Below are 42,905 nucleotides of genomic sequence, written 5' to 3' on the forward strand. Positions count from 1 at the left end.
TGTTTTCTCTTTAGACCTTTTTACTAAAATACAGCCATTAAAAGTCTGCATTTAAGTAATAATGGTAATTACTTAAATGCAACAAGGTCCTAGCTCTATGCCACTTGAAATAACGAATTACTTGTTAATTGACATAGACAACGAATTTAGCCGAGCATTTGCCGAATACTATGTAAATAATAATGGTAAAACAAAAGCGAGTACGCTTATTGCCGCAGGCAGTAATACCCGCCAGTTAGTAAAAATGATGTTTGACGAACTTATTAAAGACTATAGTTATTGCGACCTTGAAAACGAAATAAGCGTTTCTGAATTAATTAACTATCTAAAAGAGCATCACGATTTACACGGAGTCCTTTTTAATAGTACCGATTACTTACTAGCAAGCGATAAACAACGCTTTATTTATAACTCGTTACATGAAAAGCGCTTTTTAATAAGCTTTGATGATACAGGCTATACACTAAGCCTAGTTACTGACGAGACGTTAACAGAACCTTCGCAAAATCACCACGATATAGCACACACACCACAAGATTTAATAGACCTTGCAGAGCAACTTAATAAAAATAAATAATTGCGCACAGCTCCCAGCTTACTTACCATAGCAGTATATATTTTTACGCTAAGTAATAAGTGACGCCCTATGCGAGTTCCTCATATTTATCAAACATCGAGTATTGCCCTAAACACCCCTGTAACTTTAGATGACGATGCTGCAGGGCATATTGGCAGAGTGCTGCGCATGAAAGTAGGCGAGCATGTATCTATTTTTAATGGCGAAGGCGGCGAATACCTTAGTGAAATAATTGAGGTAACAAAAAAAACAGTCGTCGTAATGCCATTAGAGCTTAATCCTCATGATGTAGAATCCCCGCTTAAAATTCATTTAGGCCAGTGTGTATCCCGTGGTGATAAAATGGATTTTACAATTCAAAAGTCAGTTGAACTGGGCATTACCGAAATCACCCCTATTTTTAGTCAGCGCTGTGGCGTGAAACTAATGGGCGATCGTCTTGAGAAAAAACACCAACAATGGCAAAAAATTGCAATAGCAGCGGCAGAGCAATCTGGGCGTAATTTTGTGCCAATTATTCATCCTCCTGTAGATTTAAAACAATGGCTTGCACAACAAACCAATGCAATTAAGCTCACTCTTCATCCTCGTGCTGAGCACAGCATTAAAACCATTACGGTACCTAAAGATGGCGTACGCTTTTTAGTCGGCCCAGAAGGTGGCTTTACCGACGATGAAATGGCACTAACTAAACAACTAGAATTTGTGGATATTCGCTTAGGCCCGCGCGTTTTACGAACGGAAACAGCCGCTTTAACGGTCTTAAGTGCATTACAACTTCAATTTGGCGATTTAGCTAATTGAAATAACTAAAAGCACCCTCATATAAACAGTAACATTTATAGTAAGGCACAGCGCATGGCAATTAAGTTAGGTATTATTTCAGATCCTATTAGTGGATTTAACATCAAAAAAGACACCGGTTTTGCAATGATGATGCAAGCGCAAGAACGCGGCTACGAAATTTATTATATGGAGATGGATGATTTATCTCTTCGTAAAGGTAAGTCGTACGCTACAGCGTCTAAAGCGCAAGTGTTTAATAATGCAGAAAAATGGTACGAGCTTGAAGAAAAAGCCACTATAGCCCTTGCCGACCTTGATGTTATTTTAATGCGAAAAGATCCTCCTTTTGATACCGAATACATTTACGCGACGTATATTTTAGAGCGTGCAGAACAAGAAGGTACGTTAATAATTAACAAGCCACAAAGCCTTCGCGATGCTAACGAAAAGCTATTTACAGCATGGTTTAGCGAACATACGCCAGACACACTTGTTACACGTAGCCAAAAACAAATTCGTGAGTTTTTAGCGCAGCATAAAGACATTATTTTAAAACCCCTTGATGGCATGGGTGGCGCATCTATTTTCCGCCTTAGAGAAGACGATGCCAACATTGGTGTAATTTGTGAAACGCTAACAGAGCACGGCAGCCGCTTTGCTATGGTGCAAAATTACATCCCAGAGATCAAACAAGGCGACAAGCGCGTATTGGTTATTGATGGTGAGGTTATTCCGTATTGTTTAGCGCGAATTCCACAAAATGGTGAAACACGCGGTAATTTAGCTGTTGGCGGTCGAGGCGAAGCGCGTCCACTTAGCGAGTCAGATTTAAAAATAGCGCAAGCGGTTGCACCAACGCTTAAAGAAAAAGGCTTAATATTTGTAGGTTTAGATATTATTGGCGATAAATTAACTGAAATTAACGTAACTGCACCAACGTGCGTACGCGAAATTGAAGCTGCTTATGATATTTCTATTACAGGTATTTTGTTTGATGCCATTGAAAGAAAGCTAGATAAATAAGTATCTACCTATCGTTATTAAAAGCACTTTCGTGTCATAAATTTTAATATAGTTGTTAACTATTAATTTTTAAACTGTATGAAAGTGCTTTTTTAGTTTTAAAAACAAAGGTATGTGCCATACTCAAAGTTCATTAACTAAAAAGGGTGAAATCTATGCAGTCATTAGAAAATCATTTTTTAATCGCGATGCCGTCGATGCAAGACCCTTTTTTTAAACGTGCTGTTACCTATATTTGTGAGCACAATGAAGATGGGGCTATGGGCTTGGTAATAAACCAACCTATTGATGTTACTGTTGGCGAACTTTTAGATAAAATAGAAATTGATAACGACAAAACTCAAAACGCAGCAAAAGTAAGTGTGTTTGCAGGCGGACCCGTTAAAACTGACCGTGGTTTTGTTTTGCACTCTCCCCAATCAGGTTATTCAGCAAGCCAAAAACTCAGTAGCGATATTATGATCACTACCTCAAAAGACGTTTTAGCAAGCTTAACTACCGCACAAGCACCTGAACAATTTATTATTACATTGGGTTATTCAGGATGGGAGCAAGGACAACTCGAACAAGAGTTACTTGATAACAGTTGGTTGATCATAGAAGCCGATCCGAAGATCATTTTTGACACCCCCGTTGAAAAACGATGGGAAAAAGCAGTTTCAATGTTGGGCTTTGATATTAGCCAACTCAGCCCTGAAGCTGGTCACGCATAATAGTAATTTAACCCTTAGCAAACTTAAACAAGATACACATGACAAAAAAATCGCTTAAGCCGCAAGGCGAACGCACTGTAATGGGCTTTGACTTTGGCACCAAAAGTATTGGTATTGCTATTGGGCAAGAGCTAACAGGCAGCGCGTCTAGCCTTAAAGCTGTAAAAGCACAAGATGGCATTCCTAACTGGGACCATATTGCTGTACAAGTAACCGAATGGCAGCCTGACTTAATGGTTGTTGGCTTACCACTAAATATGGATGGAACGTCACAAGAGGTTACCTTTAAAGCAAAAAAGTTTGCCAACAGATTACATAATCATTATGGCATTCCAGTGCAAACACAAGACGAGCGTTTAACGACTGCGGATGCTAAAGCGCGACTTTTTGAAAGTGGTGGCTATAAAAACTTAGGCAAAGGTAACGTAGATAATATGTCTGCGGTTATTATTTTAGAAAGTTTTTTTGAGTCTAGTTACGGTGAATAAACAGATTATATAAATAACCTGTTATATAAATAAAAAGCGCCAATTGGCGCTTTTTTTATATTAAGTATTTATATTTATTACTTTTTAAATTATTGATCGCTATTTTTATCGTCAAGGCCATCAATAGTAACGCCTTGTAAAAAGCCCGCACCTTGCTGCTCGTTATTGCGCAGTTTAATCATTAAACGTAAATCATTTGGCGAATCAGCATGATGCAGTGCATCAGCGTAATTAATTCGCTGCTGTCTATACAGCTCAAATAATGCTTGGTCAAAGGTTTGCATGCCCATTTCTTTCGATTTAGCCATTGCCTCTTTAATACCACCAATATCACCGTTTTTAATCAGTTCAGCAACCATTGGTGAGTTAAGCAATATTTCAATAGCTGCAACACGGCTTTCACCATCAGCAGTCGGTACTAATTGCTGGGCCACAATTGCACGTAAGTTAAGTGCTAAATCGTACTTAAGCTTATCGTGTTTTTCTTTTGGAACTAAATGCATAATACGGTCAATCGCTTGGTTAGCATTATTAGCATGCAGTGTTGCAACACACAGGTGCCCAGTTTCGGCAAAGCTTAGTGCGTATTCCATAGTTTCTTGAGAGCGAATTTCACCAATCAAAATTACATCGGGAGCTTGGCGTAATGAGCTTTTAAGTGCTGACTCAAAGCTTTCGGTATCAAGCCCTACTTCGCGTTGAGTAATAATACTTTTGCGATGCTCATGAACAAATTCAATCGGATCTTCAATAGTCAGTATATGACCACGTTGATGTCGGTTACGGTAACCAATAAGTGCGGCTAGCGAGGTTGATTTACCCGTGCCAGTACCACCGACGAACAAAACAAGGCCACGCTTAGACATAATTACATCGGTAAGAATAGAAGGAAGACCTAGCTCACTCACATCAGGTATTTGCGTAACAATGCGGCGAATAACCATACCTGCTTTATCGCGTTGCCAAAAAGCAGAAATACGAAAACGCCCTTCGTCGGTGGCAATCGCAAAGTTACATTCTTTCGTTGTATGAAACTCTGCTTTTTGCTTTTCGCTCATTGCAGATTCTACTAACTCAAGCGATTGCTCATCAGTAAGCCTATCGTCACTTAGGGCTGTTAGCTCACCGTTTATTTTTGCGCTTACAGGTAGCTGACTCGATACAAATAAGTCAGAACCTTTTTTCTCAATCATGATGAGTAAAAAGTCGTTTAAAGATAAAGTCATAATAGTTTCTTACCCGCCAAATTGTGTTTTGTCTTGTGCTTTTTCTTTCGCTGCCGCATTTGTAACAATGCCGTGATTAACTAAATTAGTTAAACATTGATCCATTGTTTGCATGCCCACAGACGCACCGGTTTGAATAGACGAGTACATTTGTGCAATTTTGTCTTCACGAATTAAGTTACGAATAGCAGGTACTGCAATCATAATTTCGTGTGCTGCAACTCGCCCGCCACCAATCTTTTTAAGCAGTGTTTGCGAAATAACAGCACGCAAAGATTCAGATAACATTGAACGTACCATTGATTTTTCTTCACCTGGGAATACATCGATAATACGGTCAATGGTTTTTGGTGCAGATGTTGTATGCAACGTGCCAAACACTAAGTGACCCGTTTCAGCAGCGGTCATTGCAAGACGAATTGTTTCTAAATCACGTAACTCACCGACCAATATTACATCTGGATCTTCACGCAATGCACTACGTAGCGCGTTTGAAAAGCTATGAGTATCGCGATGTACCTCACGTTGATTAATAAGGCTTAATTTATTATCGTGAACAAACTCGATTGGATCTTCTATTGTTAGAATATGGTGATGTTTATTTTGATTTATATAATCGACCATAGCGGCAAGTGTTGTCGATTTACCAGAGCCCGTTGGGCCCGTCACTAACACGAGTCCACGTGGGGTATCGGAGATTGTTTTAAAAATATCTGGCGCACCTAAATCATCAAGCGTTAACACTTCACTTGGTATGGTACGAAATACCGCAGCAGGCCCGCGATTAGAGTTAAACGCATTCACACGAAAACGTGCTAAATTAGGCACTTCAAACGAAAAATCCACTTCGAGATTTTGTTCATAGTCCTTGCGTTGATTATCGTTCATAATATCGTAAACCAGACTGTTTACGTCTTTGTCTGCAAGGGCTGGTATATTAATGCGGCGAACATCACCGTCTACGCGTATCATAGGTGAAACACCCGACGATAAATGTAAATCGGATGCTTTGTGTTGCACACTAAACGCTAATAATTCGGTAATATCCATTTATGACTCCACAACTAACTGATAAATATATGGTTACAATAGCAGAACGACTCACATCCGCCTACGCTAGAATTGCAGACGCGGCAAAAATTGCACAACGAAACACTAACGAAGTCACTCTACTGGCAGTGTCTAAAACTAAACCAAGCGAAGATGTTATTGCAGCTTATGAGCATGGTCAGCGCGAATTTGGTGAATCTTATGTTCAAGAGGCTATAGATAAAATAGCTCAACTACAGTCATATAGCGACATCATTTGGCATTTCATTGGCCCTATTCAATCTAATAAAAGTGCTTTAGTGGCTGCCAACTTTGATTGGGTGCAAAGTGTTGATCGCATAAAAATAGCGAAACGATTAGATTCCCAGCGCCCAGACGATAAACAGCCTCTTAATATACTTATTCAAGTAAATATAAGTAATGAAGAAGCGAAGTCGGGTTGCCACCGCGATGAAATAGATGAACTTGCCGATTTTATTAACCAATGTGAGCACTTAACACTTCGAGGTTTAATGGCGATTCCCGCTAAAAGCGACAAACTGGATACGCAAATTCAATCTTTTGAGCAATTACAAACTTGCTTTGATAAACTAAAGACCCAATATCCTCAAGTAGATACTTTGTCGATGGGTATGAGTAACGATGTTGAAGCTGCCATTAGTGCAGGCTCAACCATGGTAAGGATCGGCACAGACATTTTTGGAACACGAACTTAAAAGGTGATAACAGATTTATGTCAGATAAAAAAATCGCATTTATAGGCACAGGTAATATGAGCTACGCCATTATTGGTGGCATGGTAAAAAACGGTTTTAACGCAAGTAACATTATTGCGACTAACCGCAACCAAGAAAAGCTTGAAAAGGTAGCCTTTGATTTCAAGGTGCAAACCACCAGTGACAATAACGAAGCCCTGCGCGATGCTGATGTAATTGTTTTGTCTGTTAAACCACAAATGATGGGCGATTTATGTAAATCGTTTCAAGAGTCGGGCGTAGATTTTAGCGATAAACTGTTTATTTCTGTTGCTGCTGGCTTAACTGTAAAACGTTTACGTGAAATGCTAGGTCAAGACGTTAAAATGGTACGTTGTATGCCAAATACACCGTCTTTATTAGGCCGTGGTGTATCAGGTTTATATGGCGCGGGCGAAACACAAAGCGAACACGAGTTTGTACAACAAGTTTTTGAATGCACGGGCATTGTTGTATGGGTCGAAAAAGAATCACAAATTAACGATATTATTGCTGTGACTGGCTCATCGCCGGCTTACTTTTTCTTATTTATGGAAGCCATAGAAGAAAAAGCTAAAGCGCTGGGCTTTAATGATGAAGACGCTCGTCGTTTAGTACAGCAAACAGCCCTTGGCGCCGCCGAAATGGCACTTAGCCAGCCTGATATTACTATTTCGCAACTACGTTCAAACGTAACATCTAAAGGCGGTACTACTCACGCAGCTGTTGAGCACTTAAAAGATGAAGGCTTAACTAAAACCGTTGGCGATGCAATGGATGCGTGTATTGCGCGTGCAGAGCAAATGGAAAAAGAACTTTAAAACCACTTTTTTATTGAAGGTTACACTATGAATGCCATGCAATTTTTAATCAGTACCCTGTTTGATTTGTTTTTAATGGTGGTATTACTGCGCTTTTGGCTGCAGTGGGCAAAAGCCGACTTTTATAATCCAATGAGCCAGTTTGTGGTTAAAGCCACTTCGTTTGCGGTAAAACCACTGCGTAAAATCATTCCGGGATTTGGCGGACTTGATTTAGCATCTCTGTTGCTGGCATTTATAGTGGCTGTAGCCAAAATTAGTACTTTAATGCTTGTTATATATAATGCGTGGGCAATACAGCCTGTAATTATACAAGCACTTATAACGGTACTAAAAGAAGGCCTTAACTTAGTTTTTTGGGTACTTATTATTCGCGCTATTTTAAGCTGGGTTAGCCAAGGTTATAACCCTATAGAAGCGGTTTTCCATCAGCTTACTGAACCAATGCTAAAACCAATTCGTAAAATATTGCCATCAATGGGTGGCTTAGATTTATCAGTTTTAGTACTTATTATTGGTATTCAGTTTTTGCAAATGCTGCTTATGGATTTTTTAGTCTAATATGGATTTTTTAATTAGAGGCCCAAAGGCCTCTTTTTTATATGTTTTGAGGAATACATAATGAACCGTTTAATTAAGTTTTGTTTTATTGCTTGTTTAGCATTTGTATTTAACGCGCAAAGCGAAGAAATGCAAGGCGCACAATATAAAGAGCTTGGCCCTTGGCAAGTGCATTACATCGCCTTTCCTTCTACTTTTATTCAGCCAAAAATAGCAAAAGCGTATGGCCTTGAGCGAAGCGGATACAAAGGCATTGTGAATATTTCTATTTTAAAAAATGATGCCGAAAACACAGCCCAAACAGCAAAGCTGACTGGCACAGCTAAAAACCTACTTGGCAACAAACAAACGCTTACTTTTAAAGAAGTAAAAGAAGGTGATTCAATTTATTACCTTGCCCAAGTTGATTATACCAACGAAGAGATTTTACGCTTTGAGATTGAAATACAACAAAGTAATCAATTTCAAAAATTACAGTTTCAGCAAAAATTTTACGTAGATTAATAACATGACCAAAACTTTAGTACTTGCTACAGGTAACCCTGGCAAAGTAAATGAGCTAGCTAACATGCTAAGCCCTCTGAATATTAATGTAGTTCCACAGAGCGATTTTAACGTAGGTGAAGTTGCCGAAACCGGCACTACCTTTGTTGAAAATGCCATTATTAAAGCGCGTCATGCCGCTAAAATTACTGGCATGCCTGCTATTGCCGATGACTCAGGTTTAGAAGTTGATGGCCTAAATGGCGCACCCGGTGTTTACTCTGCCCGTTTTGCAGGCCCAGGTGCCAGCGATCAAGATAACATTGATAAGTTACTCGTAGACTTGGGTAATAACCCTATCCGTAGTGCTCGTTTTTGGTGTGTACTGGTATTAATGCGCCACGCAGATGACCCTACCCCCCTTATTTGCAGTGCAAGCTGGGAAGGCGAAATTACGCTCACTCAAAATGGCAACGGTGGCTTTGGTTACGACCCTGTATTTTTTGTACCAGAGAAAAATTGTACCAGTGCTGAGCTTACAAAAGAGCAAAAAAATGCAGTGAGTCATCGCGGCCAAGCACTACAAAAACTATTGCTAGAGCTACAGCAAAAAGGCGGCCTGTGAACCTTCCACCACTGAGCTTATATGTGCACGTACCTTGGTGCGTGCAAAAATGCCCGTACTGCGATTTTAATAGCCACGGGCAAAAAGGTGAAATACCTGAAGCTGAATATGTTCAGCATTTAATTGATGATTTAAAAGCAGATTTGCACTTAGTGCAAGGACGTAGAATTCACAGTATCTTTATTGGTGGCGGTACTCCGAGCTTATTAACTGGTGCGGCTTATACTCGTTTATTAAATGAAGTCGACAACCTAATTGGTCTTGAAGAACACTGCGAAATTACCCTTGAAGCCAACCCAGGCACAGTAGAAACAGGTCGCTTTAAAGATTACGTAAAAGCAGGCATTAACCGTATTTCTATCGGTGTGCAAAGCATGCAAAACGACAAGCTAAAAGCACTGGGGCGGATTCATGGCAGTGACGAGGCTAATTATGCTGCGCAGCAAGCTAAAGAAGCCGGTTTAAATAGCTTTAACCTTGATTTAATGCACGGCTTACCAGGGCAAACACTTGACGATGCACTGAGCGATTTAAAGCAAATAATAGCGCTCGATCCTCCTCATATATCGTGGTATCAACTAACTATTGAACCCAATACTCAATTTGCTTCAAAACCACCTACCTTGCCACAAGATGAAACACTGTGGGACATACAAGAACAAGGGGTCGAGTTACTCGCGCAAGCAGGTTACATACAATACGAAATATCAGGCTATGCAAAACCGGGCTATCAGTGCCAACATAACTTGAATTATTGGCGTTTTGGCGATTATCTCGGTATTGGCTGCGGCGCGCATGGTAAGGTTACTGATGCAAATACAGGGCTTATTACGCGTACTGAAAAGGTTAAACACCCACGCGGCTATATGGATTTAATCAAACCGTATATGTACAAAAGCTGGCATGTAGAGCAAGACGATTTAGCGTTTGAATTTTTTATGAATCGCTTTCGCCTTGTTGAGCCTTGCCCAATTAATGATTTTAATAAACTAACAACACTGCCACTGCAAAGTCAGCAAAGCGCATTAAACCAAGCAATTAATAAAGGTTTATTGACTCAAACAGACAGCCATTGGCAGGTAAGCTTAAAAGGTCATCGCTTTTTAAATGACCTGCTAGAATTATTTGTGTAGCGCCCAGCGCTACACAAAAAATAAATATAAAACACCCTAATGGGTTTCTAACAACAAAAGGGAAAACAATGCGTAAACTTACTTTTATTGCGGCCGCAGTAAGCGTTGCACTACTTGCTGGTTGCCAGCAAACAACACAACAAGCGACTTCAGCTCCTATTGCACAAGCAGTTCAATCACAACAAAGTGAAATAGACAAAGCCAATGCATTTTTTGAAGATACATTTAACCGCGACGTAATGAGCAGTCCTGTATATCAAACATACATGGGTATTAAGCAAGATTACGATAAGTGGGATGATGGCAGCGAAGAAAGACAGCTTAAAGATTTAGCGCAAACAAAAGCTGACCTAGTTGCACTAAAAGCAATCAGCCGTGATTTATTAGATGATGCAACAAAAGTTAGCTACGACTTAAAAAAACAAGATCTTGAAAGCTCAATTGCTGACTTTAAATGGCGTTACCATAACTACCCTGTGAACCAAATGTTTGGTACGCATTCTATGATCCCTGCGTTTTTAATTAATCAGCACTCAATTAGCAATGTAAAAGAAGCTAAAGACTACATTTCACGTTTAAATGGTGTAACTGGTGTTATTGATCAGCTTATCGTTGATTTAACTGTACGTGCAGAAAAAGGCATCATAGCCCCTAAATTTGTATTCCCGCATGTTATTGATTCAAGCAAAAACATTATTCACGGTGCACCGTTTGAAAAAGGCGATGATTCTACATTGCTTGCTGACTTTAAACGTAAAGTAACAGCGCTTGAAATTAGCCAAGACGAAAAAGACTCGTTAATCAGCGATGCATCAGATGCATTAAAATCAGCTGTTAAACCATCTTACTCTAAGTTAATTAATTACCTTGCACAGCTTGAAAAACGCGCAGATGATCGCGATGGCGCATGGAAATTACCTGATGGCGAAGCGTTTTATAACAACGCACTTAAGCGCACAACTACAACAGATTTAACTGCTAAAGAAATCCATGCAATTGGCCTATCTGAAGTGGCACGTATTCATGATGAAATGCGTGAAATTAAAGACAAAGTTGGCTTTAAAGGCGACTTAAAAGCGTTTATGCAGTTTATGAAAACTGACAAGCAATTTTACTACCCTAATGATGCACAAGGTAAACAACGCTACCTTGATGAAGCCACTGGGCTTATTGATACAATGAAAACGCGTTTAGATGAGTTATTCATTGTTAAACCAAAAGCAGGTTTAAAAGTAAAAGCGGTTGAAGCATTCCGTGAAAAAGCAGCAGGTAAAGCATTTTACCAACAGCCAGCTCCAGATGGGTCACGCCCAGGTGTTTACTACGCTAACCTTTACGATATGGAAGCAATGCCAACGTATCAAATGGAAGCGCTGGCATACCACGAAGGTATTCCGGGACACCACATGCAAATAGCTATTTCGCAAGAACTAGAAGGTATTCCTAAGTTCCGTAAGTTTGGTGGCTACACAGCGTATATTGAAGGCTGGGGTTTATACTCAGAGTTCATTCCTAAAGAAATGGGCATGTACTCAGACCCTTACTCAGATTTTGGTCGTCTTTCAATGGAATTATGGCGCGCATGTCGCTTAGTTGTTGATACGGGGATTCACGCAATGAAGTGGACTCGCCAAGAAGGTATTGATTACTACGTAAATAACACGCCTAATGCAACATCTGACGGTGTTAAAATGGTTGAGCGTCACATTGTAATGCCTTCACAAGCAACAGCTTATAAAGTGGGTATGCTTAAGATTTTAGAGCTTCGTGAAGAAGCTAAAAAGCAACTTGGTGATAAATTTGATATTCGCCAGTTCCACGACGTAGTGCTTAAAAATGGTCCTGTACCACTTAATGTACTAGAAAACTTTGTTAATGAATGGGTAGCAAGCAAAAAGGCTTAAAACCAATTTAAACAATTGCTTTAAATATGAAAAGGTCGCATTTGCGACCTTTTTTGTTTTATAGTAGTAAAAAAGATTTTGGAAATAATAATGGATTTAAGCATACAACTACTTAATGCGCGTATTTCAAAGCAGCAGTTAAATGAGCTCGATAACGACTTTAGGCAGTTAAGCCCTGCCCAGCAAACTTTGCAGCTTAACCATTTATATGACAGCGCCCAACGGTTGAGTGTTAAGTATGACTTTATGCAAAACATAGCAATCCGTATATTAAGTACTAATACAGCACCTTCTCTATTTATTAACCAACTCACTAATATTGACGCATTGAGCTTTTTCACCCCAGCGCTGAGAGTAAATAAAGGCTTTTTAGTACAAGATACTCAAGGAAATAATGTACTGCACAATGTGTTTAAGCATGCCGATGCTACAAAGCTGCCATTTAACTATGTACGCTCTTTAATGTTGTTTGAATCAAATGATGACTTAGTTAAAGCGTTGGCGCAGCCCAACTCTCACGGATTAACACCAGTTGCCTGCTACATTGCCTATGCAAATAAATCGAGCACACCGGTAAAGCATGAATTCTCAGCTTTGTTAGCATTAATGGAAATAGAGCAAAAACAAAATCCTAACGCAAAACAGCAGCTTGCCAACGTACTAAAAGGGCAAAAAGTTAACGAGACCACAATTTTACTGAGCGCCGCTTACTTGCAACGCTCAACGGCGCAAGTTGCTCACTTAATCAAGGCGCTTTAATTCACTCACAACTTCTGTACGCACAATGTCTATGGCATGTGTAATAGATTGCGCAGCACTTTCGTGATCAACCATATTTGGCCAATTTGTTTGCCAGACCTTTTGTAAGTCTTTTGTTTTTAAATGTACTTTATCAACGGCTAAGTAGCTTAAGTCATGAATTAAGTTAACTTTAACCCAGCCTTTTCTAGGGCTGCCATCTATTTTGTTATTATCGTAATGTGCGGCAAATACAATAAGCTCAAGCTCGGCTAGTTCTTGTAATATTTGAAAGCTAGCAATGCGTGTATTGTTGTTCTCTTCACTTGCCTCCATTCGCCATGCATTATAACTAAAGCCAATAAACGCAAACACCACGCTCGCTATAGCAGTAAAAAAATACGAACGGGGCGCCAGTACAAACTGACCATATTTAGACTCTGACATATTATTTCCTAGGGCCTGTTTATCTTTCGAGGTTAAATTTACAGCAGTATGTTTGGTATTTAGTCAAGGCAGAGCCTATGCAGTGTGGTTATTCCCCATTAATAGGCGATAACGTGGAATAAATGCCAAACATGCGCTGCCCGAAGGGTTCTGCCTAGGGGCAATTTACTCTTTGTTGCCTACATGGATGTAGGTAAGGGGCGTGAGCAGGACGCGGAAGCTTTGCTCGGTTTTTACTTAGCCCGCTAGGTTACAAACCTCACGCCGCGATTAAATCGGCCCCTAGATTGAACAAATTTTAATCCTGAAAGGTCAACAGGCCCTAGTCATTTAAATAATATTCAACACTGGTTACCACTCTTATATTTTTTATTTGCGGTGTGTTTGAATCTCGATTACTGATACTAAATTGCCCTTGGCGAGCTGTTTTTATTTTGCCTAATTTTGAATTAGAGTCTTTAGCAAATTTATTAGCGACTTCACGCGCTTTTTCAGTTGCTTCTTGCACCATCGCAGGTTTTACATCATTGAGGCCAGTAAAAATATATTCAACTTTTGTTTCGTAGCTGTCCTGCACTATTGCGATATCTTGTTTAGCAAGTTGGCTCACTTTGCTCAGCGCGTTTTGCACTTTATCTGGCGCATCAGAATAAACAATAATATTTGAGCGCACTATGTACCTAAATTGCTGATTTTCATTACTGTATTCACGTGCTTGCTTATCAATAACTGACTGGCTGCCTATTGTTATTTCATCGTCGTCAAAACCATGCAGTTTTAAAAAAGCAGTTACAGCATCATTTTTTTTCTCAACTCGGCTGACTAATTTTTCAAGATTATTGTCGGCATCACTAAATTGCAGAGGCCAAATTACCGTATCGGCTATAACTTCTCGCTCGGCCAATCCCTTAACCTGCACAGTACGTTCCATCTCTTTTACACTGAGAGCTGTGCTCTTTAAAATAAACCCTAAGCTAATTAAGCCTATACTTAAACAAATAGCCGCTATAACAATGTAAAAACCGGGGGTTTTATTCACAATAATCTCCTTGATTGATATCAATAATAAGCATCTAGACGCTCGAAATAACACAGTAAACAGGGTACATTGAGACTATAAATAACGCAAAATTTAATCAGCCTAGGAAAAACCATGAGCCTTAAGCGCATTACCCAGTTTTTTAACCCAAGCTCAGTGGCCGTTATTGGTGCCTCTAATATATCAACTCGTGCTGGTTTTGTGGTTATGCGCAACTTACTTCAAGGCGGTTTTAAAGGGCCGATAATGCCCGTTACTCCAAGCCATAGCGCAGTACATGGCGTACTTGCTTACCCCTCTATTGCTGACTTACCAAAAGTACCCGACCTTGCTGTTATTTGTACTAACAAAAATACCTTAATTGATATTATTGAGCAGCTTGGAGAGCTTGGCTGTAAAACCGCTATTGTTATTGCCGATGGGCTGTCTGGAGAGCAAAAAAGCGCACTTAAAGCATGCGCTCAAGCCAAACAGGTTACTTTGCTTGGACCCAATTGTTTGGGCTTGCTGATCCCTCATATTGGTTTAAATGCGAGCTTTTCACATACAGTAGCAAGCCCAGGTAAAATTGCATTTGTATCGCAATCAGCAGCAGTATGCTCAACCATTTTAGATTGGGCTAAAAACAAAGAAATTGGCTTTTCATATTTTGTATCGGTAGGTGATTGCCTTGATATAAACTTTAATGAACTACTCGACTTTTTAGGTCGTGATGCTAAAACCAAAGCTATTTTACTCTACATTGATAACATTGAAGATATTCGTGGCTTTATATCAGCAGCAAGAGCTGCGGCCTTTAGTAAACCTGTAATTGCAATTAAAACAGGTAAAACAAGTGCAGGCGCACTTGCAGCCGAAATTCACACCGGCGGAAAGCAAAGCTCTGATGCTGTTTACGATGCGTTATTTCAACGAGCGGGTATGCTGCGCGTAAATGATTTACGAGAGCTATTTGCAGCAACACAAACACTCGCCATGCATCCAAAATTATTAAAAGTAGAGCAACTGACAATTTTAACTAATGGTGGCGGCCCCGGTGTTATGGCCGTTGATGAGCTAATTCAAAGCTCCGGTAAATTAGCCGAGTTGAGCGCTGAAACCCGAAATGCGCTAAATAAAGTAATTCCGCAATCAGAAACCACCTCAAACCCTGTGGATATTTTTGGCGACTCAGCACCTGCGCGTTATAAGCAAGCATTAGAAATTTTACTGCACGCAAAAGAAGTTAAAAACTTACTGATTATCCATACTCCCTCAGCGCTTGCGCCCAGCGAAGACTACGCCAACATTATTGTAGAAACCTTACAAACATTACCCAAAATGGCACGCCCTTACGTTATAACTAATTTTATGGGTGAAGACGCATCTTACGCCGCCAGAAAAGTGTGCTCAAACAACGCAATACCAACTTATAGAACACCAGAGGGTGCTGTTGGCGCGTTTATGCACTTGGTAACGTATCGCCGTAACCAAAAGCATTTAACGCAAACACCTGAGTCGAATACAGATGACGCAAAAATAAATAAAGTAGCAGCTAAAGCGCTTATTAATGAGTTTTTAGATGACGGACAAAGCTACTTACCTACCCATCAGGCAAGCCAAGTATTAAATCACTATGGTATTACATGCATTCAAACTGAGGTGGCTTACACCCCAACAGAAGCCAGAGAGCAAGCCATAGAACTTGGTTTTCCGGTCGCGTTAAAACTTATTAGCCCAAGTATTGCTTCAAAGTCTGAAGTAGGTGGTGTGGTGCTTAACTTAAACGATGCCAACGAGGTTGAACAAACCGCTTTTGCAATGCTTATCCGTATTAAAAACACTTATCCAGATGCTATTATTGAAGGGTTTTCATTACAAAAAATGGCGCCGCGAGCAGGCGCAAATGAGCTGCGAATTGCGATTAAAACCGAGCCTAATTTTGGTCCTGTTATATTATTAGGTGAAGCAGGAACCGGCCTTGAATATGCGCAAGCCGCTGTTGCTCTGCCTCCACTAAATATGAACTTAGCAAAGTATTTAATTGCCGCAGCGCACGATAAAGGCGTACTAAAGGAGCGCATATTACCCGAAAAAGTTGATAAGTATCGTTTATGTGCACTGCTAACGCGTATTTCTCAGTTAGTTATTGATCAACCTGACATAAGCTCAATGGAACTTAATCCTATACTTGCCAGTAATGGACAGTTTTTAGTGCTCGATGCCACCATGACACTTAGCCGTTATCAAACTCAGAGCAATCGTAAGCGCTTATCTATTCGTCCCTACCCTATTGAACTTGTTGAAGTGGTAACACTTAAAAACAACACCCAAGCTACGCTCAGACCAATAAAGCCAGAAGATGAACAAGCTCATAAAGCATTTGACGAGTCACTTAATAAAGAAGACAGATATAAACGCTTTTTTGGCGAACTACCACAATTTAACCACGATCAACTCGCGAAAATGACGCAAATTGATTACGACCGTGAAATGGCGTTTATTGTTTGCCAACGCTTTGAAGGTACAACTCGCACATTAGGTGTGTCTCGCGTCATTATGGACCCCGATAACCTGCATGCTGAGTTTGCCATTGTAGTACGCTCAGATTGCCAAGGTTTAGGGCTTGGTCGCATACTAATGAGTGCAGCAATTAACCACTGTAAACGTCAAGGTGTGGAATCGATTGAAGGCATAACCTTACCAGAGAATACAGGGATGATTGAGCTTGCCCGTAAGTTAGGTTTTAAAATTAGTCGCGACTTTGAAGAAGGCAGTATTAACATGGTACTTAAACTTAAATAATGAATGAACCACACACTTTAAGACAAAAAATGGCTTGCCTGTTTGAAGGCACAGGCCAGTACCATCGAGCGGGACATATTCTTGATATTGCACTCATTAGCTTAATAATGATCAACGTTGTAGCCATTGTTATTGAATCAATCCCAAGTGTGGCAGAGCAGTATTACAACGAATTCTTAGTTTTAGAAATTGTCTCGGTCGCTATTTTTGCTATTGAGTACTTAGCCAGGCTTTGGGCTTGCGTAGATAAAACACAATATGCAGCAATGGAAGGGTCTCATACCAAACGTCGGCTTAGCTATTTTCTCTCTCCTTTGGCAATTGTTGATTTAATTGCGATTTTACCAAGCTTAATGATGTTTTTATTTCCTCTCGATTTACGTTTTTTACGCGTGCTCCGACTATTAAGGGTATTTAAACTCACTCGCTACTCACGCGCCATGCAGCTACTTTTAAAAGCCTTTAACGATGAAGGTAGTTCATTAATGGCTGCTTTTTTTATTATGGCCGTCGTGCTTATTTTAGCTTCATGCGGAATTTACTTAATTGAGCACGACATACAACCCGATAAATTTGGCTCTATTCCTGCGGCTATGTGGTGGGCAATGGCAACACTAACAACCGTTGGTTATGGCGATGTAGTACCTATAACGCCATTGGGTAAGTTTTTCGGCGGGGTTATTACACTACTGAGCATGGGAATGGTTGCAATACCTACCGGTTTACTGGCGTCTAGTTTTTCAGAACAAATACGTAAACGCCGCCAATTTTTTGAAGATGCCGTACATGAACAAATTCAAGATGGCACCCTTAATAATACTCAACAAGAACACCTAGAAGAACTACGCTATAAATTAGGCTTGAGTAAACTAGAAGCTAATAAGGCCATTAAAACGCAGTTGAATGAGCATAATAGCCATTTGTTTTGCAGGCACTGCGGTAAAAGGCCTTAAATAAGTACTGCTATTATTAATTAAATATATCACTCCAATTGCGATTAATAAGCGGTAGTACTTCGGTATTAGGTACCGGTTTACTAAATAAGTACCCTTGAAAATGCATGCATCCTCGCGCCTTTAAAAAGGCGAGTTGGTGCGAGCTTTCTACGCCTTCAGCTACACATTCTTTACCTAAACTATCTGCAAGCGCGAGTATTGATTGAATAATAGCTTCATCGTCAGAATCTATGCCTATGTCTTGTACAAAGCTTCTATCTATTTTTAATACATCAATAGGAAAACGCTTTAAATAAGTAAGCGATGCGTAACCCGTACCAAAATCATCCATGTACAATCTACAGCCCAACTTTTTAAGTTGTTCCATGCTGTGTAGCGCTTCTTTTGAATCACGCATTAATATTGATTCGGTTATTTCAAAAACAATTGCCTCAGACGACACTCCTGAATTACTTAACGCTTTTTTAATTTCAGGAACAAGATCTTTAAACTCAAAATCAAGAGCCGATAAATTAATAGATAAATACAGGCTAGGTGAGGCTTTTCGCCACTCTTTTAGCTCTAATAAAGCGCGCGCAAAAGTCTGCAGCATAATTTTTGTAATTAGGCCTATACCTTCTGCTGCCACCGAAAACTCTTGAGTTTGCACAAGCTTATTTTCAGGCCAACGCAGCAGTACTTCAAAGCCTTCTGTTTTTTGACTTTCAGCGTTAATGATAGGCTGGTAGTAATTACAAAATTCTTCTTCTTGATACGCTTTAGTTAGCTGAGACTCAAGATGCAACGCTCTTTGAACATGCTGATTCATCTCTTGCTTATAAAACTGATAACGGCCCTCTAAAGAGTCTTTTGCATGATATAACGCTATGCTCGCAGCTTTTAAAAGCGCAGAGCCTTGCTGTGCATCATCTGGTGATATAGACACACCAATACTTAAATTAACGTTTACAACTTGGCCATTAATCGTAATATTTTGATTCACACAATCCATCAACTTAGTGCATATAATGAGTACTTGTTCGATTTGCTGAATATCTTCCACCAGTACTACAAATTCATCGCCACCAAATCGAGCAACACTATCAGATGGACGCAAGGAGCATTTTAAACGCTCAGCGACTTCTTTAATTAGCTCATCAGCAACTGCATGCCCCAAAGAGTCATTAAAGTATTTAAAACGCTTAATATTTATATGTAATAAAGCAACTTTACATTCGTGAAATTTTGCTTGCTCAAGGGCGTGTTCAACGCGGTCATTAAATAATGTACGATTTGGCAACCCTGTTAAGGCATCGTAGTTGGCCAATAAGTGCAGCTCGTTTTCGGCTGATTTTTGTGCGTTTATATCGGTTAAAATAATGACATAGCTATTAAGGCGCTGTTCGTTATCGGCCACTGCACTTATTTTCACAAGTACATGACGCGACTCACCACTTGCTAAAACTACACTGTCTTCACACGAAAAGTGTTCTCCAATAGATAGCTTTTGCATTATGCGTAAATAATCAAAACGATTGCTGCGCGATATACCTAAATTTAATGCTCGACTAGATAACGACTCAGCAGAGAAGTTAAAGGCGGTTTGCAGTGATTTATTAGAAGCCCGAATATTTAAATTTTTATCGAGGATAAACACCCAATCACGTGTTTGCTCAAATGCTGCCGTAAATAATAAAGCGTGTTCTTCAAACACCATCTCACGGGTCATATTTGTGTAGGTACCCGCTACTTTTTGTGGCGTTTTATCATCCCATTCAACGACTTTTCCAAAATCCTTATACCAGCGCCAATAGCCTTTTGCATGGCGCAGGCGGTAGGTACAATTAAAGTAACCTTTATCGGTAGATAAAAACTCAAGCCACTCTAAGCGAAATAGCTGTTTGTCTTGCGGATGAATTTTAGATAAATATTCATCTAGGCTCACGGTTTCATTTTCGTAGCCTAACTCACTCGCTAAGCGAGGTTGGTAAATACTTGGATTGCTTGATTCCCAATCCCAAACACCCGATTCGCTACCTTCAAGCGCTAGCTTTAGACGGGCTTCGCTTTCTTTACTTTCTTTATTTGCTGCCAATAAAATACGCTGAATTTTATTACGGCGCATAACCCACATGGCAACAAAGCCAATAAACAGCATGCCGTAAAGCACCATAAAATAAGGTGCACGCCAAAGCGGATACTTTACTTTTATTTTTAAAATAGCAGGCGAGGTATATTCGCCAGTCAGGGGGTCTTTAGCCCAAACTTTTAATTGATAATTACCTGGATTCAATTTTGGAAACAATACACGGTTGTTATTTCGGGTATAACTTTTTTGTCCGTTATCGAGTTGATACTCATAAATGATGCGTTCTTGATTACTAAATGCCATGGCCGAAAATGCAACTTCAAGCCCTATATCATCATGGTTTAACACAACCTCGTTGAGCGGTTGTTTTAAATCAAGCGATAAATCTCGTGACATTAAATCTACTCGCGTAATATTTACGTGATCAATAAGCGATTGATAATTTTGGTTCTCCATTGGATGAAAGTAGGTAAAACCTTTTAAGCTACCATACGCAATATGGCCATCTTTAAGCTGTGCCATGGCGTTGCTATTAAACTCAGCAGAGAGTAGCCCTTCTGATGTAGAAAATTGCTGAAAATGAAGTGTTTCTGGGTTTAATCGCCAAATGCCTTTATGGCTACTCATCCAGATCATGCCATCATCATCTAGCACCATATCGTATAGCAGAGTGCCTAATTTATTCCTCTCTAAATCGATTGTATGGACTAATTGATAGGTAGATGCGTCAAGGCCTATTAAGCCGAAATTAGAAAGTGATATCCACAATATATTGTTGTTATCAATTAAGTAAGAAAGCACACTAATGGCTACGTTTTCATGCTGTTTTGGCACTTTATAAATCATTTTAAGTGCTAAATCACTTGGGTTCACTTGGTATAAAATACCGGCATTAAAAAATAATGGTGAATCTGGTTTATTGCTCAGCGCAGGTAAAAAACCATGGGCTAAAAAGGGTTCAAATTGATCAAACTGGCCACCCAAACGCGTTATTACTTGAGAATCTATATTGTATATAAATACCCCATGATCTGAGTGCACAAAGTATAGATCGCCATTTGGCATTAATGTAACGCCATGTACCCTACCGGTAATTAACTCCTGATTAGCAGGGTTATGTACTTTAGGTTCGCTAACTTGATGCGTTACAGGGTCAAAAATAAACAAACCACGATTTGTATAAAGCCATAAATTATTTTTATAAGGCGTTATTTCATATACGGTAAACTCAGTGGTGAGTAAGTCGACTTTGTAATCTTTTAAATAAGCTTTACCAATATTTGTTTTTAAATCAACCTCGGTAATACCGTTATGCGTTGCAAGCCAAAGTTTGTCTTTATATTCGGTAATCCCCCAGATAGAGTGATGCGATAAACCATCCCCCCCGAGCAAAGTGCCATCGACATTATTAAAATGGTAGCTGTCATGAGATAAGTAAAACGCACCGTCGGTTTTAGTCGCAACCCACGTACCACCCGATTTATCTTTTGCCATATCAATAATACTGGTATCGGCAAGTGTGTACTTACTTTGGGCTATTCGAGTGTTTTTAATCATCTCCCCGGTGTTTAAATCAAATTTAAACAAGCCTTTGTCGGTAGCTAAATCTATTGTTCCGTGTTCGTTTACTATGCTCCAAACATTTAAATCGCTTAGTAATACTTTACTTTTAAAAGGTAAATCTGGGCGTTCAAACATTTTTGATAAGTTACTAATATCAACTTCGTATAAGCCTTGTACCGCCCCTACTAACAACTGTTTATTTTCACCTAATGCGAAAGACTTAACATTATTTTGGTAAATATGTTCAGCTTCACCTTTTAAATGCTGCAGGGGTCTAACTTGCTCTGTGGCAATATCAAATACGTATGCGCCATGGCTTGTACCTATAAATATATAACCATTGTAAGCAAACAGCTTTCTCACAAGGGTATTTTTATATTTAGCAGGCAGCTCAAAAATAGTTGTGATTTTTCCGGTTGCGATATCAAGCTTTGCAAAATCGCGGCCTCGCCCAATCCAAAGTGTTTTTTTATCAACTGCCACCATACTAAAAACAGACTGATTGATAATTTCTTCTTCACTGGTAGGTTTTTCTAGAAATTGCTGATATGAATCTGTTACGGGGTCGTATCTAAATAGGCCTGCAAGTAAAGAGGCTATCCAAATGTGCCCTTGAGGGTCTTGGTAAATACGATCAATGATCGCTTCTTCTAATTCACCATTAGGGCCGTTTATTGGAATAACTTGATAGCCATCATAACGATTAAGCCCAGCCTCAGTAGAAAGCCAAAGGTAACCATTAGTGTCGATAAGCATTGTATTAACGTAGCTTTGCGATAAGCCTTCGCTTGGAGATAAACGTTTTACTTGTGCGCCTACTTGGCAACTTAGGATAATTATTAAAACTACAAAGCAACTAATGATCCCATTAACGCATTTACTCATGCTTATTCCATATTATTATTTATTATTATGGGTACTCTAGAGCGACTATATTTCGATGTTTGTAAGTATCAAAAAGTACTTGTAAAGCAAGAGTATATGTTAACACCTGGTTAAAACCAATAGCACAATATAAATCAACTACGTTTTTATATGCGAAGGTATTAATCATCTTATCTTGCGACTTTAAGAGTGTTGATAATAGCTGTTTAGCAACACCTTTACCGCGATGTTCCAGCGCAACAAACACGGTAGATAAAAATAAAAACTCTGTTTTATCTTGCAGCCTACATGCTGCAACTATTTCATTATTATAGTAAGTAACCCATACCTTATCTTGTTTATTAGCCCGCCCTCTTACATTATGTTTTTTATAAAATTTATTAACGAGTGGAACTTTTAGCCCATCCAGCAATTCAACTATATACATTTTTATATCAACACTTAGCTAAGCATTAGCGCTAAATATTGCTCAAATTTTTGCTTCAAAACCATTTGTTCAGCCATTGGACGGCTATGGATTGTATTATAAACTTGCTCTCTCGTTTTTTTATTTCGCTTAATTTGATACGCCCAAAAAGACGCTTCATAATCTAACTGAATTTGGTATTTTTCTTCACGTGGCAATAGGCATAAATTAAAACTCACAATACTTCCTCATTCGCTTTTAAAATTATTTGATTAACCCCGAAACTGGGCAAGAGGTAATCTCCTTGTTATTATACGCGTCTTATTTTATTTATTTCTGTAGTAATTGGAACTGATAATGAATAGACATTTTAGTATCTTGTTATTATTGGTAAATTTATTTTTTAGTGCCTCTTGTTTTAGTCATCAATACAACCTCACTTTTAATCGTCCGCAAAGTACACCACAAGCTGATTATGCCTTAGAGTTATTAAAGTTAGCATACGCAGATATCGGTTTTAAAATACATATAATCGATTTTAGCCACCAAAATGCTTTGCTAGCTGCAAATAATGGCGTACTTGATGGGCAGTTAGGAAGAGATGCAAGCGTTGAAGAAAATTACGAAAACTTGATTAGGGTCGATTATGAGCTCTTTAAGTTTGACTTAGTATTATATAAAAACTGTTTACCTAGCAGTTTAGAACAGCTCGATAGCGTCGCAATTGTTGATGGCTACCCTGTCCAAGAACATTATTTAGCAAGCACACAGTTTGCAGGGAATATTATTAAAGTTAAAAGCATGAATACCCAACTTAATTTGCTTGCTCAGAAAAAAGTACAGGGAGCTTTAATGATTAATTTTATAATGCAAAACAATGAGCTACCTTCACCTCAAGGTTGCTTTGTAAAAGAAGTGCTGAATACTTATCCGCTTTATCATTATTTAAATAAGCGTAATGAAAACTTGGTAGAAAAGCTTAAAATGTCATTAATTAACTTAACTAACAATGGCACTGTGTACGCACTAAGAGCCAAGTATGGATTAAGCTTTTAAAAGTCGAACCCTTGCTGCTGCGCCTGTGTGCTTAGCACTGCATTTTGCTGCTTTTTTTGAAGATAACGTTTGTAGCGCTGCTGGCACAAACTAAGCACCTTCTTTTTTTGGTCGTTCGTTAAGGTATTCCACGAAAAGCGTTCATCCCGACTACGATAACACCCTTTGCAATACCCTCTGTTATTAACTAAGCAAATACTCTTGCAAGGACTTGGAATATCAAATATTTCAATTTGTTGCATGCATAAGTACCGCCCAGTTGAAGAGGAGGTATTAGTATAGCGTTATTTTTGAGCAAAAAAAAAGCAGCAATTTAATTGCTGCTTAGTTTCATTGAGCTGTGAGTATTAATGTTCACAGCTATTAGTATTTATCTCTGTTTTACGGTGAAATGGCTTAGCGTACATAGCTAGCACTAATGGTTTTAACTCTTCAGGTACACAGGCTAAACGTTGTTCAAATGTCGCTGTATCAGGAGAGTCTATTACCGCATCTTTACAACCACCAGCGATGTAATTGCCTGGGTGTAAATAAAACGAATCAACAATTTGCCTATCAATTGTTTTAGCAAGCTCTTCAGCACTATCACATTTAGATTCAATTGGTTGCCCAAATGCTAAATGCACGTGCCCCTTAGCAGTACTAAAGCCTTCAACAATGCTCGCAATATCTTCACCAGCCGATTTAACGTACTCACCATGATGCTGCTTGTGGTAAAGCTCTTTGGCTTTAGCAATTGCACACGGCTCATATTGATAAGAAATAGAAACAGGCACTATTTTTAACTCTTTAATATAATCGCCAAACTCTTTCTTTTGTTTACGCCCATTTAATTGCAGCATCTTTAAAAGCGCAGGATCAGTTTGATCAAAACCGTCTTTTGCACGCCCTTCTTTTTGCGCAATCCAAATAGAATTTCCACCGACCACAGAATCGTAAATGTATGACGATAATTGAGTCAGTGCTTTTAACATCTCTTTTGGTGCTTTAGCAGAGCGCTTAACTATAAAGCTTTTATTTAGACGCATAAGCTCAGTAATGTAAGGTATTTGCAATAAATTATCGCCAATAGCAATACGCACTGTTTTCATTTTATGTTGGTATAAACCCCAGTTAACTAATGCAGGATCAAGCACTATGTCTCTGTGGTTTGAAATAAATAAATAGGCCTGGTTAGCATCTAACTGTTCTAACCCAGAAAAGGTAACTTTTGATGTGGTGCGTTTCACTAGTTTATCTAAGTATTGTGCCACTTCATTTTGCACATCTTCAACGGTGCTTACTTTGCCCCATTTTTTGCGTAACTGACTTCTTACCATTGGACGCGCAATAAAAGGCACTGCCGATAAAAAGCGCGGTAAATTATACTTTGCTATTACATCAATAAACGCATCATCGTTAATTAAACGTGTAAGCGACGCCGCAACTTCGTCGTCGTTGTATGGGCGTATATCTGCGTATTTATCTTCTAATTCACTCATTACTACATCTACAATGTTAAAAAACGGTACGCCAAAGCGCACCGTTTATGTCTATATCCGATTATAACTCAGCCAATCTAAAATGCGAAATAACCAAAAAAACGATTTTTATTTTTAGCAACTTGCTTTAAAGCCGAGTTTAATTACCTTCTATGACCATGAGCTTGCTTAAAAGTGCAAAAATCTGATCAGTCTAGCAAAATACCATGTTCTCAATCTGCTAGTGGGCAGACCACTAATACAAAGCCCTCTAATCATTTGGTAGTAATACCATTAACAAAGCCTTTCTTTCGTAGTACCTTAAGCTCGTATTTTAGATTTTTGATGGATCGTAGGCATCTTTTTTACGATTTTAACTCTTTCAGATCCACTTATTTTAGGGCTCATAATGAACATTACTATTCTTGATAACGCAACGTTAGCTAAAACGTCTCTTACTGGTATTGAACAACTTGGTAAATTAACGACTTATGAACTTACTAGCCCAGAGCTAGTTATTGAACATTGCCAAGGTGCTGATGTATTAATCACTAATAAAGCCGTTTTAAACCGCGACACTATTAGCAAACTTACACAGCTTAAATTAATTTGTGTAAGTGCAACTGGTACTAATAATGTTGATCTAGAAGCCGCTAAAGAATTTGGTATTGCCGTAACTAATGTAGCTGGCTATTCAACACCTTCTGTTGTTCAACATACGTTTTCTTTAATTACTAACTTACTGGGTAACACACACCGCTATCAGGCGGATTGCCAGCAAGGCGCGTGGCAAAAAAGTGAAATGTTTTGCATACTCGATTACAGCTTTAACGACTTACAAGGTAAAACATTTGCCATTATAGGCGGTGGTACGCTAGGTAAAGGCGTTGCTAAAGTGGCTGAGGCATTTGGCGCAAATGTTATTGTTGCAGAGCGCAAAGGTGTTAAATGTCGCGACGGTCGTACGCCTTTTGAAGACGTCATTAAAACAGCCGATATAATCAGCGTACACTGTCCGCTAACAGATGAAACACGTGATTTAATTGCACTTAATGAGCTTAAAATGATGAAGCCAAGCGCTATAATTATTAATACAGCACGTGGTGGAATTATTAACGAATCCGACTTAGCGACAGCGCTTGAGCAAAACCTAATTGCTGGAGCCGGTGTTGATGTACTAACTAAAGAACCAGCTGAGCTTTCAAACCCACTTGCTAATTACAAAGGTAATAACCTTTTACTTACTCCACATATAGCATGGGCAAGCACCGAATCTATTGTGCGTTTAATTAATGAAGTAAGTTTAAATATTGCTGCATTTAATAAAGGCGAATCACGCAACCGCTTGGTGTAGTGATTTTATTGTAGTAATCAAATAAGCTAAAAAATGGCTGTTTTTACTAATACATTTAATATTTTATTAGATAAAAACAGCTTAACCCACTTAACAAACTGATTAATAACAACTTATAAATATGGTCTACTCTTTGCTTTAATACAGCTAATAACCAATTAAAAATCTTATTAAGGTAAATAAAAATGAAAAAATCACTTTTAGCAGCCGCTTTAATCGCTCCATTTTTAACAGGCTGTGTTATTGCCGTATCAGATGGTGAAGCTGAGACTCATTGGGCTGGTAAGAATTCATCTAGCTGGCAAGCACAACATAAAAATAATCGTGAAGTTATATCAGAGCTAAAAATGGATAGCAGTTACCAATCTGTTTTGACGCAATTAAAAACGCCTAATTTCACAGAGCTATTAAAAAAAGATGACGATGTATACCAAGTACTTTTTTATGTAACTCATAGCAAACATTCAGATTCTAAAACAACGAAAGATGAATGTACGCCACTTGTATTTAAAAATGATAAGTTAGTGGGCATTGGTGAAACCGCTTTAGGTATGATCACGCAGTAACCAATAAAAAATGTTTGATACAAAAACGCCAATATATGAATATTGGCGTTTTTGTATATTAAGTTTTTAGAGTGCAACTATTCTATCTCGCCCTGCATCTTTAGCGGCATATAGGCCTAAATCGGCCTCTTCTAATAACGCTTGCTCAGCATACACTTTACCACTTTGAGTGGTGGCGATACCTATACTAATAGTGATGTGGTCTGCATTTAATGAGCCTTTATGTTCTATATTCAAAGCATTTACAGCATTGCGTAATTTGTTAGCAAACTCCATAGCCTCATGCCTATTCATTCCAGGTAATACAGCTGCAAATTCTTCACCACCATAACGAGCTATAAAGTCACTACCACGTTCACATTGAGCTGCGAGTGCTTGTGCAACATCCTTTAAACATTCATCGCCAGCACGATGTCCGTAGCAATCGTTGTAACGCTTAAAGTGGTCTATATCCATAAGTAACACCGATAGCGGGGTTCCACTGCGTTTACTTCGGCGCCATTCACGAGCTAAGTTTTCGTCTAGGTAGCGTCTATTTGGGATTTCAGTTAAGCCGTCGATTGAGGCTAACATCTCTAGCAGATCATTTTTTTGCTTTATAAGTAATTGGTTACGAACCCTAACACGCACAATAGAAGGGCTAAATGGCTTGGTGATATAATCCATAGCACCGAGCTCTAGGCCCTTAGCTTCGTCGTCATGGCTACGATTAGCTGATATAAATATAACGGGGATCGATTGAGTTATCGGATTTTCTTTAAGTTGCACAAGCACTTCATAGCCGTCAATTCCTGGCATAATCACATCAAGGATAATTAAATCAACTTGCGCAGTTTTTACAAAGGTCAGTGCTTTTTCACCACTTTCAACTAAGAATACGTCGTGTTCTACTTTAAGTGTTTTTTCAAGTACTAATCTGTTGATTGGATCATCATCTACAATAAGTACTTTAGCTCTTTTCGACATCCCTAGCCCCTACCCCTTTTATAAAAACAATTACCTGTTCTAAATGCATAATAAGCTCTTTCAGTGTTATTTCAACAGGCTTGTTAGTTGTTTTAAGTGTTCTTTCACACAATAAAGCGCAGTGAGACAATCGTCTAAAGCCTAAATTACCTGCTACACCTTTTATACTATGCACTAAGCGTACCAAATCATCCTTATTGGTTGTTTCTTCTATTTGCAATAGCTGGGTTTCGCATAAATTAGCAAATTTACCAATCATTGTATTGAGGAGCTTTTCATCCATACTAAACTGCGTTAATGCGAATGATTTTTCAAAAAAGCTTGGTTTAACTAAGTTTAAATCGGCAATTGCATCAATAAGTACCTTAGCAACAACTGGTTTAGTTAAATGCTTATTCATACCGCACTTTAAAGAACGTTCAATATCAGCGGGTTCACAATGAGCCGTTAAAGCAAAAATAGGCAGTTGCTTTGCGTCAAACTGTTGACGAATTAAAGCCGTAGCTTGGCAGCCATCTATTTGCGGCATTTGCACATCCATCAATATTAAGTCAGGCTTTAAAACTTGCAATAATTCCATGCCGATAGATGCGCTTAAAGCAGTAACAACACTTACGTTTGCTTGGCGTAATACACTGCTAATTATTTCTAAATTAAGTTGATTATCATCAATGGCTAATACAAGTAGACCCGATATATCAACTTTAGTTTCAGCAATATTATATATTACGGCATTGGTACTAGCTTCAGGCTGTTGCTGAGAGTTCAAGCTAAATAGCCTTTGTCCCAATGCCGATGCTTTAACGTGATGCGCAGCTAAATGCTCACTTGTTGGTAAATTAAGTGTGTGCTGATGATTAATAATAATTACCGATGTTTCTTTAGCTGATAACGAATCATTAATTGCTTCAACATTTAAAAGTGCAGGTAAATCGGCCGCATCGATTATTATTTGCTGAGTATTGGAGAGCTTAATTGGGTATTTGAGTACTTCATCTAAATTAATATTAGCAAGCTTTGCATAAGCATTTGTTACTTGCTTAAGCTCTTTACTTTGATCCGATAAAATAGCCAATGTATTAGTCGGTAACATCGTATTTTTAGTGGTATCAACCAAAAAGCTAACGCTGAAGTAAAACTCACAGCCATGGCCTTTTTTACTCTTTAAAGCAATCTCCCCTCCCATTAATGACACCGCATGTTTAACAATCGCTAAACCTAACCCAACACCATGATGTATACGTGTTGAAGACTCATCACCTTGCGTAAAGGCGTCAAATAAACGCCTTTGATCGGCTTCATCTATACCCATCCCCGTATCAATTACTTTAAAGCAAATGTGTTGCTGCTCTAGGCTATCGCTTTCAATAAGTTCCATTTTTAAAGTGATAGAACCTGTTTTCGTAAACTTAACAGCATTTGTTAATAAGTTACCTAATATTTGCTGTAAACGTATACTGTCGCATATCAAATCAGTCGCTATTAACGGGTCAATATCAATAACAAATTCAATACCTTTTCCTTCGCACAATGGAGCCGTTAAACTTTCACAAATATCCACCAGCTCAACCATGCTAAAAGATGCTTGTTTTAAATCGGTTTGCGAACTTTCTATGCGTGCAAAATCAAGCATTCTATTGAGCATTAGCAACAAGCTTTGTGCTGCATGCTTAGCTTGATCCGTTTGTTGTAATTGCTTTTGCGTTAATCCTTGCTCAATAAGCATATCAAGCAGCCCTAAAACAGCATTAAGAGGAGTGCGTATTTCATGACTTAAATTGGCTATAAAGCGACTTTTAGCAAGGGTTGCTCGTTCGGCATCTAGTTTCGATTTAGTTAATGCGCTCACATCCTGAATGTGAATAACGTAATAAGCTGGGTCGCGGTTTTCATCCCATACAAGCGATACACTCAGTTGCAACCAACTTGTTAAGCGCCCTTGAGCAAGCGTTAAGTGGTATACGCGTTTTTTGTCATCTAGCAATTGCGCTAAAGTGCTTTTTATTTGCTGCCATTGAGTATCGTCAAACAATGCTTTTAACTGCTCACCAACCAGTACTGGCTGTTCAGAAAACTGCTTTCTTGCCGCTTTATTTACTTGTAATATTGTGTGCTCAAGCGAGAGTAAAACCACACAGTTAGCCGCAAATTCAATCGCACTTCTAAATTTAGATTCTGATGCTTTTAAGGCCAATAATGCTTGTTGCTGTTCGGTAATATCGCGACCAATCCCCATAGTCCCCAACAGATGTTGGTGCTCGTTATAAAAAGGTGCAATAGTAAGTTGATACGTTTTTTTATCGGTTTCTATTCGCTGTTCAACACTGTTTCTATTTTGTAATACTTGTTTTTCAAGCGCATTTATTTGTTGATCGTTATCACCTAAATCATCTACATATTTACCGACTAATGCAGTTTGATCTTTACCGATGTACGCCTCAAATGCTTTATTGCATCCTAAGAATGATCCATCAATATTTTTAAAATAAATAAGATCTGGCACACTGTTTAGCATAGTGTTGAGCAAAGCCAAGTGGCGCTCTTTTGCTTCGTAACTGCGGCTTAGTTTTTCTGATTGCAACTGAACCTGGTCGTCCAGAGCTTTATTTGCACTTTGTAATGAATCAACTAACTGTTTGTTTTTAGTAAATACACGCTTCACTTTAGAAAACCAAGGCTGCCAGCTCAGCGGTACTTTATAATCGAGCTGCACTTCTTGCTGTGTACCGTTACTCTCTAGGTACGACATTAAGTGAGTCATTGGCTTAATAAAAATGCGCTGACTTAACCAAAAAAACACACCAAACATAATACTTAAAAATAGCGTTAAAAATGCAAACTCTAATAGTATTTCATACTTAATTGGGCTTATTAATTGAGGTTTATGCTCGTAAAATGCTGCGTGAATAGGTAACTCATTCATAGGCTGCATAAAGTAATTACTATCACTAGTTAATACTGTTTTTTTACTATGGTGCTGGGCCAAATCAGGCCAATAATTTTTTAATGCTGTTGCTTGCTCTATTAACTGTTTAGAGCTGGCGATAACTTGATGTGATTGGTTCATAAAAACATATTCACCACTGTTCGGTGAAACCTTTTTTAACCACCCAGAAATTGCCTGAACATCATAAATCAAAATAATGTAATCGGCTGAGCCAGTGCTTCGTTGTCGGCCAATAGCAAAATACGATTTATCATTCACTTTAACAATGGGACTTGAAGTAAGTTTGTTTGGTGAAAATTTTGGCTTGAATTTTCCATTTAGAATTTCAGTAAGCATTAAACTTTGGCTTTTGTTGCGCCTGCTTACATAAGCAAAGCCATTATTATCAACATATGCTACAGCAGACAACGACTGCATTAATGCAAGCGTTGTATTAAACGAAGGCCCTAATGTAATAGCCTGCTGCCACTGCATTAATGCCTTAGCAGATAACGCAAACTCCCCCTTACCTACAATTTCAGTGCCTTGCTCACTAAAGTGACGGTAATAGTAACCATCATATTGATTTATGCCCTCGAGTAAGCTTTGGTTTATTTTTGGATAGGTCGTTTGTTCGTATAAGCTAAACATGGTGGTGAGTAGATTACTCACCGACTCCATCCCGTGAGTAACCTGTGCTGAAACATTCGTAAAATCGGCTTCGCGTTTTTCAACCGTCCGCTCAAGCTTTATATTATATAAGTGCAAGCACAGTAAAAAAGCGACAATCAATGGCACTAAAAGCGCAATAAATAATGAACGATAATAATGCTTCAGAGGTAAAAAATTCAATGTACTGCCTGCCATTTGGCTCGAAAATCAATCGATAGACTATCGAGCCAATTTGTTAAGCGCAAGTTATAAATTTTCTTCTGCAAATGACGCTAAGCGACTACGTACAACACCGTTGAGGTTTATAGTTGCGCTGCCTTCAAAGTTTTTAAAGCGCTCTACTATGTACGTTAAGCCCGATGTTACTGGCGTTAAATAGTTACTATCAATTTGCGCCAAGTTACCCGTACAAATTAATTTAGTACCTTCGCCGCAGCGGGTAATAATCGTTTTAAGTTGAGATGCCGTTAAATTTTGGCTCTCATCTAAAATTACCACCGCATTTTGAATGCTACGCCCACGCATAAAGTTAACCGATTTAAACTGAACATTAGCCTTCTCCATAATGTAGTTTCGGCTTGATATCGGATTTTCGTCGCCTTTGTGCAATACCTCCAGCGTATCGGTAATGGCTGCGAGCCATGGCGCCATTTTTTCCTCTTCGGTGCCTGGTAAAAAGCCAATGGACTCTGCTATTTCTGGCGTATTACGGGTAACTATTACTTTATCGTAAATACCTTTTTCGATGACCATTTCAAGGGCGCTGGCAAGCGCTAACAAGGTTTTACCACACCCCGCAGGGCCGGTTAAAATAACAAGTTCAATACTTGTATCCAGCAGCGCATCAAGCGCCATTCCCTGATAAATATTTTTGGGCTTAACGCCCCATGCTTGTTGATGCATTAAACGCTCAACACCAATATCTTTTAGCGTTATGTGCTCGTCATCGTACGATTTAACACGCGCCGCAAACTGATCCCCTCCATCAAGTAAATATTCATTACAAAATACATCAGGTATTAAGTTTTTAGGCACATGATGAAGCGTATCTCGTCCGTGTTGCTGCGTATTACATTCCCCTACATGGTCCCAAAAATCACCTTCAATTTTTTTATAACCACTAGTGAGTAAGCTGATATCGTCAATAAGTTGATCGGTACGGTAATCCTCAACATATTTAAGCCCTGCGCCTTTGGCCTTTAAACGCATGTTTATGTCTTTTGTTACTAATATAACTTTTGAATCACTGTGCTGCTTTTGTAAATACACGGCGCAATTAATAATACGATGGTCGTTTTCGTTACCCGGCAAACCAGAAATCGAGTCGGCAAATAAATGGTCGTTTACAATAATGAGGGTACCTGCAGAGCTCGCTTTTGCCTTTTTGTTACTCGGCAGCGCCACGCCTTGTAGCATTTGTTCAGGCGTTGCATTTTTAAGTACTTCATCCAATCCACGAATAGCGACGCGCGCATCACGGCTTACGTCGTGTTTTCTGTCTTTTATGTGGTCGAGCTCTTCAAGCACCGTCATCGGAATTACAACGTCATGTTCTTGAAAAGACAAATAAGCGAGGGGTTCGTGAAGTAGTACGTTGGTATCTAGCACATACATTTTACTTTCAAGGTTCGAAGCTTTTTCCATAGCACTTTCCTTACGTTTTATGATTTTTATGCTATACCAAAATAACTAAGTAAAACGGGCAAAACTTAAACCTGCAATACTTAATTGCCAAGGCATAATGTAAGTTTAGTCTATTTGTCATAAAAGTCCGTTTTATTACAAACTGTAATTAGTTTTGATTTACCTAAAAAAGAGTCATAAACAAGTTGTTTTAATAGTAATAATTAACACTTACAAAATTAATTAAAAGTGAGCCAAATAGCGCCTTGCAGTGGTGTTAGCTTACAGGTAACATAGCCGCCTTTTTCATCATAGACGAGACATACATGAATTTTTCCTTAGGTCAGCGTTGGATCAGTGATACAGAGTCAGATTTAGGATTAGGCACAGTTGTTGCCATTGAAGGCCGTCAGGTCAGCATATTATTTCCTGCCAGTGGTGAGAGCCGTGTTTATTCTTCGGCAGAAGCACCTGTTACCCGTGTGGCATTTAATCCTGGCGATGTGATCAAAAGCGTTGAAGAATGGGAATTAGAAGTAGAGTCTATTGAAGTACAAGGCGAGTTACTGTGTTATCACGGCACCCGTGTTGATAACGGCGAAACTGCCAAGCTTAAAGAAACCTTTTTAGATCATTTTATTAAGTTTAATAAACCACAAGATCGTTTATTTGCGGGCCAAGTCGATCGTTTTGATCGCTATACACTTCGCTACCAAACGTGGTTACATAAATTTGAACGTGAACAATCGCCTATTAAAGGCTTAATTGGTCAACGTGCTAATCTTATTCCTCACCAGCTTTACATTGCCCAAGAAGTGGGCAAACGTTTTGCACCACGCGTACTTTTATCAGATGAAGTAGGCCTTGGTAAAACAATTGAAGCGGGCATGATACTACATCAACAAATTATTAGTGGTCGTGCGAGCCGCGTACTTATTGTTGTACCAGAAAATCTACAGCACCAATGGTTAGTAGAAATGCTACGCCGCTTTAACTTACATTTTTCTATTTTTGATGAAGAACGCTGCGACGAAGCGTTTGCAGATTCTCCAAACGTGTTTGATACAGAGCAATTGGTACTTACCAGTCTTGAGTTTTTAACCAAGAAAAAACGCTGGTTTGAACAAGCAACGCTTGCTGATTGGGATTTACTAGTTATAGATGAAGCCCATCACCTAAGTATAAATAACGGCAAGCCAAGCTCAGAATACCAACGTATGGCAGAGCTTAGCCAAGATATTCCTGGCCTTATCTTACTTACAGCAACGCCTGATCAACTTGGTCACAGCAGCCACTTTGCACGTTTACAGTTACTCGATCCTGACCGTTTTTACGACTACGACGTGTTTAAAGAAGAAGAAGCAAATTATAAAGACGTTGCTGAAGCTGCAAATCAATTACTGCAAGAGCAAGGGCTAGACGACACAGCCAAAGCCACGCTAATTGAGCTATTAAAAGAAACCGATATTACTGATATTCTTGAAAAAGCACAGCAAGGTGATTTACCCGCACGTAAAGAAATACTTAACATGCTGCTCGATCGCCACGGCACAGGTCGTATATTATTCAGAAATAGCCGCAGCGGCATTGATGGCTACCCAAGTCGTAAATTACACGCCTACCCAATGGCATTGCCAAAGCAGTATAAAACGGCTATGTCGGTTCTTGGTAACATGGGCGGCATTCAAAACCCTGAACTAAGTGCACACCGTGCTCTTTTTCCTGAAAAAATATTTCAAGAGTTTGAAGGCGAAAGCGCAAGCTGGGGTCTATTCGATCCACGTGTAGATTGGTTAATCGACACTCTTAAAACGCTTAAGCGCGAAAAAGTACTGCTTATATGTGCTAAAGCTGAAACAGCTATCAGCCTTGAGCAAATACTGCGTGAGCGCGAAGCAATTAAAGCATCGGTATTTCACGAAGGTATGTCTATTATTGAGCGTGACCGCGCTGCTGCATTTTTTGCAGACGAGTACGATAATGCACAAATATTATTGTGTTCAGAAATTGGCTCAGAAGGTCGTAACTTCCAGTTCTCGCATCACTTAGTGTTGTTTGATTTACCATTGAACCCAGATTTACTAGAGCAGCGTATTGGTCGATTAGACCGTATAGGTCAAACACAAGATGTGAACATTCATGTTCCATATTTTGAAAACACCGCTCAAGAAGTATTGCTACGTTGGTACAACGAAGGTCTAGACGCATTCGAATCTACCTCGTCAACAGGCCAAATGCTTTATAAAGAGTTCCGTGATGATCTACTTGAATATATTTCTGCGCATAACTGCGATGAAGACGAACTCGATCCATTACTTGAGCAAGTAGCACAGCAAAATGCAGTACTGCGTAAAAAAATGGAAAGCGGACGAGATCGTTTACTAGAGCTACATTCATCGGGTCAAGGTGCTGCAGATTCACTTGTAGCTGAAATCGAAAAACTCGACAATCAGTTTGAATTACCAAGCTACATGATCAACGTGTTCGACACATTTGGCGTAAGCCAAGAAGATAAAGGCGAAAATACCATTATCTTAAAGCCGACTGAACATATGTTAAACCCATCATTCCCATCGCTTAAAGAAGACGGTATGACCGTTACCTTTGATCGCGACACGGCGCTTTCACAAGAAGACGTGCACTTTGTTAGTTGGGATCACCCAATGGTGCAAGGCACCATGGATATGATTTGTGACGACGACTTTGGTAGCGCATCGGTTGCATTGCTTAAAAACAAAAAGTTACCGCCTGGTACCTTTTTTGTTGAGCTTATTTTTGTTGCAGAAGCAATGGCACCAAAAGTATTACAAGTTGGTCGCTTTTTACCGCCTACACCAATTCGTATATTGCTAGATAAAGCAGGTAATAATTTAGGTGAGAATGTGGCATTTGAAGGCTTTAATCAGCAGTTATCAGCCGTTGGCCGCCAAACAGCAAGTAAACTTGCAGGTGCATTGCAAAGTGCTGTTCACCCTATGATTACTACCGCTAAAGATATGGCACAAGAAAAACTTGAAGTTATTCGTGCAGCGTCGCTTGTTAAAATGCAAACGTCACTCAGTGAAGAGCAAGAACGACTTGTTGCCCTTAAGCAAATTAACCCGAATATTCGCCAAGAAGAAATTACCTTCTACGATAAGCAACGCAACGACCTAACTACGTATATTGAAAAAACGCAGTTACAACTTGATGCAATTCGATTAATAGTAGTTTCACACTAGAGATTTTGGCTTTTAACCGCTAGCCTTTTAAGCTGACTCCAAAGTAAATTTGGAGTCAGCTATTAAAAGCTTAATTAACTAAATAGCTGTATCTATTTAAACTTCATTTTTAAAACCACGTGTTCTTATTTAGATGTGAGCTAACACTACCTATTTAGCTTTATACTAAGTCCTTTGTTGTACTGTTGATTTTACTCAACATAGCCGTATCTAAAAAATCAAGCTGCGCTCTATACAGCTATTGTGTGAGATAGTTGATAGGTTTATTTTCCCTTGCATAAAGTTGTTTTTTTGTTAACCTACTCGCCTTCCATTTTAGTCTTTTTGAGGTGTTTATGGCGTTTCTATCTCGTTCGATATTGGCGTTGTCCATAGCGCTCTCAAGCAGCAGTGTCTTTGCTCAAGCCCAATGCGATGTTGAATTACGTCATGGTTTAATTATTACTGACGATGCGATTCGCATATTAGATAAAGGCCAGACTCGTGTACAAATTAATAACAATAACCAACTATTTATTCGCGGTTATTGGGTTGATTTAAGCGATGACGAAAGCAAAGTACTCGAACAGTTTAGTAATGGTATTCGCCACACAGTCCCCGAATTAGTAAACCTGGCTACCGATGGTGTTAACTTAGGTTTAAGCGCTATTGAACACGTAGTTGAAGGTATGTCAGATAAAGAGCCTGAAGTACTAAAAACACAACTAAAGTATGTAGAGCGCGCGCTAATGGATAAGTTTAAGCGCGGCGATGACTTCTTTTTTATAGCCCCTCAATCACTTTCGCAAATAGATGATTTTTTTACTAAAGAGATCAGCCAGCAAATTCACTCTGCAGTGCATGGATCGTTAGGTGCTATTTTGGTATCACTCGGGGATGCGTTTAAATCGCGCGAAGGTAATATAGAAGATCGTATTAACGACATGGGGCAACGCATGGATATTATCTCAAGAGAAATTGATAAGTCGCTACAAAAAAAGGCGCATCAATTAGAGCTTAAAGCTTCTGAGTATTGCGAATGTTTAAATGCACTCGATGTAACCGAATCTCGCTTACAAGCAATAGTACCTGGTATGGCCGATTACGATTTAGTGCAAATAAAGTCTTAGAGTACGTATTCGTTTTTAGAATAAAATAACACCGAGTATGAACATACTCGGTGTTTTGCTTTATGATTGATTAAATGATTGATTAAAAATAAGCGCTTCTACTTTTTATTCTAAATTGGTGAGCCCGGTGGGATTGGCAGCACTTTAAAGTTGTTTGGCCATTGCCCTTTAATTAAAAACTGATTTATTTGCTCAGCTAAATATTGCTTAAACGCACTCTCGCCAGTACTTGTATGGCTCAGCATTGAGTTTTGGTTAAAGTCTTCACTCAACTTAACTAAGTAGTAACGTAACTGCGCTTGCACTTCAGGGCTTGCACTATCGCTTGCTACTAAATCAGCCATGGTTTTTGCAGTTAAAAATTGCACGCGCTGAGTGATTTTACCTGTCATTGTATTAGGTGATGACACGTTAAACACTTGGCTATATAGCTCCTCAAGTAACTCATCTAAACTATAAGAGTCATTACTACGCGCTTGTTGCTGCGCTAAGCGATTTAAACGCTGTGCATTTAATAAAAGCGACAAGCTGTGCTGCACTGCAACCTCGGGTAATGCCATTGCATCGAGCGTTAACCCTGTGCGTCCAACTATGCTCTCGCGCGATTTAGACTCGCCATATGCTTTTGGCGGAATTAGCGATAACACAGATTCAGGAAGTAATAAGTTACTTGGCTTAAGCGTTGCAAAAATAGCGTTTACTGCTTCTTGCTGTGTTTTTTTATTAACGACTTGTGCGCCTTTTACGGGTGAGTCACCGCGTGTTTCGTATTCGTAATCAACACCGGCTATAAGTTTCACTGCAGCCTCAACCTGAAAGCGGTGAAACAGATAAAGCGGAACTAGTTTTTCCTCTAATTGCGATAATGAGTCGCCCGTTTTAATATTATTAATACCAAACTGCGAAAGTGCTTTTTTACGTACGTCGAGTACTCTTAAAAGTTCCTGCGAAGGATTAGTGCCGTTATCCCATAAATGAGCTGTTGGATGCGCGCCACCTTTAGCACGAGCATCACTATCTGATATAAACTCAAGGCCTTTGGCTTTGTTCTCTTTTAAAATAGCAGCAAGTTCTGCGCTTTCATCTTGGTTAGTAAAATCGCTATAGCCATATTTAATTACCTGGGTATCCCACACGCCCATGCCTGTTGCATAGCCGCGCGTTACATCAAGCTTACCTTGTTCATTAAAACTAAGTAGCGGATGTGGGTAATCCATTACTGAGGCTCTATCCCCTACCGATGCTGCAAAGTTATGAGAAATACCTAACGTGTGGCCAATTTCATGTGCGCTTAATTGGCGAATACGATCAAGCGCCATTGCTTGCAAGTTTTTAGCAACTTCATTGCCTTTTAAATAAGGAGCAGCGAGTGCTTCGGCTATTAAAATATCTTGGCGAACACGCAATGAGCCGAGTGTTACATGCCCTTTAAGTATTTCACCTGTACGTGGGTCGATCACCGAACTACCGTATGACCAACCACGCGTTGCACGGTGTACCCATTGAATTACGTTGTACCGAATATCCATAGGGTCGGCACTACTTGGCAGCACTTTTACTATAAATGCATTTTTATATCCTGCAGCCGTAAATGCGTCGTTCCACCACTTTCCACCTTCAAGCAAAGCGCTTTTAACGGGCTCTGGAACGCCAGGATCTAAATAATAAACAATAGGTTCTACAGGCTCGCTAATAGGTAAACTTGAGTCCTTTTTAGTTAAACGATGGCGTGGTATATAACGCACGTACATAGACTCACCAAGCGGCGCTGCGTAATCTTTATGTTCTATACTCCAAAAACCTGATTGCGGATTAAACTTACGGGGCGTGTAGTTATCATCTGGTAATTGAATAAGTGAATGATGCATATGAACAGTAAGCGCATAAGGGTCGGCACTTACTTGGCGAACAAATTCACCTGGTTTTGTGCCTTTAAATGTAAGTACAGCTTCAAGCTCGGTGTTTTTTACAAATGCTTTTGAGCGATTCATATAAACGGCGCTACGTGACTCATCAAGGCTAAAGTTACCTTGCTTACGCGCCGCAAGCGTTCGGCTTACGCCGTGTACATCACTTAATAAATAAGGTGTGTAATCAATAAGTGCTGTGGCTTTATCTTCTGCGACCACTTTAAAACCAGCAAGTATACTTGATGCAAACGCCTCTTTAATACTTTGCTGTTCGGCCTTGTTACTTGTGTTGGCACGATAGTAAGTATTTACAGCCCGCAGCATTACTTTGTCGCCAAAACGCTCAAACTGCACAAGGTGAGTATTACCAAGCTGACCTCTATCAAGGCCTATGTCGTTAGAGCCAATACCGTAAGGCAAGCTTTGCTGCAGTAAAAATTGTTGTTCAAACTTATCAACTTTTAAATATACTTTTCCGTTTTGGGTATCGTAAAAAAACGAATAATAGCCCGGAAAATGATTCATTTGCGTAGTAAATTCATCAATTGACTTAATTGCTGCGTGCGCTTGAGTTATGATAGAGCACAGCACAGTAAAGAATATGTAACTTAGTAGTGGTATTTTTTTCATAATCTTATCTTTGTTATTTGTGTTTTAAGTACGATTAGGTGGTCCCATTATAGGGTGCTATTTAAACAATACAGTTATTTAAGACGAATTTCAGCGCTCTAAGCTAATCTCTCTCACATTATGATTGGTTTTAACACGTTATCAGGAAAATAGAATGCGTAGACTCCCTCCAGTATTACTTGAAGATGGTTGTTCAAGAGAACTTTTATCATTAATTCGAACAATTTTAGCGGCATGTAAAGAAATTTCGTTTCGCGTTGGTCAAGGCGCGCTTTCTGGCGTATTGGGCTCAACCCTTGATGAAAACATTCAAGGTGAAACTCAAAAAAAGCTCGATGTATTATCTAATCAGCTGTTAAAAGATATTTTACTGGAATCAGGTACGGTTAAAGCAATCGCTTCTGAAGAAGAAGACTACACAGTAGCAGGTAACCCAGACGCTAAATTCATAGTGGCATTTGATCCACTCGATGGCTCGTCAAATACCGATATTAACTCGCTTGTCGGTACTATATTTTCCATTATGGAAGCGCCTGAAGGTTCTGACGCTGCTGATCAAAGCATTTTTATGCAGCCAGGTCATAAGCAAGTTGCAGCAGGTTACGTACTTTACGGCCCGTCAACAATGCTTGCGCTGACTACAGGTAAAGGCACGCGTATGTTTACCCTTGATAAAACACAAGGCAGCTTTTTACTTACACAAGATTTTGCTGATATTCCTGCTGATACAAACGAATTTGCCATTAATACGTCTAACCAACGCCATTGGCAACCAGCTATGCAAAACTACATCGATGATTTGCTAGCAGGTGATACAGGCCCGCGCGCTAAAAACTTTAATATGCGCTGGATTGCAGCAATGGTGGGCGATGTGCATCGCGTACTTAGCCGTGGTGGTCTATTTACTTACCCTACCGACACTAAAGATCCTAAAAAGCCAAATAAATTACGCCTACTTTACGAAGCAAATCCAATGGCTATGTTAGTAGAGCAAGCTGGCGGTATCGCATCAACCGGTACCGAGCGTATTATGGATATTCAGCCTGATGCAATCCACCAGCGAGTAGCCGTTATTTTAGGTTCTAAAAACGAAGTAGAGACGTGCTTGGGATATCATAAATAATCGCTTAAAACGATTGTTTTCAATTTAAAAAACCGCATTCAATTGAAGTGCGGTTTTTTTGTAGGTGAGGTATTACACCTAGCTTTTTAAACACCAAAGCCACGTTACATGAGCGCGAAGTAAATTTGCACCTACAAGTTTATATTTCATATTGTAGGTGAGGTTTTACACCTCGCTTTTTAAACAAATCAAATTTTTACTAACGCAACTATTTGAGCAAGCTTTTGATGATTAAGCTCTCCCATTTGCTCGCTATTACTGAGCGCATAAATAAAACCTTCATGCTCAGCACAATCAATGTCATCTCGCGATTCAATTACGTTTGCCCAAAGCTCTAAATCATCTAAGTCTATTTCGTTACTTAAACAGCGCTTAAGAACATCAATTAAAACCTCGGTTGAGAGAGTATAATGAGTTTTATTGCTATCAGCAGGGCTTGAAACGATAACCGATATAGCTTCGTCCCTTTGCTCACCAAATGTAATAAATTCAGCTAATGCTTTTTGTGTATTCATAATATTTGTTATTCTTGGCTCACTGTTACTAAAAAGAATTATAATGACTCAACTTAACTGCGCTCAATGCCACAGTACTCTAACGTGTAATGTAGACGATATATCAGCGTGTTGGTGCAATGAGCTGCCGGCTATTTTACCGCTTGATATCACAGCAACAAGTTGTTTATGCCGCAAGTGCACGCTCAATAAAATAAATACTTTTTTAAAGGGTGTTTATACACAACCTATTAAAACTCAAATAGACTTTGCAAAACAATTTAGAGGTAACGACAATTTAATTGAAGGGCTCGACTACACCATGCAAAGTGGTTACATGATATTTAGTAAGTGGTTTTTTTTAAAGCGTGGTTCGTGCTGCAAAAATGGTTGCAAAAATTGCCCTTATGGTTTTAGAAAATAAAAACCATTTAATACAAATACGAGCAAACATTGGTTTTTACCTTCTTATTTTCTTCTCTTTCACTTCTCCTTGTGAATAATATTTTTAAGTGCAATTATTCACAAAGAGGTTTAGAGGCACTGCGCTTTTAGAGTAAGCGATTGTATAAAAATAGTATTCAAATACGAGTAAGCACTGGTTTTTATCTTCTCATTTTCATCTCTTTCACTTCTCCTTGTGAGTAATATTTTAAATGCTGTTACCCCCTGTGTCAGGATAGTTGTCGCCTCTAACTTTTAATAGAGGCAGATAAAATGAGACGTCGATTTACACAAGAATTTAAAGTTCAAGCTGTTGAAAAAGCATTATCTCAATGTGATGA

General features: G+C 39.2%; 37 protein-coding genes (1 of these 37 only partly in view). 23 read left to right on the top strand and 14 right to left on the bottom strand.

The features are described 5' to 3' along the window. From I6F48_RS15640 to ruvX, 6 genes are all read left to right on the top strand, one after another. On the top strand, positions 1-14 hold the 3' end of the coding sequence (locus I6F48_RS15640; RefSeq protein ID WP_007585393.1) for a DUF350 domain-containing protein. Its footprint begins 880 nt before the window's first position; 14 of the gene's 894 nt are visible here — the last part of the coding sequence; its start codon lies off the left edge, out of view; the stop codon is at positions 12-14. Positions 15-76: 62 nt separating this feature from the next. Beyond that, positions 77-577 carry a hypothetical protein gene (locus tag I6F48_RS15645; RefSeq protein WP_165739977.1) on the top strand — a complete coding sequence of 167 codons (501 nt, stop codon included), beginning with the start codon at positions 77-79 and terminating at the stop codon, positions 575-577. A gap of 69 nt (positions 578-646) precedes the next feature. After that, positions 647-1,381 carry a 16S rRNA (uracil(1498)-N(3))-methyltransferase gene (gene rsmE, locus I6F48_RS15650; RefSeq protein ID WP_007585397.1) on the top strand — a complete coding sequence of 245 codons (735 nt, stop codon included), beginning with the start codon at positions 647-649 and terminating at the stop codon, positions 1,379-1,381. Positions 1,382-1,435: 54 nt separating this feature from the next. Further along, positions 1,436-2,386 (top strand): glutathione synthase, encoded by a 951-nt coding sequence (gshB, locus tag I6F48_RS15655; RefSeq protein WP_165727191.1) that lies wholly within the window; start codon positions 1,436-1,438, stop codon positions 2,384-2,386. Positions 2,387-2,541: 155 nt separating this feature from the next. Beyond that, on the top strand, positions 2,542-3,099 hold the full coding sequence (locus I6F48_RS15660) for a YqgE/AlgH family protein (RefSeq protein ID WP_007585401.1): 558 nt from the start codon (positions 2,542-2,544) through the stop codon (positions 3,097-3,099). A gap of 38 nt (positions 3,100-3,137) precedes the next feature. Next, complete coding sequence (gene ruvX, locus I6F48_RS15665; protein ID WP_008170791.1) at positions 3,138-3,587, top strand: Holliday junction resolvase RuvX; 450 nt, start codon at positions 3,138-3,140, stop codon at positions 3,585-3,587. 89 nt (positions 3,588-3,676) lie between these two features. Here the strand turns inward: ruvX and I6F48_RS15670 are convergent, their stop codons facing one another. Then, positions 3,677-4,813 carry a PilT/PilU family type 4a pilus ATPase gene (locus tag I6F48_RS15670; RefSeq protein WP_165741289.1) on the bottom strand — a complete coding sequence of 379 codons (1,137 nt, stop codon included), beginning with the start codon at positions 4,811-4,813 and terminating at the stop codon, positions 3,677-3,679. Positions 4,814-4,822: 9 nt separating this feature from the next. After that, positions 4,823-5,863: a type IV pilus twitching motility protein PilT gene (locus I6F48_RS15675; protein WP_007585408.1), complete on the bottom strand. Its 1,041-nt coding sequence runs from the start codon at positions 5,861-5,863 to the stop codon at positions 4,823-4,825. 2 nt (positions 5,864-5,865) lie between these two features. On the opposite strand from I6F48_RS15675, the gene I6F48_RS15680 reads away from it, so the two are divergent. The 8 genes from I6F48_RS15680 (at position 5,866) to I6F48_RS15715 (ending at position 12,883) form a co-directional block, all read left to right on the top strand. Next, positions 5,866-6,579, top strand: a complete 714-nt coding sequence (locus tag I6F48_RS15680) for a YggS family pyridoxal phosphate-dependent enzyme (RefSeq protein WP_165741288.1) — start codon at positions 5,866-5,868, stop codon at positions 6,577-6,579. A gap of 17 nt (positions 6,580-6,596) precedes the next feature. Continuing rightward, entirely contained in the window at positions 6,597-7,418 is an 822-nt protein-coding gene (gene proC, locus I6F48_RS15685; RefSeq protein ID WP_007585412.1) for a pyrroline-5-carboxylate reductase, read from the top strand. A 27-nt stretch (positions 7,419-7,445) separates the two neighbouring features. After that, positions 7,446-7,979, top strand: a complete 534-nt coding sequence (locus I6F48_RS15690; RefSeq protein ID WP_007585413.1) for a YggT family protein — start codon at positions 7,446-7,448, stop codon at positions 7,977-7,979. 60 nt (positions 7,980-8,039) lie between these two features. After that, positions 8,040-8,483 carry a DUF4426 domain-containing protein gene (locus I6F48_RS15695; RefSeq protein ID WP_165727190.1) on the top strand — a complete coding sequence of 148 codons (444 nt, stop codon included), beginning with the start codon at positions 8,040-8,042 and terminating at the stop codon, positions 8,481-8,483. A gap of 4 nt (positions 8,484-8,487) precedes the next feature. Then, positions 8,488-9,087, top strand: coding sequence for an XTP/dITP diphosphatase (locus I6F48_RS15700; protein ID WP_007585416.1), 600 nt, complete (start codon positions 8,488-8,490; stop codon positions 9,085-9,087). Next, complete coding sequence (gene hemW, locus I6F48_RS15705; RefSeq protein WP_197119793.1) at positions 9,084-10,220, top strand: radical SAM family heme chaperone HemW; 1,137 nt, start codon at positions 9,084-9,086, stop codon at positions 10,218-10,220. The genes I6F48_RS15700 and hemW overlap by 4 nt, the downstream gene beginning before the upstream one ends. Before the next feature lie 68 nt (positions 10,221-10,288). Next, on the top strand, positions 10,289-12,124 hold the full coding sequence (locus tag I6F48_RS15710; RefSeq protein WP_165735494.1) for a DUF885 domain-containing protein: 1,836 nt from the start codon (positions 10,289-10,291) through the stop codon (positions 12,122-12,124). 90 nt (positions 12,125-12,214) lie between these two features. Then, entirely contained in the window at positions 12,215-12,883 is a 669-nt protein-coding gene (locus tag I6F48_RS15715; RefSeq protein WP_165725178.1) for a hypothetical protein, read from the top strand. Here the strand turns inward: I6F48_RS15715 and I6F48_RS15720 are convergent. Both I6F48_RS15720 and I6F48_RS15725 read right to left on the bottom strand, forming a co-directional pair. Then, on the bottom strand, positions 12,866-13,309 hold the full coding sequence (locus I6F48_RS15720) for a hypothetical protein (protein ID WP_197119794.1): 444 nt from the start codon (positions 13,307-13,309) through the stop codon (positions 12,866-12,868). The two genes, I6F48_RS15715 and I6F48_RS15720, sit on opposite strands and share 18 nt — an antisense overlap. A gap of 322 nt (positions 13,310-13,631) precedes the next feature. After that, positions 13,632-14,348, bottom strand: a complete 717-nt coding sequence (locus I6F48_RS15725; RefSeq protein WP_024590673.1) for an SIMPL domain-containing protein — start codon at positions 14,346-14,348, stop codon at positions 13,632-13,634. Positions 14,349-14,462: 114 nt separating this feature from the next. Between I6F48_RS15725 and I6F48_RS15730 the strand changes: the two genes are divergently transcribed. Next, positions 14,463-17,132, top strand: coding sequence for a bifunctional acetate--CoA ligase family protein/GNAT family N-acetyltransferase (locus I6F48_RS15730; protein ID WP_197119795.1), 2,670 nt, complete (start codon positions 14,463-14,465; stop codon positions 17,130-17,132). Further along, entirely contained in the window at positions 17,132-18,085 is a 954-nt protein-coding gene (locus I6F48_RS15735; RefSeq protein ID WP_197119796.1) for an ion transporter, read from the top strand. Before I6F48_RS15730 ends, I6F48_RS15735 begins: the two co-directional genes overlap by 1 nt. Before the next feature lie 16 nt (positions 18,086-18,101). Here the strand turns inward: I6F48_RS15735 and I6F48_RS15740 are convergent, their stop codons facing one another. The 3 genes from I6F48_RS15740 to I6F48_RS15750 are packed head-to-tail and all read right to left on the bottom strand — an operon-like array spanning position 18,102 to position 23,249. Then, positions 18,102-22,604: an EAL domain-containing protein gene (locus I6F48_RS15740; RefSeq protein WP_197119797.1), complete on the bottom strand. Its 4,503-nt coding sequence runs from the start codon at positions 22,602-22,604 to the stop codon at positions 18,102-18,104. 25 nt (positions 22,605-22,629) lie between these two features. After that, complete coding sequence (locus tag I6F48_RS15745; protein ID WP_010553303.1) at positions 22,630-23,031, bottom strand: GNAT family N-acetyltransferase; 402 nt, start codon at positions 23,029-23,031, stop codon at positions 22,630-22,632. A 14-nt stretch (positions 23,032-23,045) separates the two neighbouring features. Further along, positions 23,046-23,249, bottom strand: a complete 204-nt coding sequence (locus I6F48_RS15750) for a DUF3283 family protein (RefSeq protein WP_002962585.1) — start codon at positions 23,247-23,249, stop codon at positions 23,046-23,048. A 118-nt stretch (positions 23,250-23,367) separates the two neighbouring features. Between I6F48_RS15750 and I6F48_RS15755 the strand changes: the two genes are divergently transcribed. Beyond that, positions 23,368-24,066 (top strand): substrate-binding periplasmic protein, encoded by a 699-nt coding sequence (locus I6F48_RS15755; protein ID WP_007586939.1) that lies wholly within the window; start codon positions 23,368-23,370, stop codon positions 24,064-24,066. Here the strand turns inward: I6F48_RS15755 and I6F48_RS15760 are convergent. Both I6F48_RS15760 and I6F48_RS15765 read right to left on the bottom strand, forming a co-directional pair. Next, positions 24,063-24,308: a DUF1289 domain-containing protein gene (locus I6F48_RS15760; protein ID WP_166376462.1), complete on the bottom strand. Its 246-nt coding sequence runs from the start codon at positions 24,306-24,308 to the stop codon at positions 24,063-24,065. The two genes, I6F48_RS15755 and I6F48_RS15760, sit on opposite strands and share 4 nt — an antisense overlap. A 105-nt stretch (positions 24,309-24,413) precedes the next feature. After that, positions 24,414-25,547, bottom strand: a complete 1,134-nt coding sequence (locus I6F48_RS15765; RefSeq protein ID WP_024590668.1) for a 1-acyl-sn-glycerol-3-phosphate acyltransferase — start codon at positions 25,545-25,547, stop codon at positions 24,414-24,416. A gap of 388 nt (positions 25,548-25,935) precedes the next feature. Between I6F48_RS15765 and I6F48_RS15770 the strand changes: the two genes are divergently transcribed. Beyond that, positions 25,936-26,880 (top strand): D-2-hydroxyacid dehydrogenase, encoded by a 945-nt coding sequence (locus tag I6F48_RS15770; protein WP_197119798.1) that lies wholly within the window; start codon positions 25,936-25,938, stop codon positions 26,878-26,880. A gap of 185 nt (positions 26,881-27,065) precedes the next feature. Continuing rightward, positions 27,066-27,446, top strand: a complete 381-nt coding sequence (locus I6F48_RS15775) for a DUF3192 domain-containing protein (protein ID WP_007586943.1) — start codon at positions 27,066-27,068, stop codon at positions 27,444-27,446. 66 nt (positions 27,447-27,512) lie between these two features. Here I6F48_RS15775 and I6F48_RS15780 read toward each other — a convergent pair whose 3' ends face one another. From I6F48_RS15780 to I6F48_RS15790, 3 genes are read right to left on the bottom strand one after another with little or no spacing between them, the layout of a single operon-like run. After that, positions 27,513-28,412 (bottom strand): diguanylate cyclase, encoded by a 900-nt coding sequence (locus tag I6F48_RS15780; protein WP_007581985.1) that lies wholly within the window; start codon positions 28,410-28,412, stop codon positions 27,513-27,515. Beyond that, a complete protein-coding gene (locus I6F48_RS15785; protein ID WP_197119799.1) occupies positions 28,396-32,205 on the bottom strand; it encodes a PAS domain-containing hybrid sensor histidine kinase/response regulator in 3,810 nt (1,269 codons plus the stop codon). Before I6F48_RS15785 ends, I6F48_RS15780 begins: the two co-directional genes overlap by 17 nt. A gap of 51 nt (positions 32,206-32,256) precedes the next feature. Continuing rightward, entirely contained in the window at positions 32,257-33,654 is a 1,398-nt protein-coding gene (locus I6F48_RS15790; RefSeq protein WP_010553307.1) for a PhoH family protein, read from the bottom strand. A 305-nt stretch (positions 33,655-33,959) separates the two neighbouring features. Here I6F48_RS15790 and rapA point away from each other — a divergent pair, with 305 nt between their 5' ends. Beyond that, on the top strand, positions 33,960-36,854 hold the full coding sequence (gene rapA / locus I6F48_RS15795; protein WP_024609042.1) for an RNA polymerase-associated protein RapA: 2,895 nt from the start codon (positions 33,960-33,962) through the stop codon (positions 36,852-36,854). 335 nt (positions 36,855-37,189) lie between these two features. Continuing rightward, positions 37,190-37,963, top strand: coding sequence for a YggN family protein (locus tag I6F48_RS15800; protein ID WP_007581974.1), 774 nt, complete (start codon positions 37,190-37,192; stop codon positions 37,961-37,963). 110 nt (positions 37,964-38,073) lie between these two features. On the opposite strand, the gene I6F48_RS15805 is transcribed toward I6F48_RS15800, so the two are convergent. Continuing rightward, complete coding sequence (locus I6F48_RS15805; RefSeq protein WP_197119800.1) at positions 38,074-40,503, bottom strand: zinc-dependent metalloprotease; 2,430 nt, start codon at positions 40,501-40,503, stop codon at positions 38,074-38,076. 154 nt (positions 40,504-40,657) lie between these two features. Between I6F48_RS15805 and I6F48_RS15810 the strand changes: the two genes are divergently transcribed. Then, a complete protein-coding gene (locus I6F48_RS15810) occupies positions 40,658-41,626 on the top strand; it encodes a class 1 fructose-bisphosphatase (protein ID WP_033032267.1) in 969 nt (322 codons plus the stop codon). A gap of 188 nt (positions 41,627-41,814) precedes the next feature. On the opposite strand, the gene I6F48_RS15815 is transcribed toward I6F48_RS15810, so the two are convergent. Beyond that, positions 41,815-42,141, bottom strand: a complete 327-nt coding sequence (locus tag I6F48_RS15815) for a hypothetical protein (protein WP_007581969.1) — start codon at positions 42,139-42,141, stop codon at positions 41,815-41,817. A gap of 43 nt (positions 42,142-42,184) precedes the next feature. Here I6F48_RS15815 and I6F48_RS15820 point away from each other — a divergent pair, with 43 nt between their 5' ends. After that, positions 42,185-42,544, top strand: coding sequence for a DUF5522 domain-containing protein (locus I6F48_RS15820; RefSeq protein ID WP_197119801.1), 360 nt, complete (start codon positions 42,185-42,187; stop codon positions 42,542-42,544). Positions 42,545-42,905 lie beyond the last annotated feature (361 nt).

It is taken from the genome of Pseudoalteromonas sp. SWYJ118 (genome assembly GCF_015864505.1).
Lineage (GTDB): Bacteria > Pseudomonadota > Gammaproteobacteria > Enterobacterales > Alteromonadaceae > Pseudoalteromonas > Pseudoalteromonas arctica.

What these genes read in the sequence shown, in the direction of transcription:
- I6F48_RS15805 (WP_197119800.1), bottom strand. Translation starts at nt 40,503, where the DNA reads ATGAAAAAAATACCACTACTAAGTTACATATTCTTTACTGTGCTGTGC.
- I6F48_RS15765 (WP_024590668.1), bottom strand. Translation starts at nt 25,547, where the DNA reads ATGAGTGAATTAGAAGATAAATACGCAGATATACGCCCATACAACGAC.
- I6F48_RS15680 (WP_165741288.1), top strand. Translation starts at nt 5,866, where the DNA reads ATGACTCCACAACTAACTGATAAATATATGGTTACAATAGCAGAACGA.
- I6F48_RS15785 (WP_197119799.1), bottom strand. Translation starts at nt 32,205, where the DNA reads ATGGCAGGCAGTACATTGAATTTTTTACCTCTGAAGCATTATTATCGT.
- I6F48_RS15710 (WP_165735494.1), top strand. Translation starts at nt 10,289, where the DNA reads ATGCGTAAACTTACTTTTATTGCGGCCGCAGTAAGCGTTGCACTACTT.
- I6F48_RS15755 (WP_007586939.1), top strand. Translation starts at nt 23,368, where the DNA reads ATGAATAGACATTTTAGTATCTTGTTATTATTGGTAAATTTATTTTTT.
- I6F48_RS15760 (WP_166376462.1), bottom strand. Translation starts at nt 24,308, where the DNA reads ATGCAACAAATTGAAATATTTGATATTCCAAGTCCTTGCAAGAGTATT.
- I6F48_RS15800 (WP_007581974.1), top strand. Translation starts at nt 37,190, where the DNA reads ATGGCGTTTCTATCTCGTTCGATATTGGCGTTGTCCATAGCGCTCTCA.
- I6F48_RS15815 (WP_007581969.1), bottom strand. Translation starts at nt 42,141, where the DNA reads ATGAATACACAAAAAGCATTAGCTGAATTTATTACATTTGGTGAGCAA.
- I6F48_RS15695 (WP_165727190.1), top strand. Translation starts at nt 8,040, where the DNA reads ATGAACCGTTTAATTAAGTTTTGTTTTATTGCTTGTTTAGCATTTGTA.
- gshB (WP_165727191.1), top strand. Translation starts at nt 1,436, where the DNA reads ATGGCAATTAAGTTAGGTATTATTTCAGATCCTATTAGTGGATTTAAC.
- I6F48_RS15810 (WP_033032267.1), top strand. Translation starts at nt 40,658, where the DNA reads ATGCGTAGACTCCCTCCAGTATTACTTGAAGATGGTTGTTCAAGAGAA.
- rsmE (WP_007585397.1), top strand. Translation starts at nt 647, where the DNA reads ATGCGAGTTCCTCATATTTATCAAACATCGAGTATTGCCCTAAACACC.
- I6F48_RS15735 (WP_197119796.1), top strand. Translation starts at nt 17,132, where the DNA reads ATGAATGAACCACACACTTTAAGACAAAAAATGGCTTGCCTGTTTGAA.
- I6F48_RS15715 (WP_165725178.1), top strand. Translation starts at nt 12,215, where the DNA reads ATGGATTTAAGCATACAACTACTTAATGCGCGTATTTCAAAGCAGCAG.
- I6F48_RS15780 (WP_007581985.1), bottom strand. Translation starts at nt 28,412, where the DNA reads ATGTCGAAAAGAGCTAAAGTACTTATTGTAGATGATGATCCAATCAAC.
- I6F48_RS15700 (WP_007585416.1), top strand. Translation starts at nt 8,488, where the DNA reads ATGACCAAAACTTTAGTACTTGCTACAGGTAACCCTGGCAAAGTAAAT.
- I6F48_RS15770 (WP_197119798.1), top strand. Translation starts at nt 25,936, where the DNA reads ATGAACATTACTATTCTTGATAACGCAACGTTAGCTAAAACGTCTCTT.
- I6F48_RS15690 (WP_007585413.1), top strand. Translation starts at nt 7,446, where the DNA reads ATGAATGCCATGCAATTTTTAATCAGTACCCTGTTTGATTTGTTTTTA.
- rapA (WP_024609042.1), top strand. Translation starts at nt 33,960, where the DNA reads ATGAATTTTTCCTTAGGTCAGCGTTGGATCAGTGATACAGAGTCAGAT.
- ruvX (WP_008170791.1), top strand. Translation starts at nt 3,138, where the DNA reads ATGACAAAAAAATCGCTTAAGCCGCAAGGCGAACGCACTGTAATGGGC.
- I6F48_RS15645 (WP_165739977.1), top strand. Translation starts at nt 77, where the DNA reads ATGCAACAAGGTCCTAGCTCTATGCCACTTGAAATAACGAATTACTTG.
- I6F48_RS15790 (WP_010553307.1), bottom strand. Translation starts at nt 33,654, where the DNA reads ATGGAAAAAGCTTCGAACCTTGAAAGTAAAATGTATGTGCTAGATACC.
- I6F48_RS15670 (WP_165741289.1), bottom strand. Translation starts at nt 4,813, where the DNA reads ATGACTTTATCTTTAAACGACTTTTTACTCATCATGATTGAGAAAAAA.
- I6F48_RS15720 (WP_197119794.1), bottom strand. Translation starts at nt 13,309, where the DNA reads ATGTCAGAGTCTAAATATGGTCAGTTTGTACTGGCGCCCCGTTCGTAT.
- I6F48_RS15745 (WP_010553303.1), bottom strand. Translation starts at nt 23,031, where the DNA reads ATGTATATAGTTGAATTGCTGGATGGGCTAAAAGTTCCACTCGTTAAT.
- I6F48_RS15820 (WP_197119801.1), top strand. Translation starts at nt 42,185, where the DNA reads ATGACTCAACTTAACTGCGCTCAATGCCACAGTACTCTAACGTGTAAT.
- I6F48_RS15740 (WP_197119797.1), bottom strand. Translation starts at nt 22,604, where the DNA reads ATGAGTAAATGCGTTAATGGGATCATTAGTTGCTTTGTAGTTTTAATA.
- I6F48_RS15730 (WP_197119795.1), top strand. Translation starts at nt 14,463, where the DNA reads ATGAGCCTTAAGCGCATTACCCAGTTTTTTAACCCAAGCTCAGTGGCC.
- I6F48_RS15660 (WP_007585401.1), top strand. Translation starts at nt 2,542, where the DNA reads ATGCAGTCATTAGAAAATCATTTTTTAATCGCGATGCCGTCGATGCAA.
- proC (WP_007585412.1), top strand. Translation starts at nt 6,597, where the DNA reads ATGTCAGATAAAAAAATCGCATTTATAGGCACAGGTAATATGAGCTAC.
- I6F48_RS15775 (WP_007586943.1), top strand. Translation starts at nt 27,066, where the DNA reads ATGAAAAAATCACTTTTAGCAGCCGCTTTAATCGCTCCATTTTTAACA.
- I6F48_RS15675 (WP_007585408.1), bottom strand. Translation starts at nt 5,863, where the DNA reads ATGGATATTACCGAATTATTAGCGTTTAGTGTGCAACACAAAGCATCC.